Here is a 57,671-nt window from a genome sequence, read left to right as displayed (position 1 = left end):
TGTACGGATAGCAGATCGAATACGTGATGAGGATTTCCGTTATATATCATCATTCCCCACCAACCTAAACTGAACAACAAAATGAAGGACAATAATATAGAATAGATTGTTTTTTTCCGTTGGTCTTTCCAATCAAACATGAAATAACTTCCTAATGTATGAACGGGTGTATCGTAATAAGTACAGATAACTTTCTCTGCTTTTTCGATATCTCCAACATAAATATTTTTTGATCGGTAGGCTGGCGTATCGTAAGCAATGACTGTCACATCTGTTCTCATACTGTAAATATCTGATACCAACGCTGAAAGAAAACGCTGTTTACTCTTTTTTGTACGTCGCTTACGGTAAACATAGCGATAACGGAATTCCCAATCACGAAACAGCTCGTTCTTCTTCATTTTTCCGCCCTCTTTATCTTTTTTCTAAGCATTTGTTCATGACAAATCAAACTTGTTCAATACATCTTTTAATCCTGTTTTAGGTGCAGATGGAGTGGCTTGAAAATAAATATTCTTTACGCCATATTGTTCATTCATTTCTTTCAATTTTTCAGCATCTGATTTATTTAAATAAACAGATTTCGTCACTAAAAGATCTGTATCAGGATTTTTTTGAGCAATCCCTCCGATATTCAATTCTTCCATGGGGATTCCGTGTTTTACTAAGTCGTAAATCGTTTGGACTGTTTTTGCGATCAAAATACAATTGTACTCTTTAAATTGATATTCATCCCAATAGAATTTAGCTTTCTCTGGTGTAATGACAATTGTTTTTTGTCCTGTACGGCTTCCTGCATTTTTGTAAAGATCTCTCATAAATTTATCTTTTGCTACAACTTCGTCTACAACAAAAATGGAATTCACTCCACTTTTTTGAGATAACGTTACCATTACTTGTCCATGGATCAAACGCTCATCCACACGCGCTAAATTGACTACACCCATCTTATTCACATTCCCTTCTTTTTATAAAATACCGATTCCTGCTAGCACAATTAATATTCCTGTCAGCCATAATAATGCTTGTGTGACTTTCAAACCTTTTTTCGTATAGAACAAGTACACACCCATTACGACAGCTAAAGGTAATATTCCTGGCACGATTTGATCAAGAATTTCCTGGATAACAAACTCACGTCCGGAAATTGCAAATTTCAATGAAGATTCTACTTTTACATAGTTTCCCGCAAGCACCCCCATCATAAATAATCCTAAAACTGATAGCATTTCAATCGCTGTCTGAACACCAGTGTTTTGCATCAGGCCTGTAGCATTACGGCCCATAGTGAAAGCTTGTCTTGCAAAAAATACCCCTAGTAAAACCTGATACAACCCAAAGCAGATAAAAGGAAAAAGTGCGCCTAAAGGACTTCCCTGTTGTGCCCAAGGTACCGCGATCGCAATAAAAATATATTGGACGGTTCCTGAATCGATTGCATCTCCGATTCCTGCTAGTGCCCCCATCAATCCCGCTTTCGTGTTATACATCAAGTCATCCTGCATCAGAATCTCTTTCTCTTCATACTCTTCTTCTGCTCTTTGCTGTTCCATAGAAGACATTAGGCCAGTGATCACACCGCCGCCCCAGCTTAATTGAGTGTTGAAGAACAGTAACTGGCGTTTATACGCTGCTTTTAAAGCGTCTTCATCTTTATAAAGTTTTTTCAAGATTGGCATCATTCCGTATAGTAGTGATGGCGCCAAGTAACGTTCAAAAGAGTGAGGAATTTCGTTTGCAAAATGCCATCTCAGATATGCTTTTGTTACATCTTTTTTCGTGATTTCTTCAGGAGCACCTGTTTGATTATCCATTATTTCAGCCATTTCCCATTCCTCCTAAATTAAAATCCGTCATCATAATCATCTTCGTCATCAAAAGATGCTGAATTGTTATTGCTTGTAGCAAGCTGTACTTGTTTCCCTTTTTGCGACTGGACAAAGATCAAAGCGATAATAATCCCAAAAATGGCATAAGTAACCATCGTAATATCTAAAGATTTCAAAACAACACTCATAAAATAAGCAAGGAAGAAAAAGACCAGATAATCTTTTCGACCGATAACGTATACAGTTGTCGCGATACCGATTGCCGCTAACCCTCCACCTACTACTTCAAGAATGTGGATAACAACTGTTCCCTCTAAAGCTTTGATTACATCAGCAATCAATGGTGCCCCTAAATATAAAGCAACGAAAACAAGCGGAACGAATAATAAAAATGAGGCAACCGTTGGATAAAGAATAATTGATCGGGCCATAGCTTTTGTATTCAAATCTTCTACAGCTTTATCTGTATATTTACCTAAAAAAGTATTGATGAAAAAACGAAACTGATACAAGTAACTTCCGAGCAATCCGACTGGCACCGCAACAGCAATCGCTGCTTCTGGTGACAGATCCCCTAATAATGCGACTGGTACTGCGATAGCTGCTGCAATGGAAGGTTCAGCTGGCATCGATCCTCCTGGAGAAAAAACCCCCATATAAATCATTTGCAGAGCAGCTGTAACGATCATTGCTTGTGCAACTTCCCCCATGATCAACCCGACGACTAATCCAGTCATCAAAGGAGAAAAACGTAAGGTCAACGTGGCTCCTCCACCTAACCAGCGGGACATGACCGCGGCTACCCATAAAGCAATTAACAAACTTTGTACTACACTTAATGTTTCCATGTGTCCTCCTCCTTCAGATTTTTCTGATATAACCTTCCAGTTCCATCATTGACTGTATCAATGATTTCTTTGTCACCTCTATAGGAATCAAATGCACTTTCTCTTTCGAATCAATAAATTCAGCCATTTTATCTATTATTTGTTTATCTTTCGGAAATAATCCCATTTGTTCTAGAGAAACCGGCAGTTCTAATTCCTGATACAAAGGATATAACTCGTCTATTTTTTCCCAACGACCTTCTAGTGCCAATTGGTAGAAAATTCCATACGCCACTTTTTCTCCATGTAGAAAACGATGGCTTTCCGGAATATATTTACTGATAGCGTCATGCATAGCATGTGCTGCCGCATTTCTTGCGTATTTATCTCCTAATCCTCCAACTAAACCAGCAACAGCAAAGATAATCTCTGAAAGCTGTTTGAACTCCGATGTCAGTTTTCTTTGTGCCATATCTTGGATTGCTTTAGCAGAATGATTCAAAATCTCTTCTTTGCAGATCTTCGCAGTATCTTGTGCTAGCTTCAAAAATGATTCATCTTGCAAAAAATCTTGTTCTAAGATGAGCTCAGATTCATACCATTTGGCAAGTGTATCTGCTAACCCGGCAATGAAATATGGAACAGGGGAATCAATCACTAATTGGGGATCTGTTATAAAAAAAGCAGCTTGTCTGTAAAAGTGTTCTGTTTTCCCTTCTGCTTGTCCATTCTCCTTATACATGACAGCAAGTGGTGTCCAAGGAGCGCAATTACTAGCTAAAGTAGGTATGACGCCAAAATTGATTTTTGCAAGGTTTGCGCTATACCCCACTAGATCGGTCAGTTTTCCTCCGCCAACGCCAACCAAGAAATCGATTTCATTTCCTTTGATGATTGTAGCTATTCGTCTGGCTTCAGCGTAACTACATTCTCCAGAATAACGATGATAAAAAAATTGAATCGTTTCGTCATTCAAAAATACTAATTTAGGTAGCGCCTTTTCCCATGATACCGTTCCATGGGTAATCAATACTCTTTTTGCACCGTATGATTCTAAGAGATCAGAAACTTTTGAAATGCCACCTTCTTCATATAAATAAAATTGAGGACCCGTTTTCACTTTTAACCCGTTCACCATTTTCTTCATCATCCTTTTATATAATCACTCTCTGTCTGGACAGAACGTTCAGGAAGAAGATGCTGACTGATCTGTTCTACATCTCTGACACATTTTTCACCCATTGCTTCTAAACATTCCCTTGTGTAGGCCGATATATGTGGCGTAATCACTACTTGTTCAAACGCTAAATACGGATGATCTTGACGTCCCGGTTCTTCTTCTAAAACATCTGTGGCATATCCTGCGATCTTTCCGCTTTTCAGACCATTAATCATCGCTTCTTCATCAACTAGAGCGCCTCTTGCACTATTAGATAGATAAACATTTTCTTTCATCTGATCGACTTCTTTAGCAGAAATCATGTGATAGTTCTCTTCTGTCAAATTCGCACATAAACAAATGATATCTGAATGTTCCAGTAATTCTTGAAGTTCTACTTTTTTTGCACCAAAGCTTTCGATGTATAAATCTGATTTGTAAGGATCATAAGCTAGAACATCACAGCGAAAACCGTTACGCAAAATTTCGATTACTCCGCTGCCGGTATTTCCTGCACCAATCACACCAACTGTTTTGTTAAACAGCGTCCTACCGACGAACTCCGCCCGATCTTCCCATCGATCGTCCTTGACTCTTGCTTGTGCTTGTGTCGTGCGTCGAAGCATGGACAACAAATTAGTTATATTATTTTCTGCTACAGCATTTCGTTCAACTAAAGCAGGTATGATAGATACGATTGTCTGGTGTTCTTTTGCTGCTTTTAAATCAATATTGTTGTAACCAATACCATGTCGGGAAATCAATAGCAATTCATCTTTGTTTTCGAAAAAATCTCGTCGAAAAAATGGCGTAACACTTGCAATAATGATATTGAATCCTTTAAGTAACTCCGCTAATTCTTTTCCTGGAATCTCTTGATCAACAGTAAAGAAATGAACGTCTCCAACCGACTTTAATCTTTCCAAGTGGTGTGGAAAAACTTTCCCGAAACTGCTGGAATTAACGATTGCTATATGATAATCTGGCATTTTACTCACCCTTTTCAACTATTTCATGTCCGCCAAACCCATTTCTTAGTGCTGAAACTACTTTTGCTGAAAAACTATCTTCTTCCTGTGAAAGATTCCTCATGAACAAACTAGTTGCAATTACTGGAACTGGAACAGCCATTTCTAGCGCTGTTTCAACCGTCCATTTCGCTTCACCTGATGCAGAAACGATTCCCCGATAATTACTTAAATTGGGATGTTCTTTTAACTGATCTTCCATGATTTTCATCAGCCAGCCGCGAATCACCGAACCATGATTCCAAACACGTGCGACTTGTTCCAAGTCAAAAGCATACTCACTTTTTTGTACAAGTTGGAATCCTTCACCGATTGCTTGCATCATTCCATATTCGATTCCATTATGGATCATTTTCAAGAAGTGTCCGCTTCCGGATGCACCAGCATACAGATACCCTCTTTCAATTGCTACATCTTTGAATAATTGTTCCACGGATAGAAAAGTTTCTTTATCTCCTCCAATCATTAAGCAGGCTTGATGTCGTGCTCCTTCGATTCCCCCAGAAGTCCCGCAATCCAAGTAACCGATTTCATTTTTCTGAAACTCTTCTGCTCGACGGATTGAATCTTTATAATAAGAGTTTCCGCCTTCAATAACAATGTCTCCTGGTCCGAGTTTTGGAAAAAGTTTTCTTAACATGTTTTCGGTTATCTCTCCAGCAGGAAGCATTAACCAGATGATTTTTTTCTGCTCAAAAGTAGCTAGAAATTCAGAGATCTCTTGATAAGCAGAAACGCCACTTTCTCTTGCCAGACTAACAGCTGTACTTGAAATGTCGAGTCCTTGTACTTTGTGATGGTGCTCTTTTAAGTTTAAAGCTAAATTCAATCCCATTTTTCCCAAACCAATTACACCAATTTCCATGATAGCGCCTCCATTTCTTATACCCTCATTATACAAAAAAATATTTTTTTGTAAATATATTTTACAAAAATATTTTTTGTTTGATTTTTTCCTGCTCTCCTTGTATCTTTAACATTAATGAGAACGGAAAAAATGATAATCTTATTATGAAAAGGAGGAATTCTCATGAGCGTCTCCATAAGACTACAAATCAAAACAATGTACAACGACTTCAGCCCAAAAGAACAGGCTATCGCCGATTATATTTTAGAAAATCCTAGCAAAGTAAGTCATAGTCCGATCAGCAATTTAGCAAGTGAACTGGGCATTGCTGACTCTACTTTTTTTCAATTTACAAAAAAACTTGGTTATAATGGATTTAAAGATTTTAAAATGGCCATGTTGATCCAAGAAAATGATCTATCTGCTATTTCAATCCACGAAAATATTCAGAAAACGGATACTGAGCTCACTATGGCGCAAAAAGTGTTCGAGTCCAGTATTTCCACTTTAAATGACACAAAAAGGTTATTACAACAAAAAGATCTAAAAAAAGCAGCTACTATTATCAATGAATCTAAACGTGTCTATTTTTTCGGTGTTGGTGGTTCAGAGATTGTAGCAACTGACGCCTACCATAAATTTTTGCGTTCCCCTATCGCGACTTCTCACAGTACGGATTACCATATTCAGTTGATGGAAGCTTCTTTATTGACGGAAAAAGACTGTGCTGTTTTGATTTCTCACACAGGGCAATCAAAAGAAACAATCCATATTGCTGAAACCGTCAGAAAAACTGGAGCAAAAACAATTGTTATTACTAGCCAAGCTAATTCTTCCCTTGCTAAACTTGGCGATGTCGTTTTTATTTCTATTTCTGAAGAAACAGAATTCCGATCTGAAGCATTAGCTTCCCGTATTTCGCAACTAAGTATTTTAGACTCTCTATATGTAATCTTGATGTTTTATAATGAAAAAGAATCACGTCGTTCTATCGCTAAAGTTCGTCATACGATTTCTGAAATCAAGAAATAGCACCATAACAGAAAAAGTAAAAAAATCCATTAAAACCTAAAAAGCCATTACCAAATATTTGGTAGTGGCTTTTCGGGTTCTGTAAGGGTGGTACAGAACATCAATAGTCGGTGGGTTAGAACATATGTTATCACATCTTTGGAGAAGGTTGTATTGGTATTATTCGAGTGACTTATTAGATGCGATAACAAGGATAGTATACAGCAGCGAAAAATTTATTTTTTCTTTTTTTTATTAGTTTTGTTTCTTATTTTCTAAAAAATAAAAATAAATCTTTGATGAATCAAGCATTCTCTTGACAAAACTGGCTTTCGAATACATATTAGGTTATCGTTTGTAATTTTATTTCACAGTTGTTATGATTGTTATGTAAAATAAAAAAGTTTAGGATACATCGAATTTTTGGGGAAATTCTTTTGGGGGTATCCTAAACCTTTTCTATTAGTTTCTCATATTTTTCATTATTGGTCTAGACATATACTAATGAACTTTCTATCTATATGATGGATGAATCCTCTTTGACTTATCGTGAGATATCTTTGTTTCAAGCTTACTCATGATTGATAGATGGTAGTTTTTGTTCACATTCTAACAAACTTGTCACATTTATGGATTCTTAATCTATCTATCCTATAATTATAAAAAAGGAGGTGCTGCGTATGAAAGCTATTCATATTTCTTTGCTTTTTTTCGCTAGTGCATTGATTTTATTTGCTATTCATCTTTGTTCCCAGCCTTATATCAATAACAACGGAATATTAGTAGAACCAGCATTCTTTTGCTTACCACTCGGTTTTTTGTCTCTTCTTGCCTCCGCTGGATTCGGATTTGTTGCCTTTTTTAAACGATCGAAACAACAAATCTGACTTATAAAATTTACGTAAAAGAGACCGTGAAAAAAATCGTATCACCTTCCCTTATTCCAAATAAAATTTTTCCATAGACAACCTTTTGACAATAGGCTGAACATCTTTTTCGCGAGAGCTGATATACGGTACCTACAAGCTCTTCAGTCACAAGTCCCACTATTCATCAAACATGAGAAGCTGCTTAGTTCCTTCTGATTCGGAACTAAGCAGCTTCTTCACATCCTCTTTTACATCATGAGCGTTTATTCCTTGAAAAATGCTACTAATTTTTGGTATGTTTCTTGTGCTTGTTTATTACTAAAATCAAACTGATATTCATGGTTCAAGACAACATTTTTCTCCGTATAGTCTGCTTTTGTGACTTCCACTCCTGCTTTTTCAAATATAGAGGCTGTTTGTTCCATTTGTTTCGTAAACGTATTTGTGTTTCCGTCCGTCAAGAATATTTTTTGCGTCCAATGGTCTGTATGTCTAGCTAAAGCTAAATGTTTGACCTCTTCTAAACGATCAAAGTTCTTATTATCAAAATAAGCCCATCCACATTTTGCATAAAGAAAGCTAGAAATCTTATCACTTACTTGGGTAAATGCAGAAGGGTCTAGTAGTCCAGACAAAGAAACAAATTTTGTGATCTGCTTATTCTCCAAAGTTGGACCAAGTTGATCGGCTTTTTTGATTTCTTCGTTTTGAAGTGCTAACAAATACTCTCCGCTAATTTGTGCGCCTGCTGAATCGCCACCAATCGAAATATTCGACCAATCCGCTTGCTCTCTTATCTCTTTTTTGGCTGCTTGAATGGCTTCATTCAATTGGATAACTGGTGTAGGATGCTTTGCTTCAGGCGATCGTTCATAATCAATATTTACGACGATCTGCTGCGTGTCTGAACATAGATATTCCAAATAATCACGACAATCGTTTTTATCCCCTCCTACATATGCGCCTCCATGCATCCAGAAAAGGATTGGCAACTTTTTCTTCTCCGTTTTCGGTGTGTAGATATCCATATGATTGTTTTTGTACTTTGAAGGATAAGATATTTCTTTATTTCTATCGATTTGTTTGATTTTTTGTTGGAAATCGTCTGGTCTGGCATATACTTGTTCTTTTTCACTTGTGTCAAATTGTTTTCTAACAAGCAAACTAATCGGCTTTGGTGTGATTTGATTAATCAAAAATACAGTGACTAAAATAACTACGATGATAACTGGCACTGCAATCACTATTCGCTTGAACCACTTCATTCATTTACCCTCTCTTTCTTCGCCAAATCCATGTGATAATCGTGCTAGCAGACAAAAATCCACCTGAATAAATGAGAAGCGAATGTTTCTTTTCTCCAGTTTTCGGCAACATTCTTTTTTTTGTATCTGTCTTTTTTTGTACTTTCACTGTCATCTGAATCGGTTGCGTATCATCACTTGATTGATCATCTCGAGGTTCATTCTTTCCCTTATTGTCTGCATTCTCTGTCGGATCTTGTTTTTTTGGTGGAGCTACTGGGATTTTTTTGTAATGGTAAATAATAGTTGGTATCGTTTCGTTAAAAACCCCTTCAGTCGGTCCTTCAACATTTGCTAATTCGTATCCTTCGAATGTCTTTTGCTCTGTCGCATAATTCTCTCCATAAGCTCCGTAAAGCTGGATTTCGTCCTGGTCTTTGAGTAGACTTTTATTGTTTTCATCCACATACTTTACGTTTATCTGATCATGGAACACTACTTTCAAAAAGTCCGTTACATGTTTCGTGTAGGCAGCATGGTCAACTTCCTGTGCCTTTCCATGCCCTGCTCCTTCTACCAGTAAAAGGTCTTTATATCCTCCTGCTAACTCATATAATTTTTGCGCGTTAGACACAGGTACTACATCATCTGCCGTTCCATGGATGATCAATTTAGGCAATGAACCAGACATCCCAATCGTAGGTAGAGCGGCTGTTGGATCCAAATGCATCTCCTGATCAAAATAATATTGTTTCAAAAGCCCCATAAACAAATCTTCATGCTCTTGATCCCCAATGATGTCTAACTGATTTTTTATGGCATCCGGTAATGCGGGAACTACTGTCTGGCTATACGTAAAACGTAGTTGTTCATCGATTGATGCAAATCCGCAATTTTCAATAATTCCTTTGACATTGACTGGTATATCTTTTGCTAATACAGACATCATCGTAGCTGCTCCCATGGAACCACCATACAGCAGGATCTTTTGAGATGGACGTTCTCGAACTTCTTGATTGATCCAGTAAAGGACATCATCTGATTCATATTGTCCATAGGTTACATAATCGCCTCCACTGTTACCAGTCGCTCTGGAATCAACAAATAATAAATTATACCCTGCCTTATAAAAATCATTGTATTCTTCTGTAACGATTCCATTATTCCAATTCCCACGAAATCCGCCATGGATCATGACTGTTTTATCTGAACCCCGGTCGACATAGTAAGCATACACATCCATCATTTTGCCGTCTTGTTTGTTTAGTACAGTTTGATGAAGTTGTTTTGTATTTGGATAGAAGTCTGTGTTTTCTGCAGGCGTCGTACCATCATCTGTACCTCCAAGCATCGACATCAACACACTATTTTTAGAAAAAGCGATATCATACAATAGATAAGTAGCAATCAGATGTTTGATAATCTCTTTATCTACACCATAATCATTAACAGCAAGCTCAGTGACTAATAACTTTATTAATTTTGACTTGATGTCTTCTGCTGGTCCATTAAGTATTTCTGTCATCTGTTTACCGAAGTAATTCAAATATTTTTTACCATTGAAATTTTCGCCTTTACCGATATCATCATTTTCTGACTCATTCTCTTTGTCATTTGCTTTAGCAGAAGAGGATTCGTCGTTTGGCGTTTTTGTAGCTGTTGCTTCATCTGTTTGTTGGTTATCTGTGGTAGCGGTCGTTTCTTGATCTGAGCTAGTAACAGATGTCTCAGCCGTTGTTTCAGTACTTGTTTCTGTTTGTGAAGTACTCGATTTCGTTTCATTTCTAGCATCAGTTGTTTCCATGGTTTCGACCTCCCTAGATCCCGATTCGGAAAAGATACTCTCTCCATATACTGACCATTGCGGGACATTTGTACTTACAGCAAATAAGACGACCAACGCTCCCTTTAACACTTGTTTTGTTCTCAATCGATTCACTCCTTTTTATGATTCTAGGAGAATTATATGTAAACGCAAACATTTTTTATACAAAAAATAAACGGTTTATCCCATAAAAATAGAACAGGATCATTTTCTCAATTTACGTAACAAAGCAGAATGGATAAACCAGTATCCATTCTGCTTTTCTTTAAACGATGAAATAACTTATTGCTCCAAAAATGTCAGAAATCGTTTATCCCAAATTTTCTCGTAAAAGGCGATTGTTTCCTTTGCTTTCATAAAAGGATGATCATAAGTCGTCGCTGCTCCTCTGCACATCATAAGCTGGTATCCTAATCCATGAGCAAACTTCACAGTCGTATCTATACAATACTCTGTTTGTGCCCCACATAATTCGATCGAATGACAGTCCAATTCAGTTAATAACATACTCAGATTAGTCTTATAAAATGAATTCGCATGGGTTTTTCTCACAAAATAACTGTGTTCAGGAATAGATAATTCCGACAATAGCTCCCATGGTTTTGTTCCTGGTACTAATTGATCATCTTCGTGTTGAACGAAAATAACTGGCTTTCCAATCGTTTCGTATGTTTTGATTCTTTTATTCACTAATGCTGTCACTGTTTCTAATTCGTGTATCGGCGAAGAATCAAAACATACCCCTTTTTGTAAATCGATCACTACTAATGCGTCGGCTGTGTTTGACATACGTATGCCTTCTTTCTTTTTTCTAGTTCTTTCTTCTAATGATGTTTCGTTTACTACTATTTTCCATTTTATGGTTAGAAATCAAAAAAATATATTCCATTTTCTGATTTTTTTATTGGGGTTCCTTTGATAGCATTTCTTATCTCGTTCGTTCCTTTATACGTGACAACATTTTCTTATTTTACACCTCTAAATGGCATTTTTCGACTATTTCTTCATGTTATTATTTCATAAATATTTAGCTATGGAGGAATGTATCATGATTAAATTATATACAGGTTCTGGTTGCTCGTCTTCTAGACGTGCAAAACGTTGGCATGTTTAAAGAAAAACCATTTATAGAAGATATCTTGAAAAGATAGAGAAAACAAAAAACAACCGCTTTCAGTTGACTACTGAGCAGTTGTTATCTTATGAAGTAAAAATTATTATACTATCATTCTATCACTAATTCTTTTCTTTATTTTCCATGTCTCTTTTTAAAGCTTTTATGTCGAGTTTTAATAAAATCAATCAATTACTTCTATACTAATAGATCAATGTCCACATCTTTTTGAACCAGTAGGTACCTTACTTACTATGAAATTTCTCAAGTATTAAAAACATCAAAAACGTATGCTCTGCTGCCTGTATCATAATAATTAAAATAGATACAACTAATTTTTGTTTCTTTCGTCTAAAGGATAATTTTTAGGCAATACATTCTGTTTACTAGCACGTCAAATGACACTAGCGATTATGACTTCAAAACAACTGTTTGTGATTTTTTCTCTTTTAAAACAAGTCACATGTTATATTAAATTCGTAAATACGTATATTACAATTTATTTTAAGAGGCGGACATCAAGAAAAAACATTATTAAAAAGTTTGCTATTATCAACCTTGTTACTAACTTTTGGATCAACAATTCTCCCAACTGGAATTGTTTTTGCTAGCGAACAAAATATCATCGAAAATACTAGTTATTCTAACGATGATAACTTGAATGTATCTATAGAAAAGACGAGAACGGTCATCTTATGATAGTAAAAATGGAAACAAAAGCTCGTGCTAATGTTGCAACGTGGGAAGCATGGCAATATCCCAGTAAATGCAATCGCTCGACTATAAAACAAAAATTGTAATAGCTGGGTAGGATTTTACAAACGAACTGGCTATGACAGAGCGAGAAGAGCTGTGACCACTGATTATAAAATAGAGTAAATAATACAAAAGGAGAACCTATGAAAGCTAAAATAGATTTATTCTACGAAAAACATCCTTATCTTTCCCTTCTAATCAATTTGTTGTTAGGTAGTATTATCGGAATTTCTGTTGAATATTTACTAAATAAAGACTTTATAGTTTCTGGTTTCTATACGGTATTGTTTTTAAGTCTTCTTGAAGCTTTTTCAATTTACAGGAAATCCAAAAAAAAAAAAATAAATAACTTCAAAGTCTCTTTTATTAGAAGGGACTTTTTGTTGCTTATAGCAGGTACTAAAGTATACTCTGTTGATCTCCATATAACATTTTAAATATGGATAATCATTAATAGCTATATAGTTATTGATAAACAGCAGTGTATTTCTTCATCCGCTTTGTTTTATATGCATAGAGTCCCACCGCAATAAATAAAATAAAACTCGTGATCAGCGGCACAATATTTGCGTTTCCTGAATCTAACCGATACGCTCCCATCAAATATAATGGACTAGTAATAAGCAGAAACACTCCAATTCCAACAACGAGACCTCCCACTAAATATCCCCAGTCTTTTCCTCGTCCAGAAATACCATTCCACTTTTTTCCCTTCTACCTTACTAGCAAGAAATAAAGCTAGTAAAAAAACAACTAAATGTCCAACCGTACCAGCAATTGCTCCAATCCATTCACTACCTCCAAGAAACATATCCGCAAGTGCATTATTGACAAGAATACCTGAAACAAAACCAACTAAGACTATTAAAACAGATACAATCAACCGAATAATCCTGATCATCTTTCATCCCTCCTTTATATTAAGTGTAACAACCCCTTTCTTGTCTCGTGAAAACTATGTAAATGTTCTCCCTCATAGAGAGAAAAGATTTTTACGAACTAAGAATATCTACAGCAACCTTACGAAAATGAAAGACTGTCTGCCTGGTTCTTCTGTTAGACTGTCTTTAATAAGGAAAGGATGGGAAATTTTTTGAAAAAACAACTACTGATTATGTGCCTTTCAGCATTTGCTATTTTGCTATTCTCAGGTTGTCGCAAGTCCAATGAAACAATTGCAACGTTTAAAGGTGGAACACTTACAGTTCAGGATTTTTATGATAACCCAAAAGTTAAATCAAACAATCAAACACTATTAAAAAAAATGATCGTCTTCAAAGCATTTGATGATGTATACGGAAAAGAGATTTCTTCAAAGGAAGTAACAAAAGAATATAATGAACAAATCAAAAAACTTGGTCCAAACTACAAGGAACAATTAAAAGCAGTTGGCCAAACGGAAGAGACATATAAGAAACTTTTGAAACAGATGCTGGATTTCCAGTACGGTTTGAAAGCCAATGTAAAATTAACAGATAAAGAGCTAGACACTGCTTGGAAAGAATTCCATCCAGAAGTTAGTACACAGATCATCCCATTTTCGACTAAAGAAGAAGCAGATAAAGCAAAAAAAGAAGCAAACGAAGGGGAAAATTTCTCCAAGCTTGTTCAAGCTTATGGAAAAAATAAAACACTAAAGGAAACTGATGGAAAAATGAATTTTGATTCAACCAATCCAGGGATTCCTACTGAAGTAAAAAAAGCAGCATTTCAATTAAACAACGGGGAAGTTTCTGATATCATTCCTGTAACAGATCCAACGACTTATCAGCAAAGCTATTATCTAGTAAAAATGGTAAAAAAACAGGATAAAGGTTCCAATAAAGATAAATACAAATCAGAGCTAGAAAAAATCGCCACGGAAACAAAAACTCTTGATACGGAATTCATGGACAAAACAATCCATAAAGTGATGAAAAAAGACAATGTAACTATTAAAGATCCTTATGTAAAAAATATATTCAACTAAACAAGTTTGACCCAATTGGGGATGTGGCAAAAGTGATGGCACATCCCCTTATTTGAATAAATAGTATTCAAAAACAATAAAATTTAAGTAGCTATTTTTCTGTTTTGCTTCTCTAATATTCAGAACAGAACACTGTTTTCACTGCCTCTGTCGTCTGTTTTATTATTATTCTAGGTACGGCGTACGGAAAGAATTATTGATTTTTTTTATTTCCTTCAAGTCACATTTTGGTTGTCGATCATAGGTCAACAAGCCATTGATTTCTTGTTCTACATCTGTCAATTGCGTATAACAAAATCCCCAAAGCCCCTTTGATCTATATACAGCATTTATGATTCGCCGGTAGTTTTTGATGAAATCAATCTCATTTTTCACAGAGGTATATCCCCAACCTTTTTGCCCAGAAAAATCAAAACCAATGCCGCCGAATTCGGTCAACAAAATGGGCTGACCTTGATATATAAACCCGTTAGCAAATATTGGCCACGGAGTAGACGGTCGATTAAGCAAATCTTCTCTTGTACTTAAGGTTGTGACGAAATCTTGATACTTATCTTCCTCTTTTTCCTCTCCATGTCCATAATGATGGATGGCACAAATATCTGTCTCCGTCATTGCCCAGCCATCATTTGAAATAACAAGACGAGTCGTATCCAGACTATGCAGATAATGGTACAGCGATTGGGAAAAATGCTGTTGCTGGCGGTCAAACGAAATTTTAGGTACTCCCCAGCTTTCATTGATCGGTACCCATGTAACAATACACGGATGATTATAATCGCGATCAACGATTTCTGTCCATTCCTGCATCAAACGTTTGCTGGAATCATGTGTAAACACAGCAGGTGCCGCACATTCTCCCCAAACAAGGTAGCCAAGTTTATCCGCCCAATAGAGGAATCTGGGATCTTCCGTCTTTTGGTGTTTGCGGCAGCCGTTAAACCCCATTTCTTTTGCGACTTGGATATCTTTTGCTAATGCATCATCAGTCGGGGCAGTCATTAAACCAGTTGGCCAATATCCTTGATCCAATATTAGCTTCTGATAGTACGGTTTATTGTTAAGATAAATCATTCCGTTTTCTTGATGTATCTTTCTCAGACCAAAATAGCTGGAAACAACATCTTTTATGTTTTCTTTTTGCTTCAATACAAATTCTACATCAAATAAATTGGGTGTCTCTGGTGTCCAAGACCAACCTTCATGATGGAAATTGGTTCGAAAAATATAGTTCTGCAACAGGTCAACAGTCAGTATGACTCTTTTTTCGACAAAAGAATGGGACAATTTTGCGACAATTCTCCCTTTAAAAGCAATACAGCAATCGACAGTTAATCCTTCTCTAAATTCATTTAGTTCCAACTCAGCTACAACTTTTCCTTCATCGAATAGTGTGGTGAATCTCAAGTGAGAAAAATAAACATCTTCCACCACTTCCAGCCAGACAGTTTGCCATATACCCGTTGAATTGGTGTACCAGATTCCCTCAGGTTTTTCTTGCCAAAATTGCTTTCCGCGCGGAATACTCTCATCTTTATGAGGATCTTCTGCTCTTACTGATAGTTGCTGATGCTTTTCATTTGTCAAATAATCGGTTATATCAAACGAAAAAGAGGTATGTCCACCGCTATGTCGTCCGACATGATGTCCGTTCACAAATATATCCGCATAATAATCTACAGCGCCAAAATGAAGGATTGCTCTCTGACCATCCTGTTTGTTTATGTCAAATTCACGGTAGTACCAAACAATATCATGAGGCGTTTGATCATTTATCCCACTTTCCAGGCATTGATATACAAAAGGAACAAGGATTTTCTGATCATAATATTTCGGATGGCTCCCCCATTTTTCTTTCATTCCAACACATTGATCATCAAACGCAAAAAGCCATTCTCCATTCAGATTCTGCCATTTTTTTCTAACAAATTGTGGTCTTGGATACTCGGTTTTATTCATCAAAACGTACCTTCCTTTACTTGATCCCGCTTTGTAGGGACATTGATTTCATAAAGCTTTTCTGTGCGACTAAATAAAGTGCGAATGTAGGAACAAGCGCCAACAACGCGCCTGCAGCACCTATCCCTGGGTAGGTCAGATATTGACCTTGCAGCAGCTGTAATCCTGGTGTAATTGGCAATTTATCTATATCATTGATAACGATAGAAGGCCAAAGAAAATCATTCCATGAACTGGTAAAACTGAATAAAGCAACGACTGTCAAAATAGGTTTGATCAAAGGCAGGATGATATAATAAAAGATTTGAAATTCATTTGCTCCATCAACAACTGCCGATTCGTCTAGCTCTTTTGGGATTCCAAGAATAAATTGCCTCACTAAAAAAATATTGTAGACACCTGCTGCACCAGGAACGATGACAGCCATAAACGTATTCGTCCAACCAAGCATATCAATGATCTTAAAATTAGGGATAAGATTCATTACTGTTGGAAACATCATCGTGCCTAAAAGAAGAGAAAAAATCACCTCTCGACCTTTAAAAGATAGACGAGTATAGCCGTATGCAGACATAGATACGATAAAAAGTACTAATAGCATATGCGAAAGTGAAATAATCAGCGAATTGACAAACCATCGAAAAACGGGAGACGATTCATTACCCATCAGCTGCAAATAGTTTGCTAAAGTCCATTGCTGTGGTAACAAACTGAAACCTGTTGCTTGGATCTCCATTTCTGGTTTGAAGGAAGTGAAGACAGCCCAGATCAAAGGGAACAACCAAATGATACAAACAGCTAGAAGCAAGAAAAAAGCGATTTTTTTACCTAGTTTATTTTCTTTCATTTTCTGTCCTCTACTTTTCTAGTTTTTTCATGCTTACAAACTGGAATATAGATACGATCATGATAGCTAACCCTAAAAGAACAGCCATCGCGGAGGACATTCCCGCTACTGATGTACTGCTTCCAAAAGCATTTTCCTGAATATACATCATCAAGACGCGTGTTGAATTATTTGGGCCACCCCCTGTCAGCATCAAAGGCTGCCCATAAATATTAAACTGAGCAATCGTCGTCATAACTGTCGTAAACAACAATTGATTTTTGATAGACGGGAGAGAAATCTTGAAAAATTTAGTGACGTTGTTTGCACCATCCAACTCTGCTGCTTCTAGCAATTCTCGGGAAACATTGCTAAGCGCTGCAGTATAGATGATGAGATTACCTCCTGCTGTCCACCAAATCGTTACAGCTACTATCGCTAACCAAGCCCATGGTTGCGTACCTGTTAAATGAACATCAAATCCAAAGAGCTCTTTGATAGGTCCAAAAGAAAGACTAAGTAAAAACCCCCAGATGATCATTACAGCTGAAATAGCGAATAATGTAGGCAAGTAAAGAATGGATTGAAAAAAACGGGCAAGTCTTGGTTTAGCTGATAACGCTGCGGCTAAACCTAATGGAATCACGATACATAGCGGAACTGACAGTAAAGCAAAAAGCATCGTGTTTTTGAATCCATTGATGAATTGAGTATGATAAATAGAATCTGTATCCCATAGCAACGTCCGAAAGTTATCTAATCCAACAAATACAGGCTGACTGTATAGATTCCATTCTGTCATTGATACGTAAATACCAATCATTGCTAGAATAAGAAAAAATAGGACAAATAAAAGCATATGCGGACCAATAAATAAAGCAGGCCACACACTTATTTTCCCTTTGTTCTTCAATATTTGTGCACTCCTCTCACTTCAGATTTGTTCGATTTCTTTCGGTTACTTCATTTTTTCATCCACTACTTTTTGGATTTCTTCAAAAGTTTCTTTAATATCCGCCTTTCCGGTAATCATATTCCAAGAACGATTATCATACTCAGCAAATACATAAGAAAGACCATCTTGATCGTTTACCGATAAAGCTTCCTGACCCTTTTCAGTCGCCAATAAAAATGATTGAGGCATATCCGTATACGATTCATTCTCTAACATAGCTAATGAAGTAGGGTTTGCTCCTGATTTGATCCATTCCAATTGATTGCTTTGCAACCAAGTCAAAAATTCGACCATACCAGCTTTTTTATCGTCCGAACGTTCCTCTCTCGTTTTGAACATTGCGAATTGATCAACACCTGTTCCTTGAACAAGATTTTCTGCATCCCATTGTGGTGTGAAGGTCGCTCCCCATTGAAAATCACTAATTTTTTCCATTTGTCCCAACATCCACGTTCCTTCTGGTAAGAAGAGGAGTCTTTGATTCAAAAATAATTTATTTGCATCCTCACCTTCTGGAACCATCAACTTATTATCATGAAGCTTTTTGAATTCTTCTACTGTTCGATACGAATGTTCATTGTTTATATCGATGTTATTCCCGCTGTCTAGCCATTCTCCTCCCATCTGCTGATAAAGGTTCGAATAGTTCTGCATCCCCCAAGTATACCCATAACTATATATCCCATCTTCTTTTGCTTTTTGTCCGGCTTCTTCTATCTCTTGGTAGGTGATGATCTCATCATCTAACGCTTGAGGATGGTATTTTTCTACTAGATCCTTATTGTAATACATGATCCACGAGCCCATCGTTGCTGGGATACCATATTGATCCTCTTCTAATTTTCCTACTTCCCAAGCAATTTCTACATAATTCTCTTTTTTTAATTCTGTATCCGCTATCATTTCATTCCAAGTTTCAAGCATGTCCTGATTCTTATAAGTAGGAAGGGCTTCGGATGCAACAAGCGCAATATCTGGGACTCCTCTTCCTGATTTTCCAGCAGTAGTGAGCCGAGAAGTAAATGTATCAGCAGCCATTGAAACAAATTTTACAGGGAAATCGGGGTTTGTTCGATTATATTCGTCGATATTCTTTTTTATCTTCTCCCCATCTGGTCCCGTAGCAGAAGACCATAAAAGAATCTCATTTTTGTTTCCTGAAGAAGTATTTCCCTCACCGCAAGCAGCTAAACCGGTTGTTACAAGTGTTGCTACAGATAATGCCATCCATTGTTTTCTTAACTTCATTTTCCTCTCTCCTTTTTAGTCAACTCTTTCGTTTACTTTTTATCAAACAACTTGTTTATTAAATCATAACACATGAAAGAAAACGCTGTCAAAAGGATATTAAAAGGATTAAAAACAGTAAACTAAATGGTTTATATTTACATTTGGTTTGTACAAAAGTTCTATATATAGTAAACTTGAAACGAAATAAAAAGAAAGGAGATCCGCCATGGAACTCTCCCTTGATCTAGATTCACTTCTTGTTTACAAGGCACTATCAGCAGAAACTCGATTAATCATATTGGATAAACTAGCACAAAAACCGCAGACTTCTAGTGAACTAGCCCAACAAATGAATTTAAGCAAAGCCATCATCTCTCGGCACTTGAAAGTTCTTGAAGAAGCTTCACTTATTTCTCTTTTGGAACTTAGCGAAGTGGAGGAAGACAATCGAAAGAAGATTTATTCTTTATCCGTGGACAAAATAGAAATCCACTTCCCTCAACAAATCTATCTCCCTTATAAAAAAAAGAGCCACGAGATTGCTTTGGGTTATTTTTCGGATTTTTCTGTGCAGCCTTCTTGCGGATTAGCTAGTCCTGAAAAAGTGATTGGAAAAATGGATGACTTGCGTTCATTCGTATCAAACGAACGAGTCGATGCTTCCCTTTTGTGGTTTTCAGATGGGTATGTAGAATATATTTTTCCTAATCCTTTAGAAGCTTCTGATCAACCGGAACTATTGGATATTTCTCTAGAGCTTTCTTCTAAATTCCCAGTTTCCAACAACAACTGGCCAAGCGACATTTCCTTTTATATCAATGATGTAAAAGTTGGCACTTGGACCGCCAAAGGCAATTACTCCGACGTCCGCGGAAGATTGACGCCTGACTGGTGGGACAGTCGCTTCAGCCAATACGGTATGTTAAAGCACTTGCGCATCAATACAAAAGACACCGGGATAGATGGAGAGCAGCTATCAATAATCAATCTCTCTGATTTAAAACTGCAGCACTCCCCTTTTATCAAATTCAGAATCGGTGTCGACAAAGAGGCTAAGAACAAAGGCGGATTGACGATTTTTGGGCGCCATTTCGGTAACCACCCTCAAAATATTGTAGTTGATCTTTATTATTCACAAAAAGAAAAACATTGATTTCTCGATAAATGGTATTCATTCCATTAAAATATCCGCTTCTTTAAAAGAAACGGACATAATTAATTATTCTATTTTTATAAATCACTAGGATTGATTTCATCCGTTTCTACGATTGGAACGGATGATTTTTTTAACACTTCAAATCGTTTAACGTCATTCACACCATACACTTGATACTCGATTCCAGATTTATTTAGTTTATTGATTGTTTCTTCTGTAGCAGCATCATTAGATACTGAGAGCAACGCTTTTTTATAACTTTTTACTTGTTCAATCTCATCTTCAAGTTTATTTTTTTGGTCATATAACCAAGATACTGTGCAGTCAGGATGATTCTTTACGACTTCGTCTCGGATCTTTTTATCCGTCAGTACAAAAAATGAACGTTCATACACATTATTTTGTTTTAGCGTGTTTACGATGTCATTCACAAAATGTTCATCCTGCCAGTTTCCTTTTGAACCATCCACATTGACAATCAAGTTATTTTTTTTGATTTCCTTTACGGCTTCTTCAAAAGTAGGTATCTTAACTTTTTTATTTACGTATTCTGGATAGTTTTTCGTATCTAAATTAAACTTCTTTAGTTGTTTAATCGTGTATGTCTCTGGTTTCCCCGTTCCATCTGTTGTTCGATCCAATGTGTCATCATGCATCAAAAAATTCACGCCGTCTCTACTTGTCCGAACATCAATTTCGACTGCTTGGTAGCCTAATATTTTTGCTTGATGGATACTCTCCACCGTATTCTCAGGCGCAATAACGTGTGCACCACGATGAGCCACTAAGTAAGTTCCTTCATGTTCCAACCAATTATTCGCTAATGAAACACATCCTGTTAATAAAACAGTGAATAATATTACTATTCCAATCTTTTTTTTCACTTGCCAAATCACCTCAAAAACAAGTATAGCAAACTTAAACCTGATTAAAAAGTTATTTTAAAATGAGCTAAAAATATCCCTTATGGACTTTTTCTTCTTATTCTGTTATACTAAAGAAACACGAAAGATATTTTTATGCGACACTTTTCATTTGTTTTTATGAAATTTATTCAAAACTGGCGTAACTTCAGAGTTACAAGGATGTATTAGAGGTTAGGGAATACATCGTTTAAATGAGAAATAAGTAATAGTTAGTAATAGTCACCGAAACTTTAAATTAATGAATATTGAATCGTCAGATAGCCTTCTCGAGTTTTCGAGAAGGCTATCGTTTATTTTATGGATAAGTGAGTCCGCAAGTCATTCCTCATCGGAGCTCATCAAGTATTTCTGACTGTCAATGTTGAAAATCAGTCGTTTTGTAAGTCGATTTCTTTTTTGATTGAAGGCATTATCTGCGATACTTTTACTTATTTTTCCTCTTTTTGCATCATTCGCTAAAATTCCTGAGCGTTATATAAGCAATGTTTCTCTTTTTGATATATAATTATTTTATCATTTAAGAAAGGAGAATTCTAATGAAAACTTTAGATGCTATTGCATTAACTTTATTGATTGTGGGAGGGCTGAACTGGCTGTTGGTAGGCTTGTTCGAACTTGATTTAGTAGCTATGATTGCTGGTGGTTCAACAACTATTTTTGCGAAGATCATTTATATCGTCGTAGGTATTTGTGCGATCTACTGCTTGAAATTTTTCCCTATGATTACTAGAAAAGTTGATGAAAGATATTAGAAAGCTATAATTATTAAAAAAGCTATTATCTTCATGAACCTTCCCATTAGTGGGAAGGTTTTTTCATTTGAAGTCATCTGATTCCACACGGGAAGTGGTATACTGAATTAAGATAATCTATCTTAGGAGGTACCATCATGAATAAAGGGCTTTACATAGGATTGTTGGGGGTTGCACTACTTTTTTCAGCCTGTGGAAATGCTACAAAGAATTCTCTCGATGAATCTTCACTAACCAATTCAACAACTGAAGTCGGTTCGACTAAAAGTACTTCTACTGCTTCCATTACTAATACTTCTACTAGTAATGTAGATTCGCAATATAGCCAATCAAGCATTCAGTCGTCTCCCATTTCTTCAACATCTGAAATGCAGGAAAGAACTGAACCTTCTCTTCCATTGGAAAACTCTGATGAAGCACTTCTATTTCTTATTGCTCATCGTTCCGAATTACAAAGTGAAGATATCGTTACTAGCTTTTATCAAAAAATCGATAAAGATTATTTGTTCACGACTTCTAGCAAGCAGACTCGTGCCCAAGGAGGATCAGGAAGTGTCGGTTTCTATCGAGTGTCCCCAGATGGAGTGATTTCGATTACTGATGCGTACGGCACACTGTTTTGATGATATAGAAAGTTTCACATTTCTGTCTGCTCATTGTGTGTTTTAACGCTATTTTATTTTGAAAAACGCGAACGAGTATCTCAATCGTTCGCGTTTTCTATTTCAAAATTCTCTGGTACGTCCCATTTATTCGCCACCATTTTTTTGTCAGATGCAGTCATACGATATAAGTGACCATTTGCGTCAACTACATAGTTTGCTACAGCTACTTCTTCCATAAAAATATCTACTTCTACTTCTCTAACTTGATTGATACGAACGTCAAACCAACAATAGTTAGCGCTTACAATAGTTAGATCTTCTAACTTCAAATGATAGTATGCCCACTTTTCTACTTGCTCTCTTGTTAAATTTGTGGTATCCACCTCGCTTTTGGTCAGTTGTGTAATAAAATTAGTCGCCGAATGGTTTTCTAAATCCAATTTTTCTATATTTGGGTAAAAGAATTTGCTTATTATAAAAAATGACACGATGATGATTCCTGCTATACAACATGTGTAATAGACGATTTTTCTTCTACGGGTTTTACGTATCGTTTTTATTTGGTAATTTCGCGCTTCTCGATCTCGCCATTTTCGTTGCTGCAAAGCTGTTTTTTCTTTTTCTAAAAGATAGCCGAGTTCACGTTTCTTTTGTGGATTGCTTTTCCTAGCGATTTCTAATTCTAAATGATAGATTCTGCTTTCTTCTCGCCAATAGGGATTTTTGGTTTTTGCCATATTTTCTCCTCTCCAAATTATTTTCTTACTATTATTCTAGCAAACCCTTTCTCAAATTAGAAAGATAACCTTTGTAATTCACTAGATGAAACTTTCACAAAGGCAACCGTTATACTTGCATTTTTTTCAAAATAGAGTTATTACGTAAATAGGGATAAATAAAAAAATACTCTATTGAAAGGATGATCAAAAATGGCAAATGTACCTAGCATTCGCGACATGTTCCCTGATTTCAATGATGTGTTTAGTCCAGCGTTCAATGATTTTTTAGGTGTTTCAAGTTATCCAAAAGTAGATTTAGTTGAAAATGAAAAAGAATACAAACTAACAGCTGATATGCCTGGCTGTGACAAAGAAGACACAACAGTTGAATATTCAGACAACACTTTGACGATCTCCGCCAATCACGAGTCCCATATGGAAGATAAAGAAAATGGCAACTACGTACGGAAAGAAAGACATTCGGTCTCTTACAAACGTTCATTCTATCTTCCTGATGTTGATGAAGAAAAAATCACCGGAACCTTTAAAAATGGTGTGCTGAAATTAGCATTACCTAAAACGGCGCATCATCCAAAAGAAACGAAAAAAATCGAGTTAAACTAGGAACTTTCGCCTCTCCATGAATGAGAGGCGATATTTTTGATAAGAACAAAGTGATTTCTAATTGAATTTTATAGTTATTCAGAACCAATTCCATGATCCTAATTAAAATTTCAAAAGGCACAAAAAAATATTTTGTTTTGGCGATAAAGATGGTATGATCTCTCTTGGTAAAAAATATGGGAGTTGATCAGTTGATTGTCTTAAGCAAACTTTTATTTTGGATACCATTCATCATAATGACCAGTGTTTTCTTTTACTTATTCAAAAAGCCCAACAAATACTTACTTTTAGCTGCTTGTCCGATGATTTATTTTATCCATAAAATCAGAGGATTTTATTATTATGACTCTGGTATTTCATTGTTTTACTACGAAATCGGTTTATTAGCTTCGGCCATCTTTTTTATTTGTGTGTTAGGATATTTCAGAAAAAAATAAGCTTCCAGTCAATTTCGGCTGGAAGCTTTTTATTTGGCGTAGATCTTTTCATTATACAAATTGAATAAAAAGATAAATGTCTAAACAAGTTAAATTTCTTTTTGGTACATGGTGTATTGATATATAAATTATTTTTCGATATCAAGTTTACATAATTTGATTATAGTTATAATCTGTTATTCTCTACTACTCTCTGATATTCCAATCTCTGATATTCCAAAGATGATTTCTATTTTACTTTGATTTTTGTAGCGATTCACATGACAAAAATGTTCGACTTTTCGATTGTGTTTCTGACTTCAATTCATTAATAATGTGATTGTCACTTGTTTCATTTATTTAATCATTAGGAGGGAAAAATTTGAATACTGTTCGTTTGAAAAGAGGACTTTCTACCTTTGACTTGAAAATTTTAGGGATTACATTGATGTTTATCGATCACATTCATCAAATGTTTTATCCGTTTGGTGCCCCCGACTGGCTAGATTGGTTTGGTAGGCCAGTTGCTACTTTGTTCTTTTTTATAAGCGTTGTAGGCTTCTCACATACACATGATAAAAAGAAATATATGCAGCGACTTTATCTCTCAATGGTTCTTATGGCCTTCTTTACTTATTTTTTAGGTAATATCGTTCATTATGATGAAGTGGTATTGATGAATAACATTTTCAGAGATCTGTTTATTGGTACGGTCATGATGTATGCAATCGATCTTTTCACTGAGGGAAAAAATACAGGAAGTTGGAAAAAAATTGTTACAAGTATTTTCTTATTCATTTTACCAATCTTGCTCTCATTATTTATCCCGTTGTTATTTTCTAGTCCTGTTATTCTTCAAAACAAAGTTGTTTTTATGCTGATTACATCATTTTTACCTGCACTGCTTTTAGCAGAAAATAATTTTATGGTTCTTTTGATTCCATTGCTTTATTTAGCAAGAAATCACCGTAACATTCAATGTGTCATCATCTCGATTGTTGCTGGAATATTCTTCTTTTTAGGTACGACCCAGTGGATAATGATCTTTTCAATCATCCCAATCTTGCTATATAACGGACAAAAAGGAAAAGGCATGAAATATTTCTTTTATATCTTTTATCCGGCACATATTGCCCTATTATATTTGCTGTCTGCCTTTTTATATAAATACTAGACTGATTATTATTAACGGAAGAAAAACTTGTCATGAACACTTAAAGAATCCCCTGAAACTTATACAGGAGAATTCACCATTTCGATTTAGTTCCTATCTTTAGTCTTTTTTATCCATTCCATGTTACAATCGCTTTGCAATCGATCTCAAAAAAGGAATCAGGAGGGAAAAAGATGAAGCAAATATTACCGTTTTTGACGTATAATGGTCAAGCAGAAGAAGCAATCAATTGGTATCACAAAGCTTTTCCTAACTCCCAAATCACCAAGTTGAATCGGTATGGAGATGCCAGTAAAGAGGAATCGGATCTTATCCTTGAAGGCGAACTTAAATTAGGCAATCAAGTAATTGGATTTTTGGATATGTCAAAAGATTTCCCTGCACCTATCTCCACCTGGGCATCTACCATTTTGATTGAAGTAGATAATCAGGAAGAATTTGATCAAGCATTTCATACATTAAAAGATAGCGGAACCGTAATGATGCATGAAAAAAATTACGAGAAGTATACAGAAGTTTGCTGGGTGACTGACAAGTTTGGCTTTACTTGGCAACTGTTATTCTAGCCATGACATAAAACAAAAAAGCGATAGTTGGCTTTCCATATTTAGCGGATGTCAACTATCGCTTTTTCTCTCGAGTAGCATTACTTTTCTAATTTGAATAATTCGTCTAATGCATTGGAGAATGTTGTTATTTCAAAATCTGGAAATTTCTTTTTAAATTTATCAGAATTAAACTTGTTGTTATAATGGTATCGAGGTAGTAACTCTTTTAGCTCTTGCATATTTTTATTGAATATAGAACCCAGATCAAACATCCATTGTTTGATCACTTTATATTTTACCGGTTTGCGCAGCTTTTCTTCCATCAACTTTATCATCTCTTCATATGTTCGACTTACATCACAAGGTAGATGCCAGGTTTGGTTATAAGTGTCAGTCTGATTTGCTAAAAGCGCCATGGCTTTACTAGCATCAGGTGTCCAAATCAAGGTCCTTAAAGTTTGATCAGAAATTGGTACCAAAGCAGTCTTATCGTCTTTCACTCGGTTAAACAATAAACTGTTTGTAATACTTTGCGTCTTATTAGGTCCATAAAATTCAGGAGCGCGACAAATCATCACATCGATGTCAGGATTCTCCATTTCAGTCACTAGCCGATCTGCCATTTTAGCTCGAACAGTGGATTTGATACCATCATAAATAAATTTGCTATCCTCAAATTGTTCCGTGTCATTTTTTTCGTACATATAAGTGTTATCGAAAAAAACTAATTTCGCCTTTGTTTCTTTACAAGCCTGTATGACATTTTCTAACATGATTTCAAATTTTGTTTTCCACTGTTCGGAGTCCATCGGTAATCCTGCAGCAAAATAAACAATCTCACTTCCTGCTACAGCACGAATAGTTGCCTCACGATCTAAAATATCCGCTGAGATCAGTTCGTCTGTATCGTTGATTGATTTCGGATTTCGACTAACTAAGCGCAGCTGTTTCCCGTACGTTTGATTGAGCTCTTTTGCTAATTCGTATCCAATTTGGCCATTACTGCCAATAACTGTTTGCATTTAGATAACCTCCTTGATGAATGTTCGTGCTAGTTCTCTTGTTGAATACGGGTTTTGTCCAGTTATCAGATGTCCATCCTTTACCACATGACTCTTAAAGAAACGCTTCTTGATAAAATGTCCTTTTCTCCTTACAGTCATCTCTTCATTATCAAAAGGAACTATTTTGCTTTTCATCGCTAATCGTTCCTCCATTTTAGTAAAACCAGTCAATTTTTTATTTGCTATTAAATAGTCATTATTAGCAAGTCTGATATTCAATAAACCTGCTATACCGTGGCACACAGATAATACATATCCATTTGATTCATAAATATCACTAGCTATTTTTTGTAATGCGTTATTCTCTGGAAAATCCCACATGACACCATGTCCTCCGGTAAAGTAAATAGCAATATAATCTTCACTCTTTATGTTTGCAGGAGACAATGTATTCTTCAAACCTTTTTCAATAAATGTTTTATTAGAATAAATGTCCATAACATCAGAATCTAGATTTTTCATACTTCGAGGATCAATCGGCACATAGCCACCTAACGGACTAACAAAATCAGCTTCAAACTGATATTTATAGATTTCTGCTAAAAATTCTACTGTTTCTCCTAGCCAAAGCCCAGTAGCTTTATTTGTTCCTTTGTATTGATTGACATTTGTTTCAACGATCAGGATTTTCTTCACTGTTTTTTAGCTCCTCCATTTCATCTATTACATCATTCAAAAAATCTCTTAATTTGTATATATTTTTATTTTCGTGTTTTAAATAGTAAAAATTTTTAGTTCCTTCTTCTCTGACCTCCAATAAATCGGCGTCTTTTAAAATTTTCAAGTGGTGCGATACTGCTGGTCTTGATAAACCTGTATCGTCAGTTAGTTCTCCTACTTGCAAACCATGACAGCTTTTTTCATTTAATAATCTAATCAAGATCAATTGTCTTTTTGTGTCTCCTAAAGCTGCTAAAAAACCACTCAATGATTCTAGTTCTGTTTTTAAGCGATCATGTCTAATCATTGTAGCTCACTCCTTTGGTTTATAAGTTTAAACCATTAAACCTTCTTTGATAAAATATGTAAATTCCTTTGCTCAAAAAAGTAGCTTCTTTATGATTTGACGGTTTCAGATAAAAACTGAGTGACAGAAATAAACAAACTAAAGCAAACAATAGTGTTAAACTTAATCAATGAACGAAAACAATCCCTCACCTAATATTACAGTGAGGGATTGTTTCTACTAACATAAACAAAAAAACCACCTCATATGAGGCGGTTAACGTTCAACATTATTTTACGATATTTACTGCTTGAAGACCACGTTGACCTTCTTCAATATCATAAGTAACTGCTTGGCCTTCATCTAAAGACTTAAAGCCTTCTCCTTGGATTGCTGAGAAATGAGCAAATACGTCATTTCCATCTTCACCAGTGATGAAACCAAAACCTTTATCTGAGTTAAACCATTTTACTGTACCGTTATTCATATATATTTCCTCCTGATACGTATATAATACGTGTTTTATTGCAATTAATATTACTTGGTAAAAGGAGTTTTTATAGTGTGAATATATCGCTCAGATTACGTTTCAAATTAGATTACTTATTTACTATAACACGGATATAATACTAACACAAGGATAATCACTCGATATAAGACTTAAAGATGTAAAATTTCAGAAAGAACACAACAATTGGTTAATGAACGAGCGAGATCTCCGATTAATAATCTCATATCTATCTACTTTCTTTTTGTTCTTCGTTAACTACTTGGATTTTCAACCCGAATGATGGCCGGAAATACAATTGCTCGCAACTTTATACGCTGCTTCTTTAGGAACACCGTATTTTTTAAACTTTGCTTTTATTGCAGTTAGTTCTGGTTTTCTGAATTTTTCATTCTGGTGTGCTTGTAGTCCATTCGAAAGAAACTATTATCCTTAATATTTGGTTATTAATTGATAAAATGCTATTATCCTAATTGACATAAAACTATATAGGAGATGATACGGTGGTCACATTTAGCATGCTTTTATTTTGGATTCCAGTTTGTATTGGTATCAGCTCTTTCTTTTACTTCACTAAACGTTCTAGAAAAACAGTTATATTAATACTTTCTTTTTTTCCAACAGCAATTTTTATAATAAAAATAGTGCAATATACATTTTATCAATCGCTTTCAGCATTATTTTTTTACGTAGTTGGGTTGTTTTTATCACTTATTCTTTTCATCGTTGTTTTACGTTATCTTTATAAGAATGATTAATTTTTATACTTTTATAACTACAAATTTTCTCACTTATTGTTTTTGTCTTTATACTAGTACTATTAATAGACATCTATCTGTTTCATCTTGATTCTTCTTATTTCTGCCGACATTTTTATTAAGGTATTGACTACAAATTGAATAAGAGATACTCTTTTCTAAAAGTGATTGGAGATAGAAACATGACACCTATCAATAAACTTAACACTAATATATTTTTATACATCGGAATGATTCTTGTTATTCTTAATGCTATTTTTTTAGATTTCAATTTTTTTGTAAATATTTTAGGTCTTGCTCTTATCTTATTTTCTAGCAATATTATAAAATTAATTGGTAACTTTCTAAAAGACGATCACTAGTTGATTGTCTTTTTTTCTGAATGTCTATGTAATTAAAAAATAAAAAAGAAGCGGTTTATCTTTTCGCCTAGCGATAGTCGCTAAACTTTCCTTGCCCTATTTTCTCTTTTTTACTCATTTAAATAAATTTCTGATTTATCTTGTGTAGATTAAATTAGCTCCCTCCTAATTCTTCTCCTGCATAATGACCATAATCTTCTCTTCAGCAAAAAAATGGATAGAAACAAAAGTATCATGTATAATTAAATTAAAATTAAAATAATTAGAGAAGGTGAAATTATGGATGAATTCCAAATGATAAAAAGTACTCTTATGTCTATAAAAGAATATGTATCGATGATGAGTAGCTTTCCTAATGAAAGTGATAGAAACAGTGTAATAAGACAGTTTAATATTCAGTTCATAGGAAAAGAACGTAAAAAAGTTATTTCTATAGAGATTGCTAATTATTTAAAATTAGAAAATAGTATATTTAACAAATATATTCAAGAAGTTGCCAAAGAACTCCACATCAAATTAGAAGGACTCCATAAGGTAAATTCTGCTACTTCGGAAGCTGATGCGTATTATATCTATCTTTGACAATAAGTAATTGATGTATTTTAAATAAACGTAACTTCGATGTTTATAAATTAATAGACAGCAACGGAAATAGTAAGAACAAGGATGTGAATTTCAACTCTTCCTAATTGTTCTTACTATTTTTCAACCGTTGCTGTTTATCGCATTTCATCATTCTTTCAATCCGAATTAATTAGGGTACTTTATCGGCATATCTAGTATTAAACCGTCTATACCATGACTACTAGCGTAACATCCGTCTTTTATTTTCATTCCGTTCCCTCCCATTGACGAGCATCATCTTATATAGAAATCCAAGCTTACGAATAGCCTCACTTGCAATAGCAACACCCTGACTTGCCGCTTTATATACTTCTTCTGTAGAAACTCCGTATTCTTTTTCAAATGTTTCCTTCAGTACATTCGATTCTTGTTTACTCAATTTATTCATTGCTGTTTCTCCAATTCTCATCAATCAATAACATTTTAAGTCGATTTTCTGAACTTATGTATCAATGATCATATAGCTTGAAATCGTTCTTATTATACTGTAGTAATCTACGTATCTAAGCAACCCTTCATTTTTGTGTAAGCCTTTTATTACCGACTTCCCCCTTCAATCTCATTTATTTCTCATAATAAATAAATAATGATAAGATAAATATATTGCGAAAGAGAAAAAATAAAGGGGATATAACTTTGTTATTTATTAGTAAAATTTTATTCTGGGTTACTTGTGCATATAAAATTATTGTTCTACACTGTTTAAAAATATGGCGTAAAAAAGATTGTTTACTGATCGTCTCATCCCTCCCATTTATCTATTTCATGATTCAGATTTGGGATGATTCAGATGCTGATCCCCTTTTTTTATCCAATTATTTAGTTGGGTTAGTATTTTCGATAGTATTTTTTATTTGCATACTAATTTATCTGAATACAAAAAATTAAGTTTTCCAGCTCTTACGGCTGGCTTTTTTTGTTTCTAGTCTATTTTTTTCTAAAAAGTTGCTTGAATAAATACACTCTTTGAGAGATTATAGCCAAACTATTTTTTAAAATAGCTAGGAATTTTGCGCTAATTTAAACGCATCACTCAGTTTATACATGGATTCTTTTGATTAATCCAAAGTTGTTTCCGACTAATCCTCTAATTTCAAGGCATCCAAAACATGATTAGATGGACAGTTATTCTCATATTACAAATAAAATGAGAATTGAAATGGTAGATATCATGGAGAATTTTACCAACAAAAAAGCCACCGGTGACAATCCGGTGGCAAACCCAAAAGAAATCCAGGCTCGACTTGGTAATTCTAGATTAGCTACTACTATGGATACTTACGCACATGTAACTAAAAAATGAAAAAAGACACTATCGACATCTTTGAAAAGATGTTACGTGATAATGTCTTTTAATCATCTCCCATTTTAACGTGGGAAAAACGTGGGAAAAGTCAGCGCAAGGTTTTTTCTTTATTCATTAAATCCCTTGCTACTTCTTACTTTCTTCCTCATCCATTTTCAGAACGGCCATGAAGGCTTCTTGCGGAACTTCGACGGAGCCGATTTGTTTCATCCGCTTCTTCCCTTCTTTTTGTTTCTCTAAGAGTTTACGTTTACGAGAAACATCTCCACCATAACATTTAGCCAAGACGTTTTTACGCAAGGCCTTGATGTCTGAACGGGCAACGATTTTTTGTCCAATAGCTGCTTGGATTGGCACCTCAAATTGTTGGCGTGGGATTAGTTTTTTCAGTTTTTCAACGATTGCTTTTCCACGTTCATAGGCAAAGTCTCGGTGAACGATAAAGCTTAATGCATCGACTTTTTCTCCATTCAGCAAGATGTCCATCTTCACTAACTTGCTTTTTTGATAACCAGACATTTCATAATCCAATGAGGCATAGCCTTTCGTGCTTGATTTCAATTTGTCAAAAAAGTCAAAGACGATTTCAGAAAGCGGAATATTGTAGACGACATTTACTCGGTAATCGTCTAAATAATCCATCGTAATGAATTCTCCACGTTTTCGTTGAGAAAGTTCCATGACTGCACCGACAAAATCATTGGGCACCATAATCTGTGCTTTGACAAATGGTTCTTCTACATCTTGGATTGTTACAGGTTCAGGGAAATCTGCCGGATTATCTACTGTAGCAGTCGTACCATCTGTTTTATTAACATGGTAAATAACGGATGGTGCAGTCGTGATCAATTCTAGATTGAATTCCCGTTCCAAACGTTCTTGGACGACATCCATATGAAGAAGTCCTAAGAATCCGCAGCGGAACCCAAATCCTAATGCTTGAGAAGTTTCTGGTTCGAATTGTAAAGCAGCATCATTCAATTGCAGTTTTTCTAAAGCTTCCCGCAAATCGTTGTAACGAGAAGTATCAATTGGATAAAGACCACAATAAACCATCGGATTCATTTTTCGGTAACCTGGTAAAGCTTCAGCGGCAGGATTGTCTGCTAACGTTACTGTATCCCCTACTCGAGTGTCTTGGACAGTTTTGATACTTGCTGTGATATAACCGACATCACCGACCATCAAAAAGTCTCTAGCAACTGCTTTTGGCGAGAAGACCCCGACCTCTGTAACATCAAATGTTTTGCCATTACTCATCAGTTTGATTTTATCTCCGGGTTTGACCATACCGTCCGTGATTCGGACATTTAGAACAACACCGCGGTAACTATCATAAATAGAATCAAAGATCAAAGCTTTTAGCGGTGCATCTAAGTCTCCACTTGGTGCTGGAACATATTCCACGATCTGCTCGAGAATATCTTCAATCCCAATCCCTGATTTGGCACTGGCTAATACAGCTTCACTAGCATCGATTCCGATTACGTCTTCGATTTCTTGACGGACACGTTCGGGATCTGCTGCGGGTAGGTCGATTTTATTGATGACTGGCAGGATCTCCAAATCATTGTCTAAAGCTAAATAAACATTGGCCAATGTTTGGGCTTCGATTCCTTGGGCTGCATCGACCACTAAAACGGCGCCTTCACAGGCAGCAAGGCTTCGAGAGACTTCATAGGTGAAGTCGACGTGCCCTGGAGTGTCGATCAAGTGAAAGATATATGTTTCTCCGTTTTTCGCTGTGTAATTGAGTTCTACAGCATTTAATTTAATCGTGATTCCACGTTCACGTTCCAAATCCATCGAGTCTAACAGCTGATCTTGCATTTCGCGAGACGTCACAGTGTGCGTCATTTCTAAAATACGATCGGCCAATGTAGATTTTCCATGGTCGATATGAGCAATGATCGAAAAATTGCGAATCTGCTCTTGGCGTTCTTTCATTTTCTTTATATCCATAGCGTCTCCTCTTTTCATATAATCAGCACTTTCCATTATACCAACGAAAAGCAGTAATTTAAAGACTTTTTAATTAGTCAGCTTTAGAAGTTTTTTTGGTAGAATTTTGCTATACTGTTATCAAGCTAATAAATGGAGATGAAAAAATGGATCAAAAAGATTTTAGAGAAAATCTTGAATTAAAACCAGTCACTCAAGAACATATCGATCAGTTCAACGAATTACTTTCCTATGTGTTCCAAGTGACTGAAGCAGATATCGAGGAAAGCGGGTTTGAGAATAAACGAGCTTTTATCCGTTCCAAAAGACCGATTTTAGAAGTATCGAAAGTGTTCGGGTGGTTCCATGAAAACAAACTGATCTCTCAAATCGCTATCTATCCTTGTGAAGTCAATATTCACGGTGCACGTTATAAAATGGGGGGCGTGACTGGAGTTGGAACTTATCCAGAATATGCGAACCACGGATTGATGCAAGATCTAATCATCGTTGCATTGGATAATATGCGCAAGAACAAGCAATGGATCTCTTATTTGTATCCTTACAGTATCCCCTATTATCGGCGCAAAGGATGGGAGATTATGTCTGATAAACTTTCCTTTAAAATCAGAGATACTCAACTACCTAAACAAGTCCCAGTAAGTGGTATGGTTGAGCGATTACCAGTTGATCATCCAGACGTATTTGCCGTTTATAACAAATTTGCCCAACGAAACCATGGCGCTTTATTCCGCAGTGATTTTCATTGGGAAGAATATTGGCGTTTCGAAAATGAAGATGAGCGCACAGCCGCTGTCTACTACGATAGCAATCATGAACCAAGAGGTGTTCTATTCTACTGGGTAGCTGAAGAAATATTTCACGTAAAAGAAATGTTCTATCTTGATCAAGAAGCTCGAAATGGCTTATGGAACTTTATTTCCGCTCATTTTTCCATGATTTACTGGGTACATGGAGATATTTACAAAAATGAGCCCTTAGCTTTTTTGATTGAAGACAGTCAGATCAAAGAGCAGATCGAACCATATTTTATGGCTCGGATCGTTGATGTAAAAGAATTCCTTCAACGGTTTCCGTTTGTTGGAACAGCTGATGCTTTTCATTTCATCATTGAAGATCCTGTCGCTCCTTGGAATAATGGCGTCTTTGCTTTAACATGGGATGATCAAGGAAAAGTCTGTGTCTTGAATGAACCTATAGGAAACCCCGTTCGATTGAATATCCAAACATTGACTTGCTTGATGATGAATTATCGACGTGCTTCTTATTTGGCAAGAATCGAACGGTTAGAAACAGATGAAGAAACACTGAAGTCACTAGAGCGTATCATTCCAAACATGGAAGCTTATTTTAGCGATTATTTTTAATAAAAAGGATGATGTTTAGATGAAAATTTATTTTGCCGCACCAATGTTTGCTAAAAGTGATTTGTTATATAACGAGCAGATAGTGAAAGAAGTCAGAGCGCTCTCTCCTGAACTTTCAATTTATCTTCCTCAAGAAAATGAAGCAATCAATGACAAAACTGCTTATGCAGACAGTCTGATGATTGCTCTTGCAGACACAGAAAAAGTGTTGGAAAGCGATTTGATGATTGCTTTATTAGATGGATTGACGATTGATGCTGGCGTAGCATCGGAAATCGGTGTGGCTTATGCGAAAGGTATCCCAGTGATTGGCTTGTATACTGATACTCGGCAGCAAGGCGGAACCCACCCGAAAAAAATCGCTGCGCTACAAGAAACAGCTGAAAATCAATTTCACTATCTGAACTTATATACAGTAGGACTGATCAAATTGAACGGAAAAGTGGTTTCTTCAGAGACTGAGTTGCTTTCAGAAGTAAAAAGATTTTTAGATGGAGGGACTTTCAGTGATTAAAGAAATCAAAAAGGTTCAAATAGCTTTACTTGCTTTTGGTGTATTCGTTGTCTGCTATAATTTTTATGAATTTATCACCCAAAAGTATTCGACTTCTCAAGGAATCACATTTATCGTGGAATCTTTATTAGGGATTGCATTGATCTTCATGCCACAAGTCATTTTGACAGTTTTCAAACTTAAAATTCCAGCAGCAATCGTTTTGTTTTACTGGTTCTTCTTATTCATCTCTGTCTTTTTAGGTACAGGGATGCATTTGATCAGTATCATCTCTTTTTGGGACAAAATCTTACATGCGGTGAGTCCAATGGTCCTGACAGCTCTTGGCTATGGATTGATTGGTTACTTGATGAAAGATGCGGAGATATCAAAAACCAGTCCTTGGTTGTTCCTCTTATTCGGCTTTGCGTTTGCTGGACTTTGCGGCGTGTTTTGGGAGTTCTGGGAAATTTTTATGCGACCAGTTCTTAGGCATGAATCTTCAACGTTTTGCTGCTTCTGATGGCACACTGTTTGTCGGACGAGCTGCATTGATGGATACGATGGGCGACTTGCTGACAAATACGATAGGTGCTGCCTTAATGGGATTGTTTGCATGGTCTCAAAGTAAAAAAGATGAGCGTTACTTTGAAAGTTATAAATTAGAAAAAGTGAAAAATACCTAATAAAAGAGGTTGTGACAGAAGCGGGCAGCTTCAAGAAATTTCGGCTTATTTTTCGAAGAAGCTACTTCTGGAACACTGTTTATTTGAAAAAAAGGAGGTCTGACACTAGTTGTGTCAGACCCCTTTTTTCTTTTATAGTCTCAATGGAAGATTAGACGATTTCTTCTAGCTCTTCTGTTTTGAAATGAAGTTGTCCATCAAGTAAAGTAATCGTTACTTTTGATTTAGGCATAACATGTCCTGCAACGATTTCTTTAGCCAGTGGTGTTTCTACTTCCTTAGTGATAAATCGTTTCAATGGTCTTGCACCATATGCTGGTTCATAAGCATTTTCAGCAATCCACGTTTTGGCTTCATCACTGATTGTCAACAGGATTTCTTGATGTTCCAGACGTTGTGCCAATTGCGCCACCATTTTGTCAACGATTCCTTTCACGTTGTCTAGGCTCAATGGTGTAAATAAAATCGTGTCGTCGATTCGGTTCAAGAATTCTGGTTTGAAGTTTCCACGTAATAGCGTGTTGACTTGTTCAGCCACTGCTTCTGGAATCGTTCCATCAGCAGTCACACCTTCCAACAGTAACTGTGAACCGATATTGCTAGTCATGATTAGAACCGTATTTTTGAAATCAACTACTCGCCCTTTTGAATCGGTTAGGCGTCCGTCATCTAGGACTTGTAACAAGATATTGAAGACATCGGGATGCGCTTTTTCGATTTCATCCAACAAGACGATTGTATAAGGATTTCGTCTGACAGCTTCCGTTAATTGTCCACCTTCTTCGTAACCTACATAGCCTGGAGGAGCTCCGACTAGACGAGACACAGCATGTTTTTCCATATATTCACTCATATCGATCCGTACCATATGATCTTCTGAGTCAAATAAGTTCTCAGCTAAAGCTTTCGCTAATTCGGTTTTTCCGACACCAGTTGGTCCTAGGAAAAGGAAAGAACCTAGAGGACGATTTGGGTCTTGCAATCCAGCACGTGAACGAATCACCGCGTCACTGACCGCATCAACTGCTTCATCTTGACCAATCACTCGTTTGTGAAGTGTTTCATTCAATTTAATCAGTTTTTCTCGTTCGCCTTCTACAAGTTTCGTTACGGGGATACCCGTTAATCTGCCAACGACTTGAGCAATCTCATTTTCGGTAACGGACTCTTGAACCATCTTAATCTCGCTGTCTTTTGCTTTGGCTTCTAATTCCTTCAATTCTTTTTCTAATTGAGGTATCGTACCATGACGCAATACAGCAGCGCGTTCTAAATCATAATTATTTTCTGCATCTTCTAATTCGTGTTTTGCTTTATCGATTTCAGCACGTTTTGCTGAAACAGAATTGACCTCTTCTTTTTCTGTTTCCCACTGCATCTTCATTGCATTTGCTTCTTCACGAAGTTCAGCTAATTCTTCTTGCAAATTTTTCAGTCGTTTTTTGCTTGCATCATCTGATTCTTTTTTCAGTGCAGCTTCTTCGATTTCCAACTGCATCAAACGTCTGGTAACTTGATCTAATTCCGTTGGCATAGAGTTCATTTCTACCCGAATCGTTGCACTGGCTTCATCGATCAAATCGATTGCTTTGTCCGGTAAGAACCGATCAGTAATATAACGGTCAGATAAAGTAGCTGCTGCTACTAATGCGTTGTCATGGATGTTAACACCATGGTGGATCTCAAAACGTTCTTTTAATCCACGCAGAATACTGATCGTATCTTCCACTGTTGGTTCTTTGACTAATACCTTTTGAAAGCGACGTTCCAACGCTTTGTCTTTTTCCATATATTGACGGTACTCATCTAAAGTTGTGGCACCGATCAAATGTAATTCACCGCGAGCAAGCATTGGTTTCAACAGATTTCCGGCATCCATACTTCCTTCTGTTTTTCCTGCTCCTACGATATTGTGGATTTCGTCAATGAACAAGAGGATACGCCCATCACTTTTTTTGACTTCTTTCAAGACCGCTTTTAGTCTTTCTTCAAATTCACCGCGGAATTTTGCTCCAGCGATCAATGCACCCATATCTAATGAAAAAATCGTTTTATCTTTTAAATTTTCAGGCACATCTTTGCGTACGATACGTTGAGCAAGTCCTTCAACGATCGCCGTTTTCCCTACACCGGGTTCTCCTATCAGAACAGGATTATTTTTTGTTTTTCGTGAAAGAATACGGATGACATCACGGATTTCTTCATCACGACCGATGATTGGATCCATTTTTCCACTTTTGACTTGCTGTACTAAATCAACGCCGTATTTTTCTAATGCTTTGTATTGTTCTTCTTGGTTTTGCGAGGTCACCCTTTCTCCTCCTCTCATCTCTTCAATGTTTTTACGCAATTCTTTTTCAGATAATCCGTTTTTATTCAAATAAACAGTTAACGGATAATTTTTTAATTTCATCAACGCTAAAATAACGACTTCCGTTGAAAGAAACTCGTCGCCGAAGCTTTCACGTATTTGGTCTGCTTCATTCAATAATCGAAAGAAGTTCTGGCTGAGGTTTTGTCCATATTGGACGTTTCCACCAGAAACAACTGGATATTCATCCAGTAGACGATCGATTTCATGTTCAAAAGATTCGACGTCCAATCCGGCATCCGTATAGAAATTTCGACCAAAATGATTAGGTTGTAAGAAGATTTTCCATACATGGGCAATGTCGATATCTTGGTGTTTTCGAGTGACCGCAATCTGTTGAGCTTCAGCAATCGCTTCTTGAAGCGTCGTGGTCATTTTCTCAATATTCATACAGGTATACCTCCTAATTAAAGGTAAGATCACTTATTTCTTTGATCTTTACAAAAACTATTATATCGCTTTGGTCAATTTTGGTCAAAATATACACATAGTTTTTTGACTTTTTTTCTCGTCTTATATAAATCTTAAAAAAACAAAATTGATTGTATGTATACAAAAAAAGAGCCAAACAAACGTAAAATCATCTTACCCATTATGGTTACTTGGCATGCGTTCTTTTTCAATAGAAGAATAATATTTTAGCTGTTTGGCTCTTTTTTCATTGATTATTTACGTTAAATACTTGCTTTTAATAACTATATTTTTCACCACTGTGTTTCTTCCATACGATCTTCTAATTCTCGAATCGTGTGAGACAGTTCTTCTATTTCTTCTTTTATTTCGTCCAGTGTCATTCCACTAGCACTGTATCCTTTATAGTAGGCAGTCATATAGTCTGTATCTTCTAGTCTCTGGAGCCGATTTCTTAGATTTCCTAAAAGTTCTAGATCAAATTCATCATATAGTCCATTCGTGTTCATTTCTGTCCCTCCTTGTTAAGCTAATGCATTCGGACTTGGAAGCTGAGGCCCTTTTCCTTCACGAGCTAATACCCAATCGTCATTGTCCCACATTTCCGTTTGTCGGCGTCCGTGAAAATAATCCCACCTTGAGTCGATTTCCATCTCAATGAGTTTGCCGTTGGCTCCTAATGTAACCCAGTTGTAGCTTCCATTTCGATGAGCAAATTTGATCCATTGAACAGGAAATGTTTGTTCCACGCTGTTTTCATCTATAAAGCTACGTTTTTGTTGCTCTATGCGCATAAATGTCAACCCTTTCGCATAGGTTGGATTGAACTTATGAAATATCTTTTCAGCTAAAGCTTTGGCACGTTCGATTGATAACAATTTTCCTTCAGGTATTTCGGTCAGATTCTTAAAACTGACTAAATGCTTTCCTTCCATGACTTCAATGATTCTTGGTCCATTATGAAGATAGATTCCTTGATTTTGATAACGGATGATGTTGACTTTCTTTTTGTTTCTTTGTTCTATTAATTCATTGACTAATTCGTAATGATTAGGAATTTCTACTAGTCCCTTTAGTACATTGGATGTATTTTCCATGAGGATCACCCTTCTATTCTTCTTGTGCCAACTTTCCTAACAGATACTCAAATGTTCCTTGCTCATCCGCTGTCAATTTTGACAGAAAATTCTTCTGAGCATTTTCTACAGATTCTACTACTTGAGCGTGAAGTTCTTGTCCTTTTTCAGTTAATTCTAAAAGAAAACTTCTTCGATCTTGTGTATTTTTTTCTTTTGTCACTAACCCCATCTTCGTCAACTTCTGTATTGTTCTGGTGACATTGCTTCCATCCAATCCGGTCAATTTGATTAATTCTTCTTGTTTCAATTGGTGATAATCATGGATTTTCACAATAAAGTAATAATTCGTTGAATTTAATTTGAGCGGAGCTAGTGCTTGGTCTAATTCTTTTTGATAAATTCGGGTCAATTTGGCTAACCACTTTAAATTGCTTTCGCCTTTGTTTTCCATTCTTCTCCTCCTTTTAGTTGACAAACTATTCTCGCAAGGCATATAATTGCGTGCGCAAGCATATTCTAAAACAAATAATTGAACTTGTCAATTTGTAGGATGCTTAAAAAGATTTTTAGGAGGAAAAAAGATGAGTCAACCAAAAAAAAGATGGATATTACTAGCAATCTATCTTGCTGCATTTATGACTGCAGTCGAATCCACGATCGTCATCACAGCTGCTAATGCTATTGCTAATAGTTTTGGTCGTGAAATCCCGATTGCCTTACTATTTTCTAGTTACTTATTTTCCAGTGCATTGTCAACACCTGTATTCAGCCGTCTGGAGGATCAGTATGGAAAGAAACCGATTTTTATCATTGGATTGCTCTTGTTTATGACAGGTACTTTTCTTTGCGGTATTTCCCAATCATTTTTTATTCTGGTATTTTTTAGGATAATTCAAGGAATAGGTGCGGGAGGAATCATGCCCATTACTTTCTCTCTGATTGGTGATTTATTTGATTATGAATCTCGCGGAAGAATAATGGGATTGAATAATTCGGCATGGGGGATTGCTTCGTTAGCTGCTCCTCTTTTAGGAGGGCTATTGGTCGAAAACTTTAGTTGGCACTGGGTGTTTTTTATAAACATTCCTGTTGGCTTAATAACGATTCTGATCTTACTTTTATTCTATGATGAAGAAAAACGTCCGTCTGTCTCTTTTTCTTATCAAGAACTGGGACAATATCTCTTTCTGGTTACAAGTTTATTTCTTTTACTAGTTGGTATCCAGATAATACCAGATCATTTTATACTTGGTGGTGGCGTCTTCCTTTTTGGTATCCTTGTTTCTTTCATTTTGCTTTCCTATGAAAATAAAGTAAAGGAACCAGTCTTACCTGTCGAAACATTGAGATCATCTGACTTTCTTTTGTTCAACCTCGTTACTTTTCTCATGAATGGAGCAATGATGGGGTTTCAAGTATATCTTCCGTTATGGATTCAGACGCAACTTTCTTTATCTCCTAGCCTTGGTGGTTTAGCGCTTTTACCTTCCTCTGTCTTTTTTATTACTGGATCGATGATTGCTGTGCCATTAGGAAAATATTTTGGAACGAAACGTTTGTTAACCTTTTGTATGGGGATGAATGGTTTAGTTTTTCTTATTTTAGGATTTCTACCGCAAATGACGCCTTATTTCGTTCTCCTTATCTTAGCCTCTTTTTCAGGATTTGGTACTGGCACAACGGTTACTACAAGTGTCTTGTCTGCACAAGCTTTAGCTACAGATAAAAATATCAGTACGGTATCTGGTTTCATCACCCTTTGCAGAAATCTAGGTCAAAGCTTCATGATCACTTTTTTTGGTATCGTATTCCAATTGTTTGGTAAAAGTACTTTTTCAATTGATGGTTATCAGGGAGTATTTTTTTCTGCTTTGTTTGTTGTTCTATTAAGCATCTTAATGGTTCTTTTAAAAAAAGACAGTCAAGAATAAATGCATTGGTAGAGTTGCTTCAAGAAAAAATATTTTTACATGTTCAAGTGACATAGCTTCCTAATGTTTTTCTTTTATAAAAAAAAGGGTAGATCTTATAAAAGACCTACCCTTGATTTTCTTTATTCTCTTTTTTTACTTCTATTATTTCTTCTTTGATCACTCTTCGCCGTTCAGCAATCACATACACAAATCCATAGAGAAATGGCAAGATAAAGGAACTGAAACGATACAACAAAAGCGAAGAAACTGCGTCAACTGTTCCGACAACTGGTCTAAACAATAACAAGTAGACAAATTCAAAGGATCCAATACCAGCTGGCGTAGGAATAACTCCTGAAAGCACTACTGCAAAGCTGATAAACGAAATGGTCAGTAGGAAATCTATTTTAGGATGGTTTTCAATCAGAATCAAATAGGGAAGTACATACCAAAATACAAGTTTCAACATATTCCATAGATAAATCCGCAATAGCGCAGTCCTGTCTTGGATAATGGTTTGGACCGTTTCCCTTAAAGAGTAGATCTGCTGATTACATGTATCCACCCATTTTCGCAAACGCTCACTCTTAAATAACTTATTCGATAAGCTGACAAAAAATATTTGGACATTCAGACTGATGGACATTACCAATAAAAAGGCAACAATCACGATCGTCAAAAGAATGCCAGCAATAATAAACCAGATCATTGACGGACTATTAGAATAAAAAAGAGAGAATTGGATGAGCAAGCCAGCTAACGCATAGGTAATCACTGCAAGTTTGTACATGATCATATGGAGTGCTGTCACCCCTGCTCCCTGAGACAGTTTCATTCCTTTTTTATTATAAAAATAAATTTCCGAGATCAATGTTCCTGTACCAAATGAAACGATTCGATAAAATGCAATATAGCTAGAGGTCAGAAACCCATCTTTCGTTGTAAAATTCGGCGCGAAAGGTTCCGCAATCTCTTTGATCGAGCGCCCTTCAGCGATTTGGTAAACTGTCCCTAATATAACAGTGGCTGCCAAAACGACAACACTGGTAGACAGTAATTCGGCAAAGATATCTGCAAATGATTGATTGATTAAATAATAAATAATAGCAAAAATCGCAATCAGCAAAAGCAGATTCAGAATGATTTTAATTTTCGTTCCTTTAGATGACATCTCCTGCTCCTTAATGGAAAAAATAAATGAGAATCAAATCAACAAGCGCACCCGCAGTGAATCCTACGGTAAACTTCTTTTTCCTTGTTTTATGATGAAAAACTTTCCGAGAAATCAATCCTCCCAAACCACCGCCTAACAGACTGACAAATATCAAATTATTTTCAGGTACACGCCAGCCGCCAGTTCGAGCCTGATGTTTATCATATCCCATCAGACAAAATAAATAAAAATTTACAATGAATAGATAAAACCACAAAGGATTGTGTAACAATACATCCATTATTCTTCTTCCAACTTTCTATTAACTACTATTTCTGATCTTTTTCTTCTTTTTTTGGTGAATAAACTGCTAATCCTTTTGATACAACAGATAATTCAACTGGAAGATCATCTGTCGTGTCTCCATCTGTCCGAGTGCCAACAGATCTTTCCTGTGCTTTGATTTTCATGCGTTTGGCTGTGAAATAAGTGATGCCAGGTATCGTATAGAATTTTCCTCTCATGATTCTAGGCAAATAAAAAATAAATCGGAAAATATCTAAGGAAGGTACGATCGTTACATGGAATTTTCCATCATCTGGGGTCGCTGAGTCGTCGAAATTTGTAAAGCCGCCCACGGAGTTAGACATCGTGACTGTCAATAACTGGGATTTTCCTTTCCAATGCTCCTCGTCTGTTTCTAAATCCAAATGATATTTTTTCTTCTTCAGCAATAACTTAAAGAATTTCTTGATAAAAATCCACGAGCCATAACGCTGTTTTTCTTCTTGACTGATCCAAACTGCTGTATCGGCTAAGATACCGATTGTCAGTGTAGAGATAATGACTGCATCATTGACTTGGCCATAGTCTATTTTTCGGACATTTCCTTCTAGAATCACATCAGCAGCCTCTTCTTTCTTCAAGGGGATTTCAAGGACACGTGCGAGATTATTGACTGTTCCACCTGGAAGTAACCCGATATGATACTGAGATAACGTTTGCTGGAACGCTTGAACGATATGATGGATCGTGCCGTCCCCTCCTATGATCACTAGAGTATCGGCTCCTATAGCTTCTGCTTTCTTGACTAAATCCGCATGGTCAATCGACGGGCCAGTTTCAGCTAAATCTACAAATAATTCCGGTTGCTTTTCTTTTACATAATCTTGAAACCAGCGTGCTAATTTCTCACCCTCATCTTTCCCTGAACTTTTGTTATAAAAAACTAGCAGCTTTTCCATTCTTTACCTCCTAATTACTCTTCAAAAAAGAGGGCGGGACAATCCATTCCATTGTCCTGCCCTTTAGCCTTAGACAGATGACATTCCATCATCGGACGAACGCCTTGTCATAAGCTGTTCTTTTTTGATTTTAACTCTTTGTGTTCAATTCTGCAATTTTAACAATCACATCTGTTGCTTTTTCCATTACTTGTAAAGAAACAAATTCGAATCGACCGTGCATATTTTCTCCTCCGGCAAATAGATTTGGCGTCGGAATCCCCATGTAAGAGATTTTTGAACCATCTGTTCCTCCACGGACTGGTTCGATCACTGGAGAGATCCCAAGCTCGATCATTGCTTGTTTCGCTAATTCCACGATGCTCATATCTTTTTCGATGATTTCTTTCATGTTGTAATATTGATCATACATATCTACTTTGATTCGTTCTTGATCAAATCGTTGATTCAATTCTTCTTGGATATGTGTGATTTGTGCTTTGCGCGCTTCGAATTTTTCACGATCATGATCGCGAATGATATAACTCATAGAAGCTTCTTCAGGATTTCCATTCAATGCCATCAAATGGAAGAAACCTTCGTATCCTTCTGTTTTTTCTGGAACTTCATCGGCTGGAAGCTGATTATGAAAATCAATGGCCAGCTGTAAAGCATTGATCATCGTATCTTTTGCCGTCCCCGGATGTACATTTTTCCCTTGGATCGTGATATTTGCTTGAGCAGCACTGAATGTTTCATACTGCAATTCACCTAAAGGACCGCCGTCTACTGTATAAGCAAAATCCACATTGAATTGCTCAACATCGAATTTATCCGCTCCGACACCGATTTCTTCATCAGGTCCAAAAGCTACTTTGATGGTACCATGAGGGATAGAAGGATTATTGATCAAGATTTCCATTGCAGTCATGATTTCCGCAATCCCTGATTTGTCATCTGCTCCCAGTAAAGTACTGCCATCTGTAGTAATCAACGTGTGACCTTCATAATTTTTCAAATTTGGAAAATCTTTTGTATTCAACGTGTAACGTTCTTCCGCATCTAGTACGATCGTAGACTCTCCATCATAGTTTTCAATGATTTGTGGATTGACTCCTACTGCATTAAAGTCTGCTGTATCCATGTGGGAAATAAATCCAATAGAACGCACTTCATGATCGACATTGCTTGGTAATGTTCCCATAACGAATCCATTGTCTTCATTATAGAAAACATCAGATAAACCTAACTCTTCCAATTCTTTTTTCAATTCTTGCGCAAAAGCAACTTGTGTCTGAGTCGATGGGGTCGTTTTGCTTGTTGCATCGGAGCGTGTTTCTGTTTTGACATACCGTAAAAAACGTGGCAAAAGATTTTCGTACATAGTATTCTCTCCTTTAATTAAATTGAAATGGGTTTGTATTCGTTTCAGAGACGAAAAAGTCAATAGCCCAATTTTCTTCTTGTTTCCAAGTCTCAAATTTCTCGATGAACCGTTCCTTGCATAACGATTCAATATAATGTCCGGGATCAATTGCGATCAATCCGGCGCTTTGCATATCATGAGCCGTGTGATAATAGATGTCTCCGGTGATATAGACGTCTGCTCTTTGAGCGATTGCTTGCGGATAAAATTTTTCGCCGCTTCCACCGCAAATCGCAATACGCTTGATGGATGATTTTGTTTTTTGAGGCTGAACGATTCTCAGTCCCTCTAATTGGAAAACTTTTTTTACTTGTTCCACAAATATTTCTAAGGGGATTTCTTGCGGTAATTCACCTATTCGACCTAGCCCAAACTTTTCGACTGGTGCATCAATTGCGAAAAGATTGTACGCAGGTTCTTCATAAGGATGAACTGATTGCATGGCATCAATCACTTGTTTTTCGATTGTTTCGGGCAAAATAACCTCGACTTTTGCTTCTTGAACTTGTTCTGTCTTCCCTACTTTCCCAATCGCTGGTTGTGCACCAACATTCGGAGTAAATCGACCGTGTCCAATCGAGGTAAAACTTGTACCGGTATAATCGCCTTGCATACCAGCACCAGCTGCAGCTAATGCTTCACGCATTTTCTGTGCATGATCCACAGGTACATAAACCGCCAGTTTTTTATAATGGATTTCATGAGTCTTCACTAAATAACTCTCCACTTCAATACCAAGAAGTTCGCAAAACCAGTCATTCAGTCCGTCCCAAATAATATCCATATTCGTGTGTGCCGCATAAACGGCAATATCATGTTTCAACAGATCTGCATACATTTTTTCTTGCGGCTGATCAGTAGTCAGCCGCTTTACAGGACGAAAGATTGGGGGATGTTTAGCAATCAGCAGATCGATTTTTTTCTCGATTGCTTCTTCGACCACTTCTGGGCGAACATCCAATGTCATCATTACCCGTTGAATCGGTTTATCTAATGTTCCAATATGCAGTCCGACTGGGTCTCCTTCTTCAGCTAGCCATTGAGGACAATAGCTTTCAAACTTTTGGATGAAGGTACGTCCGCTGATTGTCATGACTCTAAAACCTCCTCAATCATTTGGATTTCCTGCTCGATTTGTTTTTGACGTGCCTCTTGATTAGCTGCTTGTTTGAGCTGTTCACGGATAGCTTTTCTTTGTTGAAGCTCTCTTGTCCATTTTGATTTGAAGATCTCACTTTTCTCTTCAAGCAGAAATGGCCCGAACATCAGCTCCATTTCACTGTAAGTAACTGGTTTTTGTCCTTTTTCGGCTACAATGATTTCATATATTTTTTTGTTTTCTTCAAGTATTTTTTCTGATTGGATTTTGTATTGGTTTTCTTGCAGCCATGATCGTAACGTACGCTCTCCGATATTTGGCTGAAGGATCAAACGTTCTTGTCCACTTAGGCGTTGATTCAACTTGCCAGCTTCTAGGATATCTCGGATCAGCGAACCTCCCATACCCGCGATTGTGACAGCCGTTATAGCATCTTGCGGTTGGATCGCATCTAGACCATTTGCAAGACGTACAGTGATACGATCTTCCAATCCATCTTTTTGGACTTGCTTACGTGCTGATTCATAAGGACCTTGAACGACTTCACCTGCAACTGCATATTCGATTTTTCCTTTTAGCATCAATGCAACAGGCAAGTATGCGTGATCTGATCCAATGTCTGCTAAACGAGCAGATTCAGGGACAAAGTCACCAACTGCCGCTAAGCGCTGAGATAAATCTAAATGGTTCATAGCTTCACTCCTTCTAGGTAATTATAGCATTTTCCATATAAAATAAGGAGACTAGGAATAAAAAAATTCCCAGATCTCCTTAAAAAATATACCTTTTTGTTCTATAAAACAACATATTCATTTTTTTGAATAAAGTGTTTCTGATTATTTGTTCAACGAAACGTCAATGATCGAATCTCCAGGCACTTGTGGTGGGATAGACATCGTCATGATTGGCATCTCAACTAATGTAAATTGGACTTTGTCACCGATTTTTAGTTCATTTATGTCCACGCTTATTTTTTCAGCAGTAGCGTTCAAAATCACTCCGTCATTGCTGAATGATGTCCCCATATTCGCTGGATCTTCCTTTGCCATGACATCGACGAGTTTCAGCTGAATCGTTTCTTCTTCCGCTTCTACTTGAGTGATGCTTTCAATCGTTCCTACAAATATGCTTTGTCCCTCCGTTTTCGTACTGCTTGTTTTTACTGTTTGACCCGCATCAATCGAATCAACAGAACCTGTGTTGCTATCTGCACTACCGCATCCTGCTAAAATAAAAAATAGACCAACTACAGATATACTAGAAAAAATAGCCCTCATAAAAAATCCTCCGTTTAAGTTTTTGCATTACTTGTTGCGGTGATTGTCTCCGGTCATTTCTGTCCATGTAAAGATTCGCTGACCTGCTTTTACTCCTTGGTCAAATATCAGTTGGACTTATCAACTTTTCAACCATTGCGGCGGTTGCGACCAGTCATTTCGATTTCTTTTGTCAAATAACGTATGCGTTCCATTATGCGTTTTGCTTTCAGCGGCTCTTCATCTCCACGTTGAGTGACGGACAAATGCTGTTCCAATTCATCCATTGTGAAATTTGATGAAAAGAATGTCGGTAGCTGTTCCTGCATCCGATATTGAAGGATGACGCCGAATACTTCATCCCGTATCCAACTGCTCATCGCGTCTGCACCAATATCGTCAATCATTAAAATGGGGGAACGCTTCACTGCATCTAGCTTTTCTGCCACTTGATCTTTTCCGATTGCCTGTTTCATCTCAACGGCAAACGTCGGAAAGTGGACTAATGTCGTGGTGAAACCAGCAATCGCTAGTTCTCTCGCTGTTGCTCCTAATAAGTATGTTTTTCCAATACCAAAACTCCCTACCAAATAAAGACCTTTATGATACCCTTTTGGATCTGCAGTATATTTCTCTACAAAATCTAGGGCTTCTAAGCTCGCATATCCTCGTCCATCTGTACGCTCAAAGTTTTCAAAAGATGCTGATTGAATATCTTTTGGCATATCCATTGCTTTTACTCGGCTTCTAATTTCTTCTTGTCTTTGCCGAGCTAACAATGCTTCTGTTGGTACATAAGTGACATCCACATAATGAAAATTCAACGTCAACTTCGGCTCGTAGCCTGGAGCGATCATCGTTGGATCATTTTTTTGATATTTACGCTTTTCCTGCACGAACTCATACAATTTGGCGTAGCTTTTTTCAATATCTGCTTGTGTCAGTTCTTCTTGGTGTGCACTTAGAAAAGCTTGAACATCCGTATCATTTAGGACGTCAGCAATCATTTCAGCATATTTTTCTTGATAATTACGTTTGCTGATGATCCTCTTCAATTCTTTGCCTACGTCTTCCATTAGATGTCACCCTCCTTTTTCGCCAGGTATTCTTTAAAACGGCGGTCAATCTCTGCTTTTTTCTCACTACTGATCTGTTTTTCATCTTTTGGCTGGTTGACCCAATCAGGAAGCTTTTCCCGCCGAACATTTCGCTTGCCGTTTGGATAATTTGTTTGCTTCTTTTGTTTTGATTGTTTTGCTTGATTGCTTATTTGCCGAATATGCTGAATTGCTTCTTCTGCTGTGGCGATTTTCTTTTGTGCCCATTCATTTGCCACTGTATTCACATAACTAGCATTTAAGCTAGCATTATTTTTGATCACCAATACATAATTCAACAAAACATTGATCACACTGCTGGAAAGACCTGATTGAGAAACAAGGTCTTGCAGTAACCAATTTTCTTGTTTAGAAACATATCCGCCTTTTTCTGACTTGATTGCTTCCAGATATTTCATCGGTGGAATGCTCTGTGCTTCTTTTATCAACTGAAGCGCTGCATTTGTCAAATGTTCATTCGTCGGAGATTCATTGCTGTTTTCAGCAACAGCGACTGTTTCCTTTATTTGCTTTACTGGTCGTCTCTGCATTGCCAAAACAGCTTTTTGCAGCTCCTTCATGGATACTTTTTGTTCACTAAAATCATAAGATTGACTGATGAGTTCACCAAGAGTTAGTTCATCGAATCCATAAAGCTGATGATACATGTCGACTTGTTTGATGATTGAATCATCAAGAACAGTCATATGTTTTTTTGCCAGCCAATCATTCAAAAATTGCCAATCGAATGTCGAATCTGTTTCAAGTAATGCTGCTGGCTCAGATTCTTCAAAAGATTTATTCAGTGATTCGATGTTTTCTTGATTAGCAGCGTATACTGCTTCATTGAAGCGATAAACATCTAAAAATTTTTTTGTGATTTTTTGATATCCCTGTGTTGTATGCCTTTTAGGTTCAAACAACTGGGTAAGCTTCTGGAATCGTCGTTCACCAACTTTTTCCAAAAGAAGAAATGCCAGAACAGAATCTTTGAAAAATGCTTTAGGAACGAGTGGCTCTAACAACTCATAAATAAAACGAGGCCCCAGATCGCTATCTTCTTTAAAATAAACATCCAGTAAGCCGATTCCTTCCAGCTTTTTTCTTGCATCATAAAATTGAGGGATCCCGCAGCCTAGACTACTGAGTAAATCTGCATGCATCCCTTCAGGACCTTCACCAGATTCTTGCGAGATCTCTGATAATAGAGTGAAATAGATACTCAAGGCTTCTCCGCCGATCAGTGGCTGATAAAGATACAGCAAGGCGTTCTTGCTGTCTTCCCTCAGCGGAGCTTCTTTTCTTCCTTGGTAAATATTTTTTGGTTGAAGCTCTTTCCAAGCATTTTCCAAGGAAATGCCTCCTTTTTGTTTCTTAATTGTTTTCTTTATTATTCTCTTTATTATTTTCTTTTGCTTTATCCACGATATCTTGCAACTCTTTTAAGAAAACAGACATATCTTTGAACTGGCGATAAACACTGGCAAAACGGATATACGCGATTTCGTCTAAATCGACTAAATCCTCCATCACATATTCACCAATCAGATTCGTTGATACTTCGTTTTCCCCAAGACTGCGTACGCGGCTTTCGACATGGTTGACGATTTGTTCCATTTGCTCCATAGCTACAGGTCTTTTTTCTGCTGAGCGGATGAGTCCTCTTAAAATTTTATCGCGATTGAATTCTTCGCGTTCCCCGTTTTTCTTGATGACTAATAACGGAGCAGCTTCAATTCGTTCAAACGTAGTGAATCGGAACGAACAATTCTCACATTCGCGACGGCGACGGATCGCACGTCCATCATCTGCTTGACGGCTGTCGATTACTCGTGAATTATTATGTTGACATCTGGGACATCTCATTTTGTCTCACCTCTTGCATCGCATTTTTATATAAAGGATGTGTCTTTCTTTACAACTAGTTGTATTATAACACGAAACAAATCACAAACGCGACTGTCCTACCCAAAAAAACACGGATATAAGAACAATTTTTTCTATTTTCATGCGTAATTATGTCCCCTGTTCTCATCCAATTTCAATTTTCCAGTACTGATGACCTTGATTGCTGAGAAATGACTCGCCCAAAAGCTGATTTAGTCGACTAGCGCAAAAAACTTGAAGCAGATGAACATCTTATCATCTGCTTCAAGTCACGTCTCTATTTCTTACTATTTTATAACTTCTCTTCGATTCCTGTATAGTGTTTCAGTCGTTGTTCCTCGATCTTTTGTTCATCAGGAATGTGTTCACTTTCTGGGAGCGGTGTCTTACTACGATCAGGTGCCGGATTTTTTCGTTCTTGAGTCAAATCTTGCTGTTTCGCTTCTTTTTCTGCCTGCTGGTCTTCTATTTCATCGATTCTTGCTTGGTACTGCTTTTCTTTCTCTTCTGCTGTTTCTGATTGCGTACGACCTTCATCGATTAGATTTTCTTTATTGAGTATTTCGCCGATTTTTTCTTTTGCGTTACCTACGACTTTATCCTTTTGGTTTTTAAATGATCCCATCGCTATCCCTCGCTTTCTATATACTCAGGATAGCAAACTTGACACAGATACTCAAAGAAAGCGATTAGCTAAAAGCCAATTTTCGATTTGTTCCACAAGTTCCTCTTTCGTTCCGTTGTTGTCAAACAAAATATCCGCACGCTGCTTTTTTTCTTCGATTGGAAGTTGACTGCGAATTCTCTGCTGCGCTTGTTCTAGTGTTAGTTGATTACGTTTCATCAAGCGTCTGAGTTGAATATCTGGCGTAGTATAAACGACAGCTACTGCATCCATATAGTGGTCATAATGACCTTCGTAGAGCAATGGGATATCTACAATTACTAAAGGATGATTGGAACTTAGAGAGGCGATTTGATCTTTTATCGCTTTTCGGATAAACGGATCTAATAGCTGATCAAGTTTTTGCCGTTTCTCCTTTGATGGAAAAACAATCATCCCAAGTTTCCCTCGATCTAGCTGACCATCAGACTGCAATATCTCTTGGCCAAACACAGACACAACCTTCCTCAGAGCAAGCGTTCCAGGCTCAACAGTTTCTCTGGCAATCACGTCGCCATCGATCAAAGGAAATCCATGAGACTGAAAGACTTTGGCTGCCGTACTTTTGCCAGTAGCTATTCCGCCCGTCAAACCTAAAACAAAGCCTACTTTTCGATTTTCAGCCTTTGACAATTCGGACAATAGTGAGTCCCCCTTTGTGCCACTTTTGTTTTCACGATCGGTGTCCCACAACGTATACATGGTTTGCCAGTTTGCTGATAGACATGCAGTGCTACTTGGAATCCGCCTGATTCTCCTAATGCATTCAAATAGCTGCGAATCGTGGTACCTCCGGCTTCTATTGCACGATTCAAAACATCAATAATCGATAGACGTAATTGTTCTATCTCTTTTGGACGTAATGTATTCGCCGGTTGTTCTGGATGGATCTTCGCTTCCCATAGTGCTTCGTCTACATAAATATTACCTAGTCCCGTTACTAAACGTTGATCTAGCAGTAAAGGCTTGATTGCTTTGTGCGATTTTTTCAGTCCAGCTGCAAAATCTGCTAATAAAAAGCTGTCAGGCAATGGCTCAGGTCCTAATTTCATGATTCCTCGGTAAGTTGCACTTGCTCCTTTTTCGACGATTGTCATACGACCAAATTTACGTACATCGTTGTAGCGAAGTTGGCTCCCGTCCTCAAAAAAGAAAAGTACATGCGTATGTTTATCGATTGGTGTATTTTCTTTCGTGAATTGATATTTTCCTTCCATTCGCAAGTGTGAGATCAGTTCATAATGATCGAGATGAAAAATCAAAAACTTCCCTCTACGTCCAATGGATTGGATGGTTTCGCCAACAAGAGAAGCCTCAAAGATGGGTGTCTCTGGTTGCTCGATGATCTTGGTCCACAAGACTTGCACTTTCTGAATCGTTTTTCCTACTACTAACCGTTCCAATCCTTTACGAACGGTTTCTACTTCTGGTAATTCTGGCATTTTTTCTTTTCACCTTCATTATATTGCTCTGTCTTAAACAATGTTTATTTTGCTTCGTACCACGTTTTTCCCCAACTGCTGTCAGTGATCAGTGGTACATGGAGAGAAACAGCTTGTTCCATAACTTCCTTCACCAATTTATCTAATGATTCAAGTTCTTTTTCAGGTACCTCGAAGACAAGTTCATCATGAACTTGTAACAGCATCGTAGCTTGAAGACCTGTTTCTTTCAATCGTTTATCCAATTCGATCATCGCGATTTTCAAAATATCAGCAGCACTTCCTTGAATTGGTGTATTGATAGCTGTTCGTTCCGCAAAAGAACGGATATTGTAATTTCTTGAATTGATGTCTGGCAAATATCGACGGCGGTGATACAGCGTTTCAACGTAGCCTTGGTCTTTTGCTTCGCGTACGATTCTTTCCATGTATTCTTTGACACCTGGGTATTTTTCAAAGTACGTATCGATGTATTGCTGTGCTGCTTTTCGGCTGATACCTAAATTTTGTGAAAGTCCGTAATCAGAGATGCCATACACGATACCAAAATTCACTGCTTTTGCCTGCCGACGCATATTTGGTGTGACATCCTCTGCCTTTTCGATTCCAAATACGCGCATCGCTGTGCTGGCATGGATATCTTGACCTTCTAGGAAGGCAGCTTTCAAATGTTCATCATTTGAGATATGCGCAAGTACGCGTAACTCGATTTGTGAATAGTCAGAAGAATAAATCAACCAGTCTTTTTCTCTAGGAACAAATGCCTGACGTATCTTTCTCCCTTCATCTAATCGAATCGGGATGTTCTGCAAATTAGGATCAACAGAGCTTAATCGTCCTGTTTGGGTCAATGTCTGGACATAACGGGTATGCACTTTTCCATCTGATTGGATCACTTTCAGCAGTCCCTCGACATAGGTAGATTGAATTTTTGCGATTTGACGATAGGTTAGGATATCCTCTACGATTGGTGCTTGTTCACGAAGCTGTTCCAGTACATCTACGGCTGTAGAGTACCCAGTTTTTGTTTTTTTGATAACGGGTAATCCCATTTTTTCAAATAAGATCACTCCTAATTGCTTTGGTGAATTCAAATTGAATTCTTCGCCGGCTTCTTCGTAGATTTTTTGTTCGATCTCTCTTAAACGAGCAGAAAACTCGCCCTTCATTTCTTGTAAGCGAGTCGCATCTACTTTGATCCCGCTTATTTCCATCTCTGCCAAAATGATAGACAATGGCAGTTCCATTTTTCGGAAAAGATCCTCTTGGTTCTTATCTGCCAGTTCTTGGCTCAATTTTGGTGTCAACGCATTGATTGCTGCTACTTTTCGCGCCAAATGAGCAAAAAAGAGTTCCTCTTCTTCTGGTAAACCTTTTTTCGCCCCTTTGCCGTATACAGTTTCATCTGATTGAATATCGTTGTATCCGTAATGTGCAGCTATTCCTTCGATATCTGTGCTTTTTTCATTTGTATCGAGAAGGTATGCACCTAGCAAGACATCAAAATCGATTCCTTTCGTTTTTCCAGTATAGCGATTTAAAGCAACATAAGTTCGTTTCGCATCATATACTTTTTTCAATCGGGTCGAATCAGTGATCCAAGAATGGAACGCTTGGTTTTCGAATACAGACAGATCATTCGTGACATAGATTTTCTTTTCTGTCCCCCACGCTACACCGACGATTTCCTCTGTATGATAATTGTCTCCCATCATTTCCACATACAGTGCCATATCCGTAGTAAACATTTCCTCTTTAAATTCATGCACGACTTCAAATAAAATATCATCCATTTTTACTTCTTCTTCAACGATATTCAGTTTAGAAAGGAACTGATTGAAATCCATTTCTTTATAAAACGGAACGAGTTTAGCGAGATTTTTCCCCTCATACTTCAGTGAGTCGATAGAGACTTCCACAGGCGCTGAGGTATTGATGGTTGCCAATTTTTTCGATAAGAACGCTTGCTCTTTATCATTTATCAGATTTTCTTTCATTTTGCTTTGCTTCATTTCATCAATATGCTCATAGATTCCTTCGACTGAGCCATATTGTTTCAATAGCTTGATAGCTGTTTTTTCACCGATTTTAGTCACACCTGGGATATTGTCAGAGGCATCTCCGGCTAGCCCCTTTATGTCAATAATCTGTTTTGGTGTCAATCCATCATATTTTTCCGCCACATGTTCTGGTGTATAACTTTCGATATCGCTGACACCTTTTACAGTGATATCCACTTTGACTTCTTTACTAGCTAATTGAGTCAAATCCCGATCACCGGAAAGTACGACGACATCAAATTGATCTTTGTCTACTTTTTCAGCCAAAGTACCGATAATATCATCCGCTTCATAATTGGGCAATTCATAATACTGTACACCTAATCCCGTCAACAAATCACGGATATATGGCATTTGTTCTTTGAATTCGCTTGGTGTTTTAGATCTTCCGCCTTTGTACTCCGCATACATTTCTGTCCGAAAGGTCGTTTTTCCTGCATCGAACGCAACCAGAACATGCGTCGGTTGCTCTTTTTGCATAACATTTTCAAACATCGTATTGAATGCATAGATTGCATTTGTATGAAGACCGTTTCTGTTTTTGAAACGTTCAAGGGAATTGTGCAGCGCAAAGAATGCGCGAAAAGCCACACTGTTCCCATCAACGAGTAATAATTTATTTTTTGTCATCTTCTTAACTCCTTACTGTAAAGTTCTTATTCATTCTAACAAAGAATCATGCGGAATGCGAAAAGAAAAAGCGGGACCATACCAAATATTTCGGTATAGCCCCAACTGATCAATTTTTTCTTTTTTAGTTGTTCCGTCCAAAGATTCTTAGAAACGCCAAGAACAAGTTGATAAAGTCCAAATACAGCTTCAATGCCATGAATACTGCAATGCCACTATGTGCTGTTCCATTTGTCTGGACATAGATATTACGAATGCTTTGGTTATCATAAGCTGTGATCCCTGCAAAGATGACGACTAAAAGCAGTGAGATAAACAGCTCAACTGCGCTACTTCTCAAAATGAAGATGTTCAAGACTAGTGCAATGATCACTCCGATCAAAGCAGCCTGTCCTGCTCTTCCAACCCCGCTAAGATCTCGTTTTGTTGTTACTCCGACAACAGACATCCCCATGAACATCAAGGTAGCTGTCAAGAAAGCTTGCGTTACTGTTCCAATATCGTAGTATGCAAGAGTAACTGCTAATGTTATGCCATTCAAAAGAGAGTAGGCAATAAATCCACCGATTGCTAAGCTCGGATTCTTTTGTGCTTTTACGCCTAGAACCATTACTAAAATCAGTTCAACGATCCACAGACCCATAAAGCCTAATGGAAAGTTATTGATAAAAGTTGCTAGTTGCAAAGGAAATACCCAAAGAGCCAAGTAAGAAGTGACAGCACTAAGGGCAAGTCCCATACCTAAAAAACCATAAACTTTTGCATAAAAACGATTGATACCTGACATTGATGTACTTGGATTATTCATTTAATTCACCTTCACTTTCGATTGCTATTTCCAATTCAGGAACTTGTGGCGGTTGGACCATAACAACAGCATCCAACACACGATCTTCGTTCGTGTTTTCCGCTTCTACAGAAATCGTCACCACATCCTTCATCTTATCTACTTTTATGACCTCAAACTGAAAAGTCAGTGTTTCATAATGGAAAACCGGTTCAATAAAATTGACAGAAAAATTGACAACATGTGATCCTGGTCCAGGAAGATGCTTTGAAATTGCACTTGTGATGATCCCCATCAGCATCACTGATGGAACGATTGGCTGATGATATTCTGTTTTTTGTGCAAAGTCATGTTGGATATACAAAGGATTTGCATCATTCGTCAATCCCAAATACAGCAAAAGCTGGTTATCTTCAATAGATTCTGTTAAGGATAACGAGTCGCCTTCCTCGATTTCATTTATTGTTTTTCCTAGTTTTCTCGGCTTACCTATGTTCAAGATAGAAACCCTCCAGTTTATTTTTAATCATACATTATTGTACCAAAAGCAGCACAAAAGGCAAGTTCTGCTCCATTGATTTAACAGATTCCTATAGTTTAAAGAGGTCGTGAAAAAGCTGTCCTGCATCAAGTAATAAGAACAGCCAAGAAAAACAGCTTCTCATGTTTTTGATTTGGTTGGGCTTATTACTGCAGATGCAAGCTTTTGAACGCCGTTTATCAAAAGTT

58 protein-coding genes and 3 pseudogenes (1 of these 61 running past the window's edge) are annotated in these 57,671 nt (G+C 36.9%); 18 read left to right on the top strand and 43 right to left on the bottom strand.

Features of this window, described 5'->3' with window-relative positions; translation table 11 throughout:
- The 7 genes in view from ESP02_RS04345 to gnd are tightly spaced (at most 36 nt apart) and all read right to left on the bottom strand, a layout consistent with a single transcriptional unit that may run on beyond the window.
- Positions 1-401 carry the start of a hypothetical protein gene (locus ESP02_RS04345; RefSeq protein WP_002374647.1) on the bottom strand. The gene continues 466 nt to the left of window position 1, outside the view, so 401 of the gene's 867 nt are visible here — the first part of the coding sequence; it begins with the start codon at positions 399-401; its stop codon lies off the left edge, out of view.
- A gap of 36 nt (positions 402-437) precedes the next feature.
- On the bottom strand, positions 438-947 hold the full coding sequence (locus ESP02_RS04340) for a PTS sugar transporter subunit IIB (RefSeq protein ID WP_002296648.1): 510 nt from the start codon (positions 945-947) through the stop codon (positions 438-440).
- Positions 948-968: 21 nt separating this feature from the next.
- A complete protein-coding gene (locus ESP02_RS04335) occupies positions 969-1,826 on the bottom strand; it encodes a PTS system mannose/fructose/sorbose family transporter subunit IID (protein ID WP_002374645.1) in 858 nt (285 codons plus the stop codon).
- Positions 1,827-1,843: 17 nt separating this feature from the next.
- Positions 1,844-2,677 (bottom strand): PTS sugar transporter subunit IIC, encoded by an 834-nt coding sequence (locus ESP02_RS04330; RefSeq protein WP_002374644.1) that lies wholly within the window; start codon positions 2,675-2,677, stop codon positions 1,844-1,846.
- Positions 2,678-2,690: 13 nt separating this feature from the next.
- Entirely contained in the window at positions 2,691-3,794 is a 1,104-nt protein-coding gene (locus ESP02_RS04325; RefSeq protein WP_038398955.1) for an iron-containing alcohol dehydrogenase family protein, read from the bottom strand.
- 8 nt (positions 3,795-3,802) lie between these two features.
- On the bottom strand, positions 3,803-4,804 hold the full coding sequence (locus ESP02_RS04320; RefSeq protein WP_025478509.1) for a D-isomer specific 2-hydroxyacid dehydrogenase family protein: 1,002 nt from the start codon (positions 4,802-4,804) through the stop codon (positions 3,803-3,805).
- A 1-nt stretch (position 4,805) separates the two neighbouring features.
- Positions 4,806-5,708, bottom strand: a complete 903-nt coding sequence (gnd, locus tag ESP02_RS04315; RefSeq protein ID WP_025478508.1) for a phosphogluconate dehydrogenase (NAD(+)-dependent, decarboxylating) — start codon at positions 5,706-5,708, stop codon at positions 4,806-4,808.
- 165 nt (positions 5,709-5,873) lie between these two features.
- Here gnd and ESP02_RS04305 point away from each other — a divergent pair, with 165 nt between their 5' ends.
- Both ESP02_RS04305 and ESP02_RS04300 read left to right on the top strand, forming a co-directional pair.
- Positions 5,874-6,722 carry a MurR/RpiR family transcriptional regulator gene (locus ESP02_RS04305; RefSeq protein WP_002335083.1) on the top strand — a complete coding sequence of 283 codons (849 nt, stop codon included), beginning with the start codon at positions 5,874-5,876 and terminating at the stop codon, positions 6,720-6,722.
- Between the two features lie 659 nt (positions 6,723-7,381).
- Entirely contained in the window at positions 7,382-7,588 is a 207-nt protein-coding gene (locus ESP02_RS04300) for a DUF3955 domain-containing protein (protein ID WP_002296638.1), read from the top strand.
- Positions 7,589-7,833: 245 nt separating this feature from the next.
- Here ESP02_RS04300 and ESP02_RS04295 read toward each other — a convergent pair whose 3' ends face one another.
- The 3 genes from ESP02_RS04295 to ESP02_RS04285 all read right to left on the bottom strand — a co-directional run bounded on the left by ESP02_RS04295 (position 7,834) and on the right by ESP02_RS04285 (position 11,428).
- Positions 7,834-8,835: an alpha/beta hydrolase gene (locus tag ESP02_RS04295; RefSeq protein ID WP_002374634.1), complete on the bottom strand. Its 1,002-nt coding sequence runs from the start codon at positions 8,833-8,835 to the stop codon at positions 7,834-7,836.
- Positions 8,836-8,839: 4 nt separating this feature from the next.
- A complete protein-coding gene (locus ESP02_RS04290) occupies positions 8,840-10,753 on the bottom strand; it encodes an alpha/beta fold hydrolase (protein ID WP_002374633.1) in 1,914 nt (637 codons plus the stop codon).
- 168 nt (positions 10,754-10,921) lie between these two features.
- Positions 10,922-11,428 carry a cysteine hydrolase family protein gene (locus ESP02_RS04285; protein ID WP_002374631.1) on the bottom strand — a complete coding sequence of 169 codons (507 nt, stop codon included), beginning with the start codon at positions 11,426-11,428 and terminating at the stop codon, positions 10,922-10,924.
- A gap of 1,224 nt (positions 11,429-12,652) precedes the next feature.
- Between ESP02_RS04285 and ESP02_RS04275 the strand changes: the two are divergent.
- Positions 12,653-12,844, top strand: a pseudogene (locus ESP02_RS04275) (hypothetical protein); the annotation flags it as partial.
- Between the two features lie 184 nt (positions 12,845-13,028).
- Here the strand turns inward: ESP02_RS04275 and ESP02_RS04270 are convergent.
- A pseudogene (locus ESP02_RS04270) lies at positions 13,029-13,410 on the bottom strand (abortive infection protein); the annotation flags it as partial.
- A gap of 180 nt (positions 13,411-13,590) precedes the next feature.
- Between ESP02_RS04270 and ESP02_RS04265 the strand changes: the two are divergent.
- Complete coding sequence (locus tag ESP02_RS04265; RefSeq protein WP_002374620.1) at positions 13,591-14,478, top strand: peptidyl-prolyl cis-trans isomerase; 888 nt, start codon at positions 13,591-13,593, stop codon at positions 14,476-14,478.
- A gap of 165 nt (positions 14,479-14,643) precedes the next feature.
- Here ESP02_RS04265 and ESP02_RS04260 read toward each other — a convergent pair whose 3' ends face one another.
- The 4 genes from ESP02_RS04260 to ESP02_RS04245 all read right to left on the bottom strand — a co-directional run bounded on the left by ESP02_RS04260 (position 14,644) and on the right by ESP02_RS04245 (position 19,466).
- Positions 14,644-16,437, bottom strand: coding sequence for a glycoside hydrolase family 2 protein (locus tag ESP02_RS04260; RefSeq protein ID WP_002374618.1), 1,794 nt, complete (start codon positions 16,435-16,437; stop codon positions 14,644-14,646).
- A gap of 16 nt (positions 16,438-16,453) precedes the next feature.
- Positions 16,454-17,284, bottom strand: a complete 831-nt coding sequence (locus tag ESP02_RS04255; RefSeq protein ID WP_002374616.1) for a carbohydrate ABC transporter permease — start codon at positions 17,282-17,284, stop codon at positions 16,454-16,456.
- A 10-nt stretch (positions 17,285-17,294) separates the two neighbouring features.
- A complete protein-coding gene (locus tag ESP02_RS04250) occupies positions 17,295-18,122 on the bottom strand; it encodes a carbohydrate ABC transporter permease (RefSeq protein ID WP_373307767.1) in 828 nt (275 codons plus the stop codon).
- A 99-nt stretch (positions 18,123-18,221) separates the two neighbouring features.
- A complete protein-coding gene (locus tag ESP02_RS04245) occupies positions 18,222-19,466 on the bottom strand; it encodes an ABC transporter substrate-binding protein (RefSeq protein WP_038398959.1) in 1,245 nt (414 codons plus the stop codon).
- A gap of 208 nt (positions 19,467-19,674) precedes the next feature.
- On the opposite strand from ESP02_RS04245, the gene ESP02_RS04240 reads away from it, so the two are divergent.
- Positions 19,675-20,601 (top strand): transcriptional regulator, encoded by a 927-nt coding sequence (locus tag ESP02_RS04240; RefSeq protein ID WP_002374610.1) that lies wholly within the window; start codon positions 19,675-19,677, stop codon positions 20,599-20,601.
- A gap of 77 nt (positions 20,602-20,678) precedes the next feature.
- On the opposite strand, the gene ESP02_RS04235 is transcribed toward ESP02_RS04240, so the two are convergent.
- Positions 20,679-21,488: a glycerophosphodiester phosphodiesterase family protein gene (locus ESP02_RS04235; RefSeq protein WP_029682531.1), complete on the bottom strand. Its 810-nt coding sequence runs from the start codon at positions 21,486-21,488 to the stop codon at positions 20,679-20,681.
- A gap of 578 nt (positions 21,489-22,066) precedes the next feature.
- On the opposite strand from ESP02_RS04235, the gene ESP02_RS04230 reads away from it, so the two are divergent.
- Entirely contained in the window at positions 22,067-22,282 is a 216-nt protein-coding gene (locus ESP02_RS04230) for a DUF378 domain-containing protein (RefSeq protein WP_002289418.1), read from the top strand.
- A gap of 137 nt (positions 22,283-22,419) precedes the next feature.
- Positions 22,420-22,905, top strand: a complete 486-nt coding sequence (locus ESP02_RS04225; protein WP_025478505.1) for a hypothetical protein — start codon at positions 22,420-22,422, stop codon at positions 22,903-22,905.
- Positions 22,906-22,985: 80 nt separating this feature from the next.
- On the opposite strand, the gene ESP02_RS04220 is transcribed toward ESP02_RS04225, so the two are convergent.
- Positions 22,986-23,624 carry a hypothetical protein gene (locus tag ESP02_RS04220; protein WP_002374602.1) on the bottom strand — a complete coding sequence of 213 codons (639 nt, stop codon included), beginning with the start codon at positions 23,622-23,624 and terminating at the stop codon, positions 22,986-22,988.
- Positions 23,625-23,816: 192 nt separating this feature from the next.
- Between ESP02_RS04220 and ESP02_RS04215 the strand changes: the two genes are divergently transcribed.
- From ESP02_RS04215 to ESP02_RS04200, 4 genes are all read left to right on the top strand, one after another.
- Entirely contained in the window at positions 23,817-24,230 is a 414-nt protein-coding gene (locus ESP02_RS04215; RefSeq protein ID WP_002374600.1) for an Hsp20/alpha crystallin family protein, read from the top strand.
- A 176-nt stretch (positions 24,231-24,406) separates the two neighbouring features.
- On the top strand, positions 24,407-24,667 hold the full coding sequence (locus ESP02_RS13580) for a hypothetical protein (RefSeq protein WP_002374597.1): 261 nt from the start codon (positions 24,407-24,409) through the stop codon (positions 24,665-24,667).
- Positions 24,668-25,028: 361 nt separating this feature from the next.
- Positions 25,029-25,820 carry a TraX family protein gene (locus tag ESP02_RS04205; RefSeq protein ID WP_025478504.1) on the top strand — a complete coding sequence of 264 codons (792 nt, stop codon included), beginning with the start codon at positions 25,029-25,031 and terminating at the stop codon, positions 25,818-25,820.
- Between the two features lie 173 nt (positions 25,821-25,993).
- Positions 25,994-26,386 carry a VOC family protein gene (locus tag ESP02_RS04200; protein ID WP_025478503.1) on the top strand — a complete coding sequence of 131 codons (393 nt, stop codon included), beginning with the start codon at positions 25,994-25,996 and terminating at the stop codon, positions 26,384-26,386.
- Between the two features lie 80 nt (positions 26,387-26,466).
- Here ESP02_RS04200 and ESP02_RS04195 read toward each other — a convergent pair whose 3' ends face one another.
- From ESP02_RS04195 to ESP02_RS04180, 4 genes are all read right to left on the bottom strand, one after another.
- Entirely contained in the window at positions 26,467-27,390 is a 924-nt protein-coding gene (locus tag ESP02_RS04195; protein ID WP_038398960.1) for an NAD-dependent epimerase/dehydratase family protein, read from the bottom strand.
- Positions 27,391-28,068 carry a type 1 glutamine amidotransferase domain-containing protein gene (locus ESP02_RS04190; protein WP_002374587.1) on the bottom strand — a complete coding sequence of 226 codons (678 nt, stop codon included), beginning with the start codon at positions 28,066-28,068 and terminating at the stop codon, positions 27,391-27,393.
- On the bottom strand, positions 28,046-28,399 hold the full coding sequence (locus tag ESP02_RS04185) for a helix-turn-helix transcriptional regulator (protein ID WP_002374585.1): 354 nt from the start codon (positions 28,397-28,399) through the stop codon (positions 28,046-28,048). The genes ESP02_RS04190 and ESP02_RS04185 overlap by 23 nt, the downstream gene beginning before the upstream one ends.
- Positions 28,400-28,667: 268 nt before the next feature.
- Positions 28,668-28,865 (bottom strand): cold-shock protein, encoded by a 198-nt coding sequence (locus ESP02_RS04180; RefSeq protein ID WP_002324896.1) that lies wholly within the window; start codon positions 28,863-28,865, stop codon positions 28,668-28,670.
- Positions 28,866-29,389: 524 nt separating this feature from the next.
- On the opposite strand from ESP02_RS04180, the gene ESP02_RS13435 reads away from it, so the two are divergent.
- From ESP02_RS13435 to ESP02_RS04165, 3 genes are all read left to right on the top strand, one after another.
- Complete coding sequence (locus tag ESP02_RS13435) at positions 29,390-29,644, top strand: hypothetical protein (protein ID WP_002374583.1); 255 nt, start codon at positions 29,390-29,392, stop codon at positions 29,642-29,644.
- 182 nt (positions 29,645-29,826) lie between these two features.
- Positions 29,827-30,006, top strand: coding sequence for a hypothetical protein (locus tag ESP02_RS13575; protein ID WP_002374581.1), 180 nt, complete (start codon positions 29,827-29,829; stop codon positions 30,004-30,006).
- Positions 30,007-30,285: 279 nt separating this feature from the next.
- Entirely contained in the window at positions 30,286-30,588 is a 303-nt protein-coding gene (locus tag ESP02_RS04165) for a hypothetical protein (RefSeq protein WP_002374579.1), read from the top strand.
- Positions 30,589-30,811: 223 nt separating this feature from the next.
- Here the strand turns inward: ESP02_RS04165 and ESP02_RS04160 are convergent, their stop codons facing one another.
- Together ESP02_RS04160 and lepA are read right to left on the bottom strand one after the other, a co-directional pair.
- Positions 30,812-31,018: a hypothetical protein gene (locus tag ESP02_RS04160; protein WP_172436459.1), complete on the bottom strand. Its 207-nt coding sequence runs from the start codon at positions 31,016-31,018 to the stop codon at positions 30,812-30,814.
- Between the two features lie 1,044 nt (positions 31,019-32,062).
- Complete coding sequence (lepA, locus tag ESP02_RS04145) at positions 32,063-33,898, bottom strand: translation elongation factor 4 (RefSeq protein WP_002317740.1); 1,836 nt, start codon at positions 33,896-33,898, stop codon at positions 32,063-32,065.
- 146 nt (positions 33,899-34,044) lie between these two features.
- Between lepA and eis the strand changes: the two genes are divergently transcribed.
- The 3 genes and pseudogenes from eis (at position 34,045) to ESP02_RS04130 (ending at position 36,444) form a co-directional block, all read left to right on the top strand.
- Entirely contained in the window at positions 34,045-35,265 is a 1,221-nt protein-coding gene (eis, locus tag ESP02_RS04140) for an enhanced intracellular survival protein Eis (protein ID WP_025478501.1), read from the top strand.
- A 19-nt stretch (positions 35,266-35,284) separates the two neighbouring features.
- Complete coding sequence (locus ESP02_RS04135; RefSeq protein ID WP_038398772.1) at positions 35,285-35,779, top strand: nucleoside 2-deoxyribosyltransferase; 495 nt, start codon at positions 35,285-35,287, stop codon at positions 35,777-35,779.
- Positions 35,757-36,444, top strand: a pseudogene (locus tag ESP02_RS04130) (hypothetical protein). The gene ESP02_RS04135 and the pseudogene ESP02_RS04130 overlap by 23 nt, the downstream one beginning before the upstream one ends.
- A gap of 151 nt (positions 36,445-36,595) precedes the next feature.
- Here ESP02_RS04130 and clpB read toward each other — a convergent pair.
- The 4 genes from clpB to ESP02_RS04110 all read right to left on the bottom strand — a co-directional run bounded on the left by clpB (position 36,596) and on the right by ESP02_RS04110 (position 40,756).
- On the bottom strand, positions 36,596-39,205 hold the full coding sequence (clpB, locus tag ESP02_RS04125) for an ATP-dependent chaperone ClpB (protein ID WP_002301554.1): 2,610 nt from the start codon (positions 39,203-39,205) through the stop codon (positions 36,596-36,598).
- A 314-nt stretch (positions 39,206-39,519) separates the two neighbouring features.
- Entirely contained in the window at positions 39,520-39,735 is a 216-nt protein-coding gene (locus ESP02_RS04120) for a hypothetical protein (RefSeq protein ID WP_002340731.1), read from the bottom strand.
- Between the two features lie 15 nt (positions 39,736-39,750).
- The gene (locus tag ESP02_RS04115; protein WP_002338324.1) at positions 39,751-40,323 is read right to left on the bottom strand and encodes a YcdB/YcdC domain-containing protein; all 573 of its coding nucleotides are present in this window, start codon (positions 40,321-40,323) and stop codon (positions 39,751-39,753) included.
- 13 nt (positions 40,324-40,336) lie between these two features.
- Complete coding sequence (locus tag ESP02_RS04110) at positions 40,337-40,756, bottom strand: MarR family winged helix-turn-helix transcriptional regulator (RefSeq protein ID WP_002374569.1); 420 nt, start codon at positions 40,754-40,756, stop codon at positions 40,337-40,339.
- Between the two features lie 130 nt (positions 40,757-40,886).
- Here ESP02_RS04110 and ESP02_RS04105 point away from each other — a divergent pair, with 130 nt between their 5' ends.
- The gene (locus tag ESP02_RS04105) at positions 40,887-42,236 is read left to right on the top strand and encodes an MFS transporter (protein ID WP_038398769.1); all 1,350 of its coding nucleotides are present in this window, start codon (positions 40,887-40,889) and stop codon (positions 42,234-42,236) included.
- A 106-nt stretch (positions 42,237-42,342) separates the two neighbouring features.
- On the opposite strand, the gene ESP02_RS04100 is transcribed toward ESP02_RS04105, so the two are convergent.
- The 16 genes from ESP02_RS04100 to ESP02_RS04025 form a co-directional block, all read right to left on the bottom strand.
- Positions 42,343-43,389, bottom strand: coding sequence for a lysylphosphatidylglycerol synthase transmembrane domain-containing protein (locus ESP02_RS04100; protein WP_010732493.1), 1,047 nt, complete (start codon positions 43,387-43,389; stop codon positions 42,343-42,345).
- 10 nt (positions 43,390-43,399) lie between these two features.
- Positions 43,400-43,672: a DUF1294 domain-containing protein gene (locus ESP02_RS04095; protein WP_002374564.1), complete on the bottom strand. Its 273-nt coding sequence runs from the start codon at positions 43,670-43,672 to the stop codon at positions 43,400-43,402.
- A 28-nt stretch (positions 43,673-43,700) separates the two neighbouring features.
- Positions 43,701-44,615 carry a diacylglycerol kinase family protein gene (locus ESP02_RS04090; protein WP_002374562.1) on the bottom strand — a complete coding sequence of 305 codons (915 nt, stop codon included), beginning with the start codon at positions 44,613-44,615 and terminating at the stop codon, positions 43,701-43,703.
- Positions 44,616-44,745: 130 nt separating this feature from the next.
- Positions 44,746-45,978 carry a peptidase T gene (pepT, locus tag ESP02_RS04085; protein ID WP_002291957.1) on the bottom strand — a complete coding sequence of 411 codons (1,233 nt, stop codon included), beginning with the start codon at positions 45,976-45,978 and terminating at the stop codon, positions 44,746-44,748.
- Between the two features lie 13 nt (positions 45,979-45,991).
- Entirely contained in the window at positions 45,992-47,113 is a 1,122-nt protein-coding gene (locus ESP02_RS04080) for a Nif3-like dinuclear metal center hexameric protein (protein ID WP_002374561.1), read from the bottom strand.
- Positions 47,110-47,811 (bottom strand): tRNA (adenine(22)-N(1))-methyltransferase TrmK, encoded by a 702-nt coding sequence (locus ESP02_RS04075; RefSeq protein ID WP_002374560.1) that lies wholly within the window; start codon positions 47,809-47,811, stop codon positions 47,110-47,112. Before ESP02_RS04075 ends, ESP02_RS04080 begins: the two co-directional genes overlap by 4 nt.
- Before the next feature lie 144 nt (positions 47,812-47,955).
- On the bottom strand, positions 47,956-48,396 hold the full coding sequence (locus tag ESP02_RS04070; RefSeq protein ID WP_002374558.1) for a hypothetical protein: 441 nt from the start codon (positions 48,394-48,396) through the stop codon (positions 47,956-47,958).
- Positions 48,397-48,524: 128 nt separating this feature from the next.
- Positions 48,525-49,451 (bottom strand): primosomal protein DnaI, encoded by a 927-nt coding sequence (gene dnaI, locus ESP02_RS04065; protein ID WP_002306563.1) that lies wholly within the window; start codon positions 49,449-49,451, stop codon positions 48,525-48,527.
- A complete protein-coding gene (locus ESP02_RS04060; protein WP_002374556.1) occupies positions 49,451-50,824 on the bottom strand; it encodes a replication initiation and membrane attachment family protein in 1,374 nt (457 codons plus the stop codon). Before ESP02_RS04060 ends, dnaI begins: the two co-directional genes overlap by 1 nt.
- Before the next feature lie 22 nt (positions 50,825-50,846).
- Positions 50,847-51,338, bottom strand: a complete 492-nt coding sequence (gene nrdR, locus ESP02_RS04055) for a transcriptional regulator NrdR (protein WP_038398767.1) — start codon at positions 51,336-51,338, stop codon at positions 50,847-50,849.
- 313 nt (positions 51,339-51,651) lie between these two features.
- Positions 51,652-51,984 carry a hypothetical protein gene (locus tag ESP02_RS04050; protein ID WP_002374553.1) on the bottom strand — a complete coding sequence of 111 codons (333 nt, stop codon included), beginning with the start codon at positions 51,982-51,984 and terminating at the stop codon, positions 51,652-51,654.
- A 51-nt stretch (positions 51,985-52,035) separates the two neighbouring features.
- Positions 52,036-52,665, bottom strand: a complete 630-nt coding sequence (coaE, locus tag ESP02_RS04045; protein ID WP_025478500.1) for a dephospho-CoA kinase — start codon at positions 52,663-52,665, stop codon at positions 52,036-52,038.
- Positions 52,629-53,465, bottom strand: a complete 837-nt coding sequence (gene mutM, locus ESP02_RS04040) for a DNA-formamidopyrimidine glycosylase (protein WP_002374550.1) — start codon at positions 53,463-53,465, stop codon at positions 52,629-52,631. The genes coaE and mutM overlap by 37 nt, the downstream gene beginning before the upstream one ends.
- A 44-nt stretch (positions 53,466-53,509) precedes the next feature.
- A complete protein-coding gene (gene polA / locus ESP02_RS04035) occupies positions 53,510-56,155 on the bottom strand; it encodes a DNA polymerase I (RefSeq protein ID WP_002374548.1) in 2,646 nt (881 codons plus the stop codon).
- A 124-nt stretch (positions 56,156-56,279) separates the two neighbouring features.
- Positions 56,280-56,963, bottom strand: a complete 684-nt coding sequence (locus tag ESP02_RS04030) for a Bax inhibitor-1/YccA family protein (RefSeq protein WP_002374546.1) — start codon at positions 56,961-56,963, stop codon at positions 56,280-56,282.
- Positions 56,956-57,441: a MaoC/PaaZ C-terminal domain-containing protein gene (locus ESP02_RS04025; RefSeq protein ID WP_002291977.1), complete on the bottom strand. Its 486-nt coding sequence runs from the start codon at positions 57,439-57,441 to the stop codon at positions 56,956-56,958. Before ESP02_RS04025 ends, ESP02_RS04030 begins: the two co-directional genes overlap by 8 nt.
- Positions 57,442-57,671 lie beyond the last annotated feature (230 nt).

It is taken from the genome of Enterococcus sp. NBRC 3427 (genome assembly GCF_007996925.1).
Taxonomy (GTDB): domain Bacteria; phylum Bacillota; class Bacilli; order Lactobacillales; family Enterococcaceae; genus Enterococcus_B; species Enterococcus_B lactis.
Note: the sequence above shows the minus strand (reverse complement) of the source record. Positions and strands in the feature narration are given on the sequence as shown.

Excerpts from the sequence above, each read along its gene's own strand:
- ESP02_RS04340 (WP_002296648.1), bottom strand. The coding sequence starts at position 947 with ATGGGTGTAGTCAATTTAGCGCGTGTGGATGAGCGTTTGATCCATGGA.
- ESP02_RS04335 (WP_002374645.1), bottom strand. The coding sequence starts at position 1,826 with ATGGCTGAAATAATGGATAATCAAACAGGTGCTCCTGAAGAAATCACG.
- ESP02_RS04330 (WP_002374644.1), bottom strand. The coding sequence starts at position 2,677 with ATGGAAACATTAAGTGTAGTACAAAGTTTGTTAATTGCTTTATGGGTA.
- ESP02_RS04325 (WP_038398955.1), bottom strand. The coding sequence starts at position 3,794 with ATGGTGAACGGGTTAAAAGTGAAAACGGGTCCTCAATTTTATTTATAT.
- ESP02_RS04320 (WP_025478509.1), bottom strand. The coding sequence starts at position 4,804 with ATGCCAGATTATCATATAGCAATCGTTAATTCCAGCAGTTTCGGGAAA.
- gnd (WP_025478508.1), bottom strand. The coding sequence starts at position 5,708 with ATGGAAATTGGTGTAATTGGTTTGGGAAAAATGGGATTGAATTTAGCT.
- ESP02_RS04305 (WP_002335083.1), top strand. The coding sequence starts at position 5,874 with ATGAGCGTCTCCATAAGACTACAAATCAAAACAATGTACAACGACTTC.
- ESP02_RS04300 (WP_002296638.1), top strand. The coding sequence starts at position 7,382 with ATGAAAGCTATTCATATTTCTTTGCTTTTTTTCGCTAGTGCATTGATT.
- ESP02_RS04295 (WP_002374634.1), bottom strand. The coding sequence starts at position 8,835 with ATGAAGTGGTTCAAGCGAATAGTGATTGCAGTGCCAGTTATCATCGTA.
- ESP02_RS04285 (WP_002374631.1), bottom strand. The coding sequence starts at position 11,428 with ATGTCAAACACAGCCGACGCATTAGTAGTGATCGATTTACAAAAAGGG.
- ESP02_RS04265 (WP_002374620.1), top strand. The coding sequence starts at position 13,591 with ATGGGAAATTTTTTGAAAAAACAACTACTGATTATGTGCCTTTCAGCA.
- ESP02_RS04260 (WP_002374618.1), bottom strand. The coding sequence starts at position 16,437 with ATGAATAAAACCGAGTATCCAAGACCACAATTTGTTAGAAAAAAATGG.
- ESP02_RS04255 (WP_002374616.1), bottom strand. The coding sequence starts at position 17,284 with ATGAAAGAAAATAAACTAGGTAAAAAAATCGCTTTTTTCTTGCTTCTA.
- ESP02_RS04250 (WP_373307767.1), bottom strand. The coding sequence starts at position 18,122 with ATGCTTTTATTTGTCCTATTTTTTCTTATTCTAGCAATGATTGGTATT.
- ESP02_RS04245 (WP_038398959.1), bottom strand. The coding sequence starts at position 19,466 with ATGAAGTTAAGAAAACAATGGATGGCATTATCTGTAGCAACACTTGTA.
- ESP02_RS04240 (WP_002374610.1), top strand. The coding sequence starts at position 19,675 with ATGGAACTCTCCCTTGATCTAGATTCACTTCTTGTTTACAAGGCACTA.
- ESP02_RS04230 (WP_002289418.1), top strand. The coding sequence starts at position 22,067 with ATGAAAACTTTAGATGCTATTGCATTAACTTTATTGATTGTGGGAGGG.
- ESP02_RS04225 (WP_025478505.1), top strand. The coding sequence starts at position 22,420 with ATGAATAAAGGGCTTTACATAGGATTGTTGGGGGTTGCACTACTTTTT.
- ESP02_RS04220 (WP_002374602.1), bottom strand. The coding sequence starts at position 23,624 with ATGGCAAAAACCAAAAATCCCTATTGGCGAGAAGAAAGCAGAATCTAT.
- ESP02_RS04215 (WP_002374600.1), top strand. The coding sequence starts at position 23,817 with ATGGCAAATGTACCTAGCATTCGCGACATGTTCCCTGATTTCAATGAT.
- ESP02_RS13580 (WP_002374597.1), top strand. The coding sequence starts at position 24,407 with ATGGGAGTTGATCAGTTGATTGTCTTAAGCAAACTTTTATTTTGGATA.
- ESP02_RS04200 (WP_025478503.1), top strand. The coding sequence starts at position 25,994 with ATGAAGCAAATATTACCGTTTTTGACGTATAATGGTCAAGCAGAAGAA.
- ESP02_RS04195 (WP_038398960.1), bottom strand. The coding sequence starts at position 27,390 with ATGCAAACAGTTATTGGCAGTAATGGCCAAATTGGATACGAATTAGCA.
- ESP02_RS04185 (WP_002374585.1), bottom strand. The coding sequence starts at position 28,399 with ATGATTAGACATGATCGCTTAAAAACAGAACTAGAATCATTGAGTGGT.
- ESP02_RS04180 (WP_002324896.1), bottom strand. The coding sequence starts at position 28,865 with ATGAATAACGGTACAGTAAAATGGTTTAACTCAGATAAAGGTTTTGGT.
- ESP02_RS13575 (WP_002374581.1), top strand. The coding sequence starts at position 29,827 with ATGACACCTATCAATAAACTTAACACTAATATATTTTTATACATCGGA.
- ESP02_RS04165 (WP_002374579.1), top strand. The coding sequence starts at position 30,286 with ATGGATGAATTCCAAATGATAAAAAGTACTCTTATGTCTATAAAAGAA.
- ESP02_RS04160 (WP_172436459.1), bottom strand. The coding sequence starts at position 31,018 with ATGAATAAATTGAGTAAACAAGAATCGAATGTACTGAAGGAAACATTT.
- lepA (WP_002317740.1), bottom strand. The coding sequence starts at position 33,898 with ATGGATATAAAGAAAATGAAAGAACGCCAAGAGCAGATTCGCAATTTT.
- eis (WP_025478501.1), top strand. The coding sequence starts at position 34,045 with ATGGATCAAAAAGATTTTAGAGAAAATCTTGAATTAAAACCAGTCACT.
- ESP02_RS04135 (WP_038398772.1), top strand. The coding sequence starts at position 35,285 with ATGAAAATTTATTTTGCCGCACCAATGTTTGCTAAAAGTGATTTGTTA.
- clpB (WP_002301554.1), bottom strand. The coding sequence starts at position 39,205 with ATGAATATTGAGAAAATGACCACGACGCTTCAAGAAGCGATTGCTGAA.
- ESP02_RS04120 (WP_002340731.1), bottom strand. The coding sequence starts at position 39,735 with ATGAACACGAATGGACTATATGATGAATTTGATCTAGAACTTTTAGGA.
- ESP02_RS04115 (WP_002338324.1), bottom strand. The coding sequence starts at position 40,323 with ATGGAAAATACATCCAATGTACTAAAGGGACTAGTAGAAATTCCTAAT.
- ESP02_RS04110 (WP_002374569.1), bottom strand. The coding sequence starts at position 40,756 with ATGGAAAACAAAGGCGAAAGCAATTTAAAGTGGTTAGCCAAATTGACC.
- ESP02_RS04105 (WP_038398769.1), top strand. The coding sequence starts at position 40,887 with ATGAGTCAACCAAAAAAAAGATGGATATTACTAGCAATCTATCTTGCT.
- ESP02_RS04100 (WP_010732493.1), bottom strand. The coding sequence starts at position 43,389 with ATGTCATCTAAAGGAACGAAAATTAAAATCATTCTGAATCTGCTTTTG.
- ESP02_RS04095 (WP_002374564.1), bottom strand. The coding sequence starts at position 43,672 with ATGGATGTATTGTTACACAATCCTTTGTGGTTTTATCTATTCATTGTA.
- ESP02_RS04090 (WP_002374562.1), bottom strand. The coding sequence starts at position 44,615 with ATGGAAAAGCTGCTAGTTTTTTATAACAAAAGTTCAGGGAAAGATGAG.
- pepT (WP_002291957.1), bottom strand. The coding sequence starts at position 45,978 with ATGTACGAAAATCTTTTGCCACGTTTTTTACGGTATGTCAAAACAGAA.
- ESP02_RS04080 (WP_002374561.1), bottom strand. The coding sequence starts at position 47,113 with ATGACAATCAGCGGACGTACCTTCATCCAAAAGTTTGAAAGCTATTGT.
- ESP02_RS04075 (WP_002374560.1), bottom strand. The coding sequence starts at position 47,811 with ATGAACCATTTAGATTTATCTCAGCGCTTAGCGGCAGTTGGTGACTTT.
- ESP02_RS04070 (WP_002374558.1), bottom strand. The coding sequence starts at position 48,396 with ATGAGGGCTATTTTTTCTAGTATATCTGTAGTTGGTCTATTTTTTATT.
- dnaI (WP_002306563.1), bottom strand. The coding sequence starts at position 49,451 with ATGGAAGACGTAGGCAAAGAATTGAAGAGGATCATCAGCAAACGTAAT.
- nrdR (WP_038398767.1), bottom strand. The coding sequence starts at position 51,338 with ATGAGATGTCCCAGATGTCAACATAATAATTCACGAGTAATCGACAGC.
- ESP02_RS04050 (WP_002374553.1), bottom strand. The coding sequence starts at position 51,984 with ATGGGATCATTTAAAAACCAAAAGGATAAAGTCGTAGGTAACGCAAAA.
- mutM (WP_002374550.1), bottom strand. The coding sequence starts at position 53,465 with ATGCCAGAATTACCAGAAGTAGAAACCGTTCGTAAAGGATTGGAACGG.
- polA (WP_002374548.1), bottom strand. The coding sequence starts at position 56,155 with ATGACAAAAAATAAATTATTACTCGTTGATGGGAACAGTGTGGCTTTT.
- ESP02_RS04030 (WP_002374546.1), bottom strand. The coding sequence starts at position 56,963 with ATGAATAATCCAAGTACATCAATGTCAGGTATCAATCGTTTTTATGCA.